The organism is Serratia sp. LS-1 (genome assembly GCF_003719595.1).
Taxonomy (GTDB): Bacteria; Pseudomonadota; Gammaproteobacteria; order Enterobacterales; family Enterobacteriaceae; genus Serratia; species Serratia ureilytica.
The window spans coordinates 5,002,730-5,059,262 of the sequence record NZ_CP033504.1 but is presented as its reverse complement, the minus strand read 5'-3'; the positions used below and the strand labels follow the sequence as shown (position 1 = coordinate 5,059,262).

General features: G+C 62.3%; 54 protein-coding genes and 1 pseudogene (2 of these 55 cut by a window edge). 29 read left to right on the top strand and 26 right to left on the bottom strand.

All coding sequences use genetic code 11. The annotated features are described in order from the left end of the window. Positions 1-1,119, bottom strand: the 5' portion of a protein-coding gene (locus EDY99_RS24085) for an arylsulfatase (protein WP_089197651.1). It extends 594 nt beyond the left edge of the window; only the first 1,119 of its 1,713 coding nucleotides appear in the window; its start codon is at positions 1,117-1,119; its stop codon lies off the left edge, out of view. Positions 1,120-1,601: 482 nt separating this feature from the next. Here EDY99_RS24085 and EDY99_RS24080 point away from each other — a divergent pair, with 482 nt between their 5' ends. The 4 genes from EDY99_RS24080 (at position 1,602) to EDY99_RS24065 (ending at position 5,588) form a co-directional block, all read left to right on the top strand. After that, a complete protein-coding gene (locus tag EDY99_RS24080; protein WP_123062141.1) occupies positions 1,602-2,249 on the top strand; it encodes a LuxR family transcriptional regulator in 648 nt (215 codons plus the stop codon). 140 nt (positions 2,250-2,389) lie between these two features. Next, on the top strand, positions 2,390-3,577 hold the full coding sequence (locus EDY99_RS24075; protein ID WP_123062140.1) for an MFS transporter: 1,188 nt from the start codon (positions 2,390-2,392) through the stop codon (positions 3,575-3,577). After that, positions 3,574-4,686 (top strand): class II histone deacetylase, encoded by a 1,113-nt coding sequence (locus EDY99_RS24070; protein ID WP_123062139.1) that lies wholly within the window; start codon positions 3,574-3,576, stop codon positions 4,684-4,686. The genes EDY99_RS24075 and EDY99_RS24070 overlap by 4 nt, the downstream gene beginning before the upstream one ends. Before the next feature lie 95 nt (positions 4,687-4,781). After that, entirely contained in the window at positions 4,782-5,588 is an 807-nt protein-coding gene (locus EDY99_RS24065) for an alpha/beta hydrolase (RefSeq protein WP_123062138.1), read from the top strand. Positions 5,589-5,627: 39 nt separating this feature from the next. Here the strand turns inward: EDY99_RS24065 and EDY99_RS24060 are convergent, their stop codons facing one another. The 3 genes from EDY99_RS24060 to EDY99_RS24050 all read right to left on the bottom strand — a co-directional run bounded on the left by EDY99_RS24060 (position 5,628) and on the right by EDY99_RS24050 (position 8,292). Beyond that, positions 5,628-5,993 (bottom strand): cupin domain-containing protein, encoded by a 366-nt coding sequence (locus EDY99_RS24060; RefSeq protein WP_015376517.1) that lies wholly within the window; start codon positions 5,991-5,993, stop codon positions 5,628-5,630. 18 nt (positions 5,994-6,011) lie between these two features. Continuing rightward, positions 6,012-7,313, bottom strand: a complete 1,302-nt coding sequence (locus EDY99_RS24055; protein ID WP_060659993.1) for an FAD-binding oxidoreductase — start codon at positions 7,311-7,313, stop codon at positions 6,012-6,014. A gap of 220 nt (positions 7,314-7,533) precedes the next feature. After that, positions 7,534-8,292 (bottom strand): helix-turn-helix transcriptional regulator, encoded by a 759-nt coding sequence (locus EDY99_RS24050; RefSeq protein ID WP_116286741.1) that lies wholly within the window; start codon positions 8,290-8,292, stop codon positions 7,534-7,536. A gap of 229 nt (positions 8,293-8,521) precedes the next feature. Between EDY99_RS24050 and EDY99_RS24045 the strand changes: the two genes are divergently transcribed. Further along, a complete protein-coding gene (locus tag EDY99_RS24045; RefSeq protein ID WP_103101796.1) occupies positions 8,522-9,649 on the top strand; it encodes an iron-containing alcohol dehydrogenase in 1,128 nt (375 codons plus the stop codon). A gap of 135 nt (positions 9,650-9,784) precedes the next feature. Here the strand turns inward: EDY99_RS24045 and EDY99_RS24040 are convergent, their stop codons facing one another. Continuing rightward, the gene (locus EDY99_RS24040) at positions 9,785-10,714 is read right to left on the bottom strand and encodes a LysR family transcriptional regulator (protein ID WP_033651382.1); all 930 of its coding nucleotides are present in this window, start codon (positions 10,712-10,714) and stop codon (positions 9,785-9,787) included. A 135-nt stretch (positions 10,715-10,849) separates the two neighbouring features. Between EDY99_RS24040 and EDY99_RS24035 the strand changes: the two genes are divergently transcribed. From EDY99_RS24035 to EDY99_RS24020, 4 genes are all read left to right on the top strand, one after another. Beyond that, positions 10,850-12,190, top strand: a complete 1,341-nt coding sequence (locus EDY99_RS24035; RefSeq protein WP_033641748.1) for an aspartate aminotransferase family protein — start codon at positions 10,850-10,852, stop codon at positions 12,188-12,190. Between the two features lie 10 nt (positions 12,191-12,200). Next, positions 12,201-13,709, top strand: coding sequence for a CoA-acylating methylmalonate-semialdehyde dehydrogenase (locus EDY99_RS24030; RefSeq protein WP_123062137.1), 1,509 nt, complete (start codon positions 12,201-12,203; stop codon positions 13,707-13,709). Positions 13,710-13,834: 125 nt separating this feature from the next. Next, positions 13,835-15,211, top strand: coding sequence for an APC family permease (locus EDY99_RS24025; protein WP_033641746.1), 1,377 nt, complete (start codon positions 13,835-13,837; stop codon positions 15,209-15,211). A 2-nt stretch (positions 15,212-15,213) separates the two neighbouring features. After that, positions 15,214-16,323, top strand: a complete 1,110-nt coding sequence (locus EDY99_RS24020; RefSeq protein ID WP_047025158.1) for a P1 family peptidase — start codon at positions 15,214-15,216, stop codon at positions 16,321-16,323. A 34-nt stretch (positions 16,324-16,357) separates the two neighbouring features. Here the strand turns inward: EDY99_RS24020 and EDY99_RS24015 are convergent, their stop codons facing one another. The 5 genes from EDY99_RS24015 to EDY99_RS23995 are packed head-to-tail and all read right to left on the bottom strand — an operon-like array spanning position 16,358 to position 21,736. Then, positions 16,358-17,608, bottom strand: a complete 1,251-nt coding sequence (locus EDY99_RS24015) for a phospholipase D-like domain-containing protein (RefSeq protein WP_123062136.1) — start codon at positions 17,606-17,608, stop codon at positions 16,358-16,360. Next, positions 17,601-18,251 (bottom strand): MotA/TolQ/ExbB proton channel family protein, encoded by a 651-nt coding sequence (locus EDY99_RS24010; RefSeq protein ID WP_123062135.1) that lies wholly within the window; start codon positions 18,249-18,251, stop codon positions 17,601-17,603. The genes EDY99_RS24015 and EDY99_RS24010 overlap by 8 nt, the downstream gene beginning before the upstream one ends. A 46-nt stretch (positions 18,252-18,297) precedes the next feature. Further along, positions 18,298-20,541, bottom strand: a complete 2,244-nt coding sequence (locus tag EDY99_RS24005) for a TonB-dependent receptor (protein ID WP_122016547.1) — start codon at positions 20,539-20,541, stop codon at positions 18,298-18,300. A gap of 39 nt (positions 20,542-20,580) precedes the next feature. Beyond that, on the bottom strand, positions 20,581-21,327 hold the full coding sequence (locus EDY99_RS24000) for an energy transducer TonB (RefSeq protein ID WP_069100369.1): 747 nt from the start codon (positions 21,325-21,327) through the stop codon (positions 20,581-20,583). A gap of 1 nt (position 21,328) precedes the next feature. Further along, the gene (locus EDY99_RS23995) at positions 21,329-21,736 is read right to left on the bottom strand and encodes a biopolymer transporter ExbD (protein ID WP_021504179.1); all 408 of its coding nucleotides are present in this window, start codon (positions 21,734-21,736) and stop codon (positions 21,329-21,331) included. A gap of 492 nt (positions 21,737-22,228) precedes the next feature. Between EDY99_RS23995 and EDY99_RS23990 the strand changes: the two genes are divergently transcribed. After that, positions 22,229-22,531 carry a hypothetical protein gene (locus EDY99_RS23990; RefSeq protein WP_004933246.1) on the top strand — a complete coding sequence of 101 codons (303 nt, stop codon included), beginning with the start codon at positions 22,229-22,231 and terminating at the stop codon, positions 22,529-22,531. A gap of 175 nt (positions 22,532-22,706) precedes the next feature. On the opposite strand, the pseudogene EDY99_RS23985 reads toward EDY99_RS23990, so the two are convergent. The 3 genes and pseudogenes from EDY99_RS23985 to EDY99_RS23975 all read right to left on the bottom strand — a co-directional run. Next, positions 22,707-23,624: pseudogene (locus EDY99_RS23985) on the bottom strand (L,D-transpeptidase family protein); the annotation flags it as partial. 232 nt (positions 23,625-23,856) lie between these two features. After that, complete coding sequence (locus EDY99_RS23980) at positions 23,857-24,732, bottom strand: helix-turn-helix domain-containing protein (protein ID WP_033641740.1); 876 nt, start codon at positions 24,730-24,732, stop codon at positions 23,857-23,859. Between the two features lie 10 nt (positions 24,733-24,742). Further along, positions 24,743-25,120, bottom strand: coding sequence for a hypothetical protein (locus tag EDY99_RS23975; RefSeq protein ID WP_103101794.1), 378 nt, complete (start codon positions 25,118-25,120; stop codon positions 24,743-24,745). A gap of 120 nt (positions 25,121-25,240) precedes the next feature. On the opposite strand from EDY99_RS23975, the gene EDY99_RS23970 reads away from it, so the two are divergent. Beyond that, the gene (locus EDY99_RS23970) at positions 25,241-26,062 is read left to right on the top strand and encodes a helix-turn-helix transcriptional regulator (protein WP_046688172.1); all 822 of its coding nucleotides are present in this window, start codon (positions 25,241-25,243) and stop codon (positions 26,060-26,062) included. A gap of 36 nt (positions 26,063-26,098) precedes the next feature. Here the strand turns inward: EDY99_RS23970 and EDY99_RS23965 are convergent, their stop codons facing one another. The 7 genes from EDY99_RS23965 to EDY99_RS23935 form a co-directional block, all read right to left on the bottom strand. Next, entirely contained in the window at positions 26,099-27,235 is a 1,137-nt protein-coding gene (locus EDY99_RS23965) for a porin (protein ID WP_046688171.1), read from the bottom strand. 369 nt (positions 27,236-27,604) lie between these two features. Next, positions 27,605-28,375, bottom strand: coding sequence for a 3-hydroxybutyrate dehydrogenase (locus EDY99_RS23960; RefSeq protein ID WP_123062134.1), 771 nt, complete (start codon positions 28,373-28,375; stop codon positions 27,605-27,607). Positions 28,376-28,387: 12 nt separating this feature from the next. Next, positions 28,388-29,782 carry a GntP family permease gene (locus EDY99_RS23955; protein ID WP_206424507.1) on the bottom strand — a complete coding sequence of 465 codons (1,395 nt, stop codon included), beginning with the start codon at positions 29,780-29,782 and terminating at the stop codon, positions 28,388-28,390. 42 nt (positions 29,783-29,824) lie between these two features. Further along, positions 29,825-30,748, bottom strand: a complete 924-nt coding sequence (locus EDY99_RS23950) for a 3-hydroxyacyl-CoA dehydrogenase family protein (RefSeq protein ID WP_123062132.1) — start codon at positions 30,746-30,748, stop codon at positions 29,825-29,827. Positions 30,749-30,766: 18 nt separating this feature from the next. Then, the gene (locus tag EDY99_RS23945) at positions 30,767-31,951 is read right to left on the bottom strand and encodes an acetyl-CoA C-acetyltransferase (RefSeq protein ID WP_123062131.1); all 1,185 of its coding nucleotides are present in this window, start codon (positions 31,949-31,951) and stop codon (positions 30,767-30,769) included. 14 nt (positions 31,952-31,965) lie between these two features. Further along, a complete protein-coding gene (locus EDY99_RS23940; protein ID WP_089197641.1) occupies positions 31,966-32,619 on the bottom strand; it encodes a CoA transferase subunit B in 654 nt (217 codons plus the stop codon). An 11-nt stretch (positions 32,620-32,630) separates the two neighbouring features. Then, on the bottom strand, positions 32,631-33,329 hold the full coding sequence (locus EDY99_RS23935) for a CoA transferase subunit A (RefSeq protein ID WP_004933280.1): 699 nt from the start codon (positions 33,327-33,329) through the stop codon (positions 32,631-32,633). A gap of 168 nt (positions 33,330-33,497) precedes the next feature. Here EDY99_RS23935 and EDY99_RS23930 point away from each other — a divergent pair, with 168 nt between their 5' ends. The 3 genes from EDY99_RS23930 to EDY99_RS23920 are packed head-to-tail and all read left to right on the top strand — an operon-like array spanning position 33,498 to position 34,985. Next, positions 33,498-34,415 (top strand): LysR family transcriptional regulator, encoded by a 918-nt coding sequence (locus EDY99_RS23930; RefSeq protein WP_123062130.1) that lies wholly within the window; start codon positions 33,498-33,500, stop codon positions 34,413-34,415. Next, entirely contained in the window at positions 34,387-34,587 is a 201-nt protein-coding gene (locus EDY99_RS24720; protein ID WP_164489248.1) for a hypothetical protein, read from the top strand. Before EDY99_RS23930 ends, EDY99_RS24720 begins: the two co-directional genes overlap by 29 nt. Next, positions 34,584-34,985: a putative T6SS immunity periplasmic lipoprotein gene (locus tag EDY99_RS23920; protein WP_033651398.1), complete on the top strand. Its 402-nt coding sequence runs from the start codon at positions 34,584-34,586 to the stop codon at positions 34,983-34,985. Before EDY99_RS24720 ends, EDY99_RS23920 begins: the two co-directional genes overlap by 4 nt. Before the next feature lie 15 nt (positions 34,986-35,000). Here the strand turns inward: EDY99_RS23920 and EDY99_RS23915 are convergent, their stop codons facing one another. Then, positions 35,001-35,300, bottom strand: coding sequence for a hypothetical protein (locus EDY99_RS23915; protein ID WP_033651399.1), 300 nt, complete (start codon positions 35,298-35,300; stop codon positions 35,001-35,003). A gap of 236 nt (positions 35,301-35,536) precedes the next feature. On the opposite strand from EDY99_RS23915, the gene EDY99_RS23910 reads away from it, so the two are divergent. From EDY99_RS23910 to EDY99_RS23870, 9 genes are all read left to right on the top strand, one after another. After that, on the top strand, positions 35,537-36,907 hold the full coding sequence (locus EDY99_RS23910; protein WP_123062129.1) for a glutamine synthetase family protein: 1,371 nt from the start codon (positions 35,537-35,539) through the stop codon (positions 36,905-36,907). A 32-nt stretch (positions 36,908-36,939) separates the two neighbouring features. Further along, complete coding sequence (locus tag EDY99_RS23905; protein ID WP_033641726.1) at positions 36,940-37,323, top strand: GNAT family N-acetyltransferase; 384 nt, start codon at positions 36,940-36,942, stop codon at positions 37,321-37,323. 13 nt (positions 37,324-37,336) lie between these two features. Next, on the top strand, positions 37,337-38,026 hold the full coding sequence (locus tag EDY99_RS23900; protein WP_033651401.1) for a trehalose-6-phosphate synthase: 690 nt from the start codon (positions 37,337-37,339) through the stop codon (positions 38,024-38,026). Between the two features lie 481 nt (positions 38,027-38,507). Then, on the top strand, positions 38,508-40,229 hold the full coding sequence (locus EDY99_RS23895; protein WP_033641724.1) for an ABC transporter permease subunit: 1,722 nt from the start codon (positions 38,508-38,510) through the stop codon (positions 40,227-40,229). 15 nt (positions 40,230-40,244) lie between these two features. Then, positions 40,245-41,036 carry an ABC transporter ATP-binding protein gene (locus EDY99_RS23890; protein ID WP_033651402.1) on the top strand — a complete coding sequence of 264 codons (792 nt, stop codon included), beginning with the start codon at positions 40,245-40,247 and terminating at the stop codon, positions 41,034-41,036. 31 nt (positions 41,037-41,067) lie between these two features. After that, entirely contained in the window at positions 41,068-42,150 is a 1,083-nt protein-coding gene (locus EDY99_RS23885) for a porin (RefSeq protein WP_123062128.1), read from the top strand. Positions 42,151-42,735: 585 nt separating this feature from the next. Continuing rightward, positions 42,736-43,515 carry an ABC transporter ATP-binding protein gene (locus EDY99_RS23880; RefSeq protein ID WP_033641721.1) on the top strand — a complete coding sequence of 260 codons (780 nt, stop codon included), beginning with the start codon at positions 42,736-42,738 and terminating at the stop codon, positions 43,513-43,515. Between the two features lie 111 nt (positions 43,516-43,626). Further along, positions 43,627-44,319, top strand: a complete 693-nt coding sequence (locus tag EDY99_RS23875) for an MgtC/SapB family protein (RefSeq protein ID WP_019453282.1) — start codon at positions 43,627-43,629, stop codon at positions 44,317-44,319. Positions 44,320-44,346: 27 nt separating this feature from the next. Further along, positions 44,347-45,231 (top strand): LysR family transcriptional regulator, encoded by an 885-nt coding sequence (locus tag EDY99_RS23870; RefSeq protein WP_033641720.1) that lies wholly within the window; start codon positions 44,347-44,349, stop codon positions 45,229-45,231. 4 nt (positions 45,232-45,235) lie between these two features. Here EDY99_RS23870 and sfnG read toward each other — a convergent pair whose 3' ends face one another. Beyond that, positions 45,236-46,330: a dimethylsulfone monooxygenase SfnG gene (gene sfnG / locus EDY99_RS23865; RefSeq protein ID WP_025305137.1), complete on the bottom strand. Its 1,095-nt coding sequence runs from the start codon at positions 46,328-46,330 to the stop codon at positions 45,236-45,238. 436 nt (positions 46,331-46,766) lie between these two features. Here sfnG and EDY99_RS23860 point away from each other — a divergent pair, with 436 nt between their 5' ends. The 4 genes from EDY99_RS23860 to EDY99_RS23845 all read left to right on the top strand — a co-directional run bounded on the left by EDY99_RS23860 (position 46,767) and on the right by EDY99_RS23845 (position 50,831). Beyond that, the gene (locus tag EDY99_RS23860; RefSeq protein ID WP_038630167.1) at positions 46,767-48,947 is read left to right on the top strand and encodes a carbon starvation CstA family protein; all 2,181 of its coding nucleotides are present in this window, start codon (positions 46,767-46,769) and stop codon (positions 48,945-48,947) included. Between the two features lie 217 nt (positions 48,948-49,164). Next, on the top strand, positions 49,165-49,368 hold the full coding sequence (locus EDY99_RS23855) for a YbdD/YjiX family protein (protein ID WP_004953088.1): 204 nt from the start codon (positions 49,165-49,167) through the stop codon (positions 49,366-49,368). A 21-nt stretch (positions 49,369-49,389) separates the two neighbouring features. Then, a complete protein-coding gene (yjiA, locus tag EDY99_RS23850) occupies positions 49,390-50,352 on the top strand; it encodes a GTPase (protein WP_123062127.1) in 963 nt (320 codons plus the stop codon). 56 nt (positions 50,353-50,408) lie between these two features. After that, positions 50,409-50,831 (top strand): hypothetical protein, encoded by a 423-nt coding sequence (locus tag EDY99_RS23845; RefSeq protein WP_047572849.1) that lies wholly within the window; start codon positions 50,409-50,411, stop codon positions 50,829-50,831. 24 nt (positions 50,832-50,855) lie between these two features. Here the strand turns inward: EDY99_RS23845 and EDY99_RS23840 are convergent, their stop codons facing one another. Then, a complete protein-coding gene (locus tag EDY99_RS23840) occupies positions 50,856-51,878 on the bottom strand; it encodes a LacI family DNA-binding transcriptional regulator (RefSeq protein WP_123062194.1) in 1,023 nt (340 codons plus the stop codon). A gap of 284 nt (positions 51,879-52,162) precedes the next feature. On the opposite strand from EDY99_RS23840, the gene ascF reads away from it, so the two are divergent. Then, positions 52,163-53,605: a PTS cellobiose/arbutin/salicin transporter subunit IIBC gene (ascF, locus tag EDY99_RS23835; RefSeq protein WP_123062126.1), complete on the top strand. Its 1,443-nt coding sequence runs from the start codon at positions 52,163-52,165 to the stop codon at positions 53,603-53,605. A gap of 144 nt (positions 53,606-53,749) precedes the next feature. After that, positions 53,750-55,180: a 6-phospho-beta-glucosidase gene (locus EDY99_RS23830; protein WP_123062125.1), complete on the top strand. Its 1,431-nt coding sequence runs from the start codon at positions 53,750-53,752 to the stop codon at positions 55,178-55,180. A gap of 15 nt (positions 55,181-55,195) precedes the next feature. On the opposite strand, the gene EDY99_RS23825 is transcribed toward EDY99_RS23830, so the two are convergent. The 3 genes in view from EDY99_RS23825 to EDY99_RS23815 are tightly spaced (at most 12 nt apart) and all read right to left on the bottom strand, a layout consistent with a single transcriptional unit that may run on beyond the window. Further along, a complete protein-coding gene (locus EDY99_RS23825; RefSeq protein WP_123062124.1) occupies positions 55,196-55,615 on the bottom strand; it encodes a putative T6SS immunity periplasmic lipoprotein in 420 nt (139 codons plus the stop codon). A gap of 12 nt (positions 55,616-55,627) precedes the next feature. Further along, the gene (locus EDY99_RS23820) at positions 55,628-56,053 is read right to left on the bottom strand and encodes a putative T6SS immunity periplasmic lipoprotein (protein ID WP_123062123.1); all 426 of its coding nucleotides are present in this window, start codon (positions 56,051-56,053) and stop codon (positions 55,628-55,630) included. Between the two features lie 11 nt (positions 56,054-56,064). Then, on the bottom strand, positions 56,065-56,533 hold the 3' portion of the coding sequence (locus EDY99_RS23815; RefSeq protein ID WP_048795350.1) for a hypothetical protein. Its footprint extends 65 nt past the window's final position; 469 of the gene's 534 nt are visible here — the last part of the coding sequence; the start codon falls outside the window, past its right edge; it ends in the stop codon at positions 56,065-56,067.

Below are 56,533 nucleotides of genomic sequence, written 5' to 3'. Positions count from 1 at the left end.
GACGTTGGCCCAGTGCGGCCCGTAAGAAATGAACGATCCCTTGCGGCCGAGGTTGGCGTAGCTGTTGTCGAACTGCCGCCAATACTCCGGCTTCGAGCCGTAGTAGAAGCCGCTGGCCGGGTTGGCGCCGTTGTCGGTGGCGAACACGATCACCGTATTTTGGTCGCGGCCGGTCTGCTTCAGGGTGTTCAGCACCGCGCCGACCTGATCGTCCATGTAAGCAATCATCGCCGCGTACACCTGCATGGTCTTGGCTTCGTATTTTTGCTGCTCGGGCGTCAGCGCGTTCCAGGCCTTATCCAGCGCCAGCGTCGGCATCGGCGTGCGATCGGAAATCAACCCCAGCGCTTTCAGGCGCTGAATGCGCTGCTGATAGGCCTGCTGGTAACCGGCGTCGTATTTGCCGTCGAATTTGGCGATCCAGTCATCCGGCGCCTGCAATGGATCGTGCGGCGCAGTGAACGCCAGATAGGCGAAGACGGGCTTATTCAGCGGCGTATCGCGGATCCACTGTTCCAGCTGATCGGCATAGGCCTTGCTGGAGTAGAAATCTTTGGGCAACGACACGCGTTTGCCGTTCAGGGTGTAGAAGGTGTGGAACGCCTCCACGGTGCCCAGCGGTTTCGCATCGTCGAAATGACTGGTGCCGCCGCCCATAAAGGCGAAGGCGCGCTCGAAGCCGCGATCGGTCGGTTTGGCGCCGTCGACATAGCCCAGGTGCCATTTGCCCGCCATCATGGTGGCGTAACCCGCGTCGCGAAAACGCTCCGGCAATGTGGTCACGCGGTCGGTCAGCCGCATTTCATAGCCCGGCTGCGCGGCGGTGCTCTCATACCACCACATGCCGCCCATGCCGGCCTGCTGATTGGTGTTGCCGGTCATCAGCATCGACCGCGCCGGCGCCGACATCGGCGAGGTGTAGTACTGGCTCATGCGCACGCCCCGTTCGGCCAGCGCCTGCAGGTTGGGCGTCGGTATCTCGCCGCCGAACGGGCTGATGTCGGAATAGCCCATATCGTCCACCAGAATGATCAGCACATTGGGGCGATCGGCGTCCGCCCCCTGAGCCAGGCCCGATAAGGCGCCGCTCAACGCCACCGCCAGCGTTTTTTTCTGCATCGTTCGTTCCCCGTATGGTCATGCGGACTGAACAACCCGACGCCTCAGCCCGAGAAAGGTCATCATTTTTTCGTCTTATACGTTTGGCGCCGCCTGGCGCTATCTTCAATTCGCAGTGTAGGAAGCGGTGGAAAAGCCTGGCTATCGTTCTTAAGAACGAGGGACGGCGACGGTCGCGCCGGTTGTAGCACGCGCTGGGCGGCGAGGGCTTCGCCCAGGCAAGCAGTGAAAAGCGCTGTAAATTCAGCGGGAAAAGCGGTGAATTATTTCATTAACCTATTAATGAAAACCGCAGAAAATCCGACCTGAAAACCCCTGACCATTGCAGTGTCATCTTGTTATTTATGTATTTTATTGCAATCGGCCTCACGTTGTTAATATGTTTTTATTGTGTTGCCAAATTGCTACAACTATGCTTGTATCGTTCATATATTGACCGCCAACATTCTCCAGATTGAACGATAAAGGGAGGAACACGAATCATGCACAGCACAGCATCCGATGCCTTTATCAACAGTTGTTTGGCGACCATCACGCACCTGATCCCGGTGTCCGCCGGGGTGTTTTATCTGGTCGATCGCGACCTGCGGCCGGATCACTACATCCTGCACGGCATGCCCGATAAAACGCATCAGCAATACCTGAACCACTTTCAGCAAATAGACCCGCTGCAGCCAGCCAACTTCCATCGGCAAGACATCACCATGGTCGGCATGAGCCCGGCGGCGATCGCCGACAACCGCCGCTATTACCACGACTTTATGCTGCCGAACGACATGCGCGACATGACGGAGATTTTCATTCGCCAACGCAAACGCATCGTCGCCGGGGTGTCGCTGATCCGCGATACGCCGTTTACCGAAGTGGAGCGCGGCCGCCTGCGCGCGGTGCTGCCGCTGATCGAACTGGCGACGCGCGATCTGTTGCCCGACAGCGAGGCGCAGCTGCTGACCGCCAAGGAACAAGAGATCGTCAACCTGGTGCGCGAAGGCGCCAGCAATAAGCGCATCGCCCTGAAGCTGGGCATTTCGCTGTCCACGGTGAAAACCCATATGCGCAACATTTTCGCCAAAACCGACGTGGTGAACCGCACCGAACTGGTCGCCAGCGGCTTTCTCGCCCACGGTTAACGCCCGATAACGGCCGCCGCTGCCGACGACCGGAAAATAACGCCAAAACGTATTCGCCATTTATGGCGCGGCTCCCCCCTGCCCGCAATCGGGCCGGGCGGGATATTTCATCGTCACTCAACGCTTGGGGAATAAGGTTTATGTCCAGTGATTCGGTTTCCGCGCCCGCCGCCGGCGCGGCGCTCCCCTGCCCGCCGCGGCTGCTGACCGCCATTATCGTCTTCGCCGCCATCGCACCAGGCATTCTGATGACCGCACCCGCCGTGGCCGCCCAGCTCGCCGCGCAGTGGCAGCTCGGCCCGGCGCAGATCGGCCGCCTGTTCTCCACCGAACTCGGCGCCATGAGCCTGGCCACGCTGCCGGCGTGGTGGTGGATCGGGCGCATCAACTGGCGGCGGGTCGCTGCGCTGTCGGCGCTGGTGTTTATCGCCGGCAACCTGGCTTCGGCGCTGGTGCAGGATTTCACCTTGCTGCTGCCGCTGCGCTTTATCGCCTCGTTGGCGGGCGGCACCCTGATGATCCTGTGCATCACCTGCGCCGCCGGCACCGCCAATCCCAGCCGCGTCTATGCCTTCTGGGTGCTCGGCCAGCTGGTACTGGGCGCGGTGGGGCTGCTGGCGCTGCCGCCGCTGTTCGCGCACTTCGGCCTGATGGCGGTCTACCTGATTTTGGCCGCCATCATGCTGTGCTGCCTGCCGCTCATCCCGGCGTTTCCCAACGGTTTCACCGCCGCGCGCAGCGCCCGCAGCGGAGCCGCCGCCTCGCCGACGCGCAAGCTGTGCGCCGTACTGGCGGTGCTGACCTTTTACATCAGCCTGAGCGCGGTCTGGACCTTTATCGGCGGCATCGCCGCCGGCGCCGGGCTATCGCCGGCCCACAGCGGCCAGGTGCTGGCCGTCGCCACCTTGCTCGGCATCGTCGGCGCCGGCGCCGCAGCGTTGATCGGCGCGCGCTTCGGCGGCGGGCGCCCGATCGCGCTCGGTTACGCCCTGCTGCTGGCCAGCGTGGCGCTGCTGGTGGGTCAACCCTTGCTGCTGCGCTTCGCCCTGGCGGCCCTGCTGTTCAAATTCACCTGGACCTTCGTGCTGCCGTTCATTCTGGCGCGGGTCGCCGGGTTGGATAACGACGGCAAGCTGATGAACGGCATCAACCTGGTGATCGGCGGCGGCATGGCCATCGGCCCGACGCTGGCCGGCTATCTGATCGAATCTTCCGGCGGTTTCAACGCCTTGCTGTTCGGCGCGCTGGGCTGCGCGCTGCTGTCGCTGCTGTTGATTTCGCTGGCTGCACCGCGCGCACCGCGCCGTATAACAGGAGGAGAAAGGTGAAAAGAACAACCGGTTTCTTGTTTGATGAACGCTGTTTCTGGCACAGCACCGGCCTGCACGCCACCACCCTGCCGGTCGGCGGCTGGGTGCAACCGCCCTCGGGCGCCGGACATGCCGAATCGCCGGAAACCAAACGGCGCATGAAGAACCTGATGGTCGTGTCCGGCCTGTCGCGCCAGCTCACCCTGCTGAGCGCCGAACCAGCGACGGAAGAAGACCTGCTACGCATCCACCCCGCCCACTATCTTCAGCGCTTCAAACAGGTGAGCGACAGCGGCGGCGGCCTGCTGGGGGAAGAGGCGCCGCTGGGGCCGGGCAGCTATGAAATCGCCAAACTCTCCGCCGGGCTGGCCTGCGCGGCGGTGGAGGCGGTGCTGCAGGGCGAGCTGGATAATGCCTATGCGCTGTCGCGCCCGCCGGGCCACCACTGCCTGCCGGATCAATCGATGGGCTTCTGCTTCCTGGCCAATATCCCGATCGCCATCGAGCGCGCCAAGGCCCGTTACGGCCTCGGAAAAGTGGCAGTGCTCGACTGGGACGTGCACCACGGCAACGGCACCCAGCACATCTATTGGCGGCGCGGCGACGTGCTGACGCTGTCGCTGCATCAGGACGGCTGCTTCCCGGCGGGCTATTCCGGCGAACAGGATCGCGGTGAAGGCGCCGGGGCGGGCTGCAACGTCAACGTGCCGATGCTGGCCGGCGCCGGCGACGACGGCTACCTGCACGCCATGCGGCGCATCATCATCCCGGCGCTGGAAAAATTCGAGCCGGAAATGATCATCGTCGCCTGCGGTTACGACGCCAACGCGCTCGATCCGCTGGCGCGCATGCAGCTGCACAGCGACAGCTTCCGCGCCATGACCGCGCTGGTGCAGGAGGCCGCCGATCGGCTGTGCGGCGGCAAACTGGTGATGGTGCATGAAGGCGGCTACGCCGAATCCTACGTGCCGTTCTGCGGGCTGGCGGTGATGGAACAGCTGAGCGGCGTGCGCACGGAAGTGCAGGATCCGCTGCTGGCGTTCATCCAGCAACAGCAGCCGCGCGACGCGTTCAACCGCTTCCAGCGCGAAGCGCTCGACGCGTTGGCCCGCCAGTTCGGCCTGTAACCCCCCTCTCTGCGGGCGCCGCACCCGGCGCCCCTGACAACCTCGCCGCCAGCCGCTACGCTGAAGGGCAACCCTACCACCATGAGAACAATAACATGTCCGAACAAACCGTCAGCTTTATCAAAGGCTGTCACGGCGATATCGCCGTGCACGACTGGGGAAACGACAAGCCGCGCTATCTGGCGTTGCTGGTGCACGGCTACGGCGAGCACCTCGGCCGCTATCAATACGTGGCGCGCACGCTGCAGGCGCAGGGCGCGCGGGTGTTCGGCCCCGACCACCTCGGCCACGGCCTGTCGCAGGGCGAGCGCGTGCTGATCGAGGATTATGACGCCGTGGTCGACGACGTGCAGCGCGTGGTCAGCCATTTCCGGCAGCAATATCCCACCTTGCCGCTGGTGGTGATCGGCCACTCGATGGGCGGCATGATCGCCACCCGCTACGTGCAGCGCTATGGTGAGGAGGTACGCGCGCTGGTGCTGTCCGGCCCGCTGCTCGGCGACAGAACGGCGATTTCCGATCTGGCCGAACTGCCGACGATCCCCGACGCGCCGCTGGATACCGCCACCCTGGCGCGCGATCCAGCGGTTGGCGCGGCCTATCAGGAAGATCCGCTGGTGTGGCACGGGCCGTTCAAGCGCCCCACCCTGCGCGCCATGCAGCGGATCCTCGCCGCCATCAACGCCGGGCCGGGCTTCGGCGCGCTGCCCACGCTATGGATCCACGGCGACGACGATCGGCTGGTGCTGATGAGCGAAACGCAAACCGCGCTCGATCGTCTGCAGGGCGACGATTTCGAGCGGATGATCAATGCGGGCGGGCGGCACGAGAGCTTTAACGAAACCAATAAGGATCAGATCCTCAAGCGGGTGACCGATTTTATTGCGCGGGTATTAGGCTAAAGCGCTCCCCCTCAGCAGGCTGAGGGGGGCATGACGGCGTCAGCCCTCGACGATGGCGAGGTAGTGTTTGACGAAGCGATCCGAGGTGATGTCCCAGCGCACCGGGGTGCCCTTCTCGACGAACCAGGAATCGCCGGCCTGATACTGCACCGATTCGCCGGTGCGTTCGTTGGTCAGGGTCGCGCTGCCTTCCCACACTGTGGCGTGCTCGGCGAACGGATACTCCATCACGAAGCTGCCGCGGGTGCAGCTGAACACGCCGCAGTTCAGGTTGTCGGTCGGTTCGCCGAAGATGCTGGCCACGCCGACGTTTGGCGTGCCGGCGATCACCGTGGCGCCCAGGTTGCTGACGCTGCCGATCTCCAGCAGTTCAGGCAGCGGTTGTTTAAGCAGTAACGGTTTCATGTGATTCTCCTCTGAGGGTTAACGGCGGCCTTTCCAGTAGCCGGATGTCTGGTGCCAAACCTTACCGGCGGTGGTCATCACCCGCCGCAGCTTGTCCTTGCCGAAGATGTTGACGTGCGGGATCGAGCTCATCAGATCGTAGCGATCGGATCCTTCGCTCATGCCCTCTGCCAGCACCTTGCACACGATGTGGCTCGGCGTCACACCGAAGCCGGAGTAGCCCTGCACGTAAAACACGTTGTCGCGATCCGGCAGCGTGCCGATCTGCGGGAACAGGTTGGCGCTGCAGCACAGCGGGCCACCCCAGGCCAGATCGATCTTCACGTCTTTCAGGTACGGGAACACCTTCAGCATCAGGTTACGGTTCCAGGCCTTGAGATCCGACGGGAAGTATTCGATCAGGCGGGTGGCGCTGCCGAACAGCAGCCGGTTCTCGTTGGTCACCCGGTAATAGTCGATCACCGGGCGGATGTCGCTGTAGGCGCCGCGGATCGGGCTGATCTGACGGATCAGTTCGTCAGACAGCGGCTCGGTGGCCAGCTGGAAGGCGTAGGTATTGATGGTCTTGCGGTAGATCTGCGGCTCCATGCCGTTGAGGAAGCCGTTGCAGGCCCACAGCATCTTGTTGGCGCGCACCGAGCCCATGGCGGTGCGCACCGTGATGCGCGGGCCATACTCCACGTTGAGCACGCTGCTGTTCTCGAAAATTTTCACCCCGTAGCCGCTCAGCGCCTTGGCCTCGCCCAGCAACAGGTTGAGCGAATGCACGTGGCCGCCACCCATGTGTTTCAGCGCGCAGGTGTAGGCATCGGAGCCCACCACCTGCTTCACCTCCGCCCCGGTGTAGAGTTCAATCTCCTCCTGCGGCGCTACCGCCCTGAACTCCTTCAGCCAGCCGCGCAGGGTCTTCTCCTGGCGCGCGTTGCTGCCGAGATAGCCGTAGCCGAAGCAGAAGTCGGCGTCGATGTCATATTTCTTGATGCGCTCGCGGATAATGCCGGCGCCGAGGTTGCTGATCTTGAAGATGGTTTCCAGCCCGGACGGGCCGACGTGGCGTTTGATCTTCTCCAGATCGTGGCCGATGCCGGCCATCACCTGGCCGCCGTTGCGCCCGGTGCCGCCGTAGCCCAGATAGCGACCCTCGAGAATGGCGATGTTGGTGATGCCCTTCTCCGCCAGCTCCAGCGCGGTGTTGATGCCGGAGAAGCCGCCGCCGATGATCACCACGTCAACGTCCAGATCCTCTTCCAGCGTCGGGAAGCGCAGATCGTATTTTTTGGTCGCCGCGTAGTAGGTTAAGGACTCGATTTCGTTGTTCACTGCCGCACTCCCGATTGCCTATGCCATGACATCGGATTATCGGGAGGCAGCAGCCGTGCCGCTATGTCCCCTTAGGGACATTCGTCCCCTTCATCTTTCAAACTACAGCGTTGTTGGCTGCTGACGTTCACCCCAGTCACTTACCTAAGTAAGCTCCTGGGGACGCTCGTCCTGGCCGCCTAGCTGTAGCTTGAAAGCTATAGGGGATAGATCGATACATTCACGCGCTGCGTCGCTGCGGGGCGGTCAGCAGCAGGCTGAACAGTTCGGCCTGCGAACCGATGTTCAGCTTACCGTAGATGTTCTTGCGGTGGTTTTTTACCGTGCCGAGGCTGATGAACAGCCGGTCGGCAATCTGCTGCGAACCGCAGCCGGCGAGGATCAGATCGACAATCTCGCGCTCACGCGGCGTCAGCAGATAGCGCGCCTGGGCGCCGTCATCGTTCACCGTCGCAGCCTCGGCCGGCGCCACCACCACTTCGCCGTGCAGCCGCGCCACGCTTTTCACCAGCGTCAGCGCGCTGCGCAGATCCGCCCGCTGCGGGTAGCGCACCGCCACCGTGCGGCGCGCCGAACCGAAAAAGACGCCCAGCCCGCGCTCCGGCGTCAGTTGCAGCAGCACGCCGGCCTCGTCGTGCCAGCCGGTCTTGCGATAAAAATTACGGTAATAGTCGCTGTGATAAAACCCGCAGGGCGCCAGCTGGCGCAGCGTGAGCACCTCGCCTTCGCCGCCGTCGTTCAGCGCGCGGTAAAACGGATCCTGCAGGTAGGCGCCCTGCTGGTAGAGCTGATTGACCGCGTCGCTGTTTTCGCGCTCGGTTTTAATCAGGCAGCGTGGCGGCCGGCCGCGTTCGAAGGCATAGACGATGGCGTTGTCGAAGGCGAAAAACCCTTCCAGCCAGTTCAACAGGCTGGGATAAAAGCGTGGGCTGGCCACCGCATCGATCACCGCAGACAAGCGTTCAACCTGAATTTCCATACCCGCCTCGCCATTATTAACACATTAACAATCTACCGATTTCGGATGGGGTTGGCCGCACGACGGCCGGTACTGTTAAAAAAAGCATCCGCAGCGCCGAAATGCAAGAGCGCGATCGTTTACATGTTAAACAACTCACAGGTTGCCGCGGCGGGGAAAGCGGTGGCCGCTCCGCGCCCGCTGGCTTATGCTGTGGCATCGCGACCTGCAACGCCGTCAAGGAGACTTCATGTCCGTCAGCCACATCATCGCCAACCGCCAGACTTGGTTCGGCCACGGCAGCATCCAGCAGCTGCCGCCGCTGCTGCTTGCCGACCCGCAGCCGACGCTGCTGTTCAGCTGCCGCTCTTTTCTCAACGGCCCGGTGTACGCCGGCCTGCGCGAAGCGCTGGCGCCGCTGCTCATCGGCACCGAAATCGTCAGCCACGAGGCGTCGCCGCAGGAAATCGACGCCTGGGTGGCGCGCTGGCGCGGCCAGGCGCGGCGCGTGGTGGCCATCGGCGGCGGCAGCGTGCTGGACGCCGCCAAAGCGTTCTCCGCGCTGGTTGAGCACCCGCTGCCAACGCTGCGCTATATGGAAAAGGTGGGCGACAGCAAAATCAGCGGCGCCACCCTGCCGCTGATCGCCATTCCCACCACCGCCGGCACCGGCAGCGAGGTGACGCAGAACGCGGTGATCACCGATACCCAGGTCAGCAAGGTGAAAGCCTCGCTGCGCCATAACAACTTCGTGCCGCACACCGCCATTCTCGATCCGCAGCTGCTGGCGGGCGCGCCGGACAAGGTGCTGGCCTACTGCGCCATCGACGCCTTCACCCACCTGTTCGAGGCCTATCTGTCAAAAACCGCCGGCGCCATGACGCGCGACATGTCGCTGAACGGCATCCGCCACTTCCTCGCCGCCTGGCCGGCGCTCAACCGCAGCGACGCGGCGCGCGAAGCGATTATGCAAGCTTCCTACCTCGGCGGACTGACGCTGAGCGCCGCCGGGCTGGGGGTGATCCACGGCATCGCCGGCGAGATCGGCGCGCTGCGCGACTACCACCACGGCCAGGTCTGCGGCCGCCTACTGCTGCCGTTCCTCGCCCTGTTGGAAACCAGCGAACAGCCGCAGCAGCGCGCGCTGATGGCCGAGCTGGCCGCCAGACTGTACCCGCACTGGCAGGGCAGCCCGGAGAGCTACCTGACCGATTTCATCACCCGCCACGCCATCGCGCCGTTCTGGCAGGACGATTTGCCGATTTCCGGCCAGGAGCTGGCGGTAGCGCTGGAGAAATCCAACAGCAAGAATTCCTGGATCGACTATGCGCCGGCGCAGCGGCAACGGATGATCGAAGAGGCGTTTCGCGTCGAATGATTATATAATCAGATCAACGCACTAGCAGGAGTTAAGGAAATGGGCATCATCGGCTGGATCTTCGCCGGCATCGCGGTCGGCATCCTGGTCGGCGCGCTGATCAGAATCTTCGGCAAGAAGAAAGAGCAGTAAGCGTCACGCTGTTCCGTGGGCCGCCAGCAGGCACTCATGGAACAGCTTCACCACCCGTTGCGGCACCGGCGAGCGGCGCAGCACGCTGGAGTACTCGCAGTGATAGCGGAACAGCGCCGGTTTGATCGCCCGCATCAGGTTCTGCGCCACAAAAAACGCCGCGTAGTGATCCGGCAAAAAGCCGACGTATTTGCCGGACAGGATCAGCGTGGCGATCGACTCTTGCGCGAACCCCGTCGCCTTGCGATGCAAATGTTGCTGCAGGCTCAGTTCCATATTCGGCGAATGGTAGCCCAATCCGGCGAAAGCATAATTGTGCAGCAGATCCCAATTTAATGTTTCATGGCGGGCGGAAAATAATTCATGCTGCGCGCCGCAATATAAGAACATCCTCTCACTGAATAACGAATGATAAGATAAACTTTCCGCGCTGCGGTGCATGGGAATAACGCCAACCTGAAATTGCCCGTCAATAACGCCACGTTCAATGGTATTAATCGGCTCCACGTACATTTGCAAAGAAACCTCCGGCGCGCGCTCGCTGAATAACGCGATGGCCCGGCCGATCTGCGCCTGCGGATTGCTGACCGTATGGTCGAATATCGCCACGTGCAGCTGCCCGCCCATGCGCTGGTGCACCTCGTCCACCCCGCGCCGGAACGCCTCGGTGGCCGCCAGCAGGTTGACGGTTTCCTGGTAGATAATCAGCCCCTCGTCGGTGACCGCAAAGCCCTCGCGCCCGCGCTGGCACAGCGTCAGGCCCAGCCGCTGCTCCAGATCCTTGATGTGCTTGCTGATGGTCGACAGGCTGATATTCAGCTCCAGTTCGGCGGCGCTCATGCCGCCGCAGTCGACCACGGCCTTGAATACCCGCAGCAAACGCAGATCCATATCCGACAATTGTCCCAGCAACGCGCGCTTTTTTACTTGCATAAAACCTTAAGTAAGTTTCGACATATGATTATTCACAGTAGAGAACAAGCGGTACATAGTCAATTTCGTACAACAATTCGTTAACAACTCATTTTATTTAATTAATCGCACTTATTTTCCTGCCCGGAGGAAAACATGGCCGCTGAAAATTATTCGCTTAATCGTCTCGATGCCGAAGGGTTAGAAGCCCATTGGATGCCTTTTACCGGCAACCGCAATTTTAAAGCGCAGCCGCGCATCATTACTCAGGCCGCAGGGGCGTATTACACCAGCCACGACGGCAGAAAGATTTTCGACGGCCTGTCCGGATTGTGGTGCTGCGGATTGGGGCACGGCCGGCAGGAAATCACCGACGCCGCCCAGCGCCAGTTGGCGACGCTGGATTACTCGCCGGCGTTTCAGTTCGGCCACCCGCTGTCGTTCGAGCTGGCCAACAAAATCAAGGCGCTGACGCCGGCGGGGCTGGATTACGTGTTCTTCACCGGCTCCGGCTCGGAAGCGGCGGACACCTCGCTGAAAATGGCGCGCGCTTACTGGCGCGCCAAAGGCCAGGCGGGCAAAACCTGCTTTATCGGCCGGGAAAAGGGCTACCACGGCGTTAACTTCGGCGGCATCTCGGTCGGCGGCATCGCCGGCAACCGCAAGGCGTTCGGCGCCGGCGCCGAGGCGGACCATCTGCCGCACACCCTGCTGGCCGGCAACGCCTTTTCGCGCGGCATGCCGCAACAGGGGGCGGAGCTGGCGGAAGAGCTCAACCGCATCATCGCGCTGCGCGACGCCTCGACGATCGCCGCGGTGATCGTCGAACCGTTCTCCGGCTCCGCCGGGGTGATCGTGCCGCCGGTCGGCTATCTGCAGCGCCTGCGCGAGATCTGTACCCAGCATGACATTCTGCTGATCTTCGACGAAGTGATCACCGCCTTCGGCCGCTGCGGCGCGATGACCGGCGCCGAGGCGTTCGGCGTCACGCCGGACATCATGAACATCGCCAAACAGGTGACCAACGGCGCGCAGCCGATGGGCGCCGTGGTGGTGCGGCCGGAGATCTACCAAACCTTCATGAACGGCGGCGAGCCGGACTACCAGCTCGAATTCCCGCACGGTTACACCTACTCCGCCCATCCGGTCAGCTGCGCGGTGGCGCTGGCGACGCTGGACATCCTGCAGCGCGAACAGATGGTGGAGCGCGTACAGGCGCTGGCGCCCTACTTCGAGCGCGCGGTGCACAGCCTGCAGGGGGCCAAACACGTCGCCGACATTCGCAATATCGGCCTGGCGGCCGGCATCACGCTGGCGGCGCGGCCCGGCGAACCGGCGCGGCGGCCCTTCGAAGCGGCGATGCGCTGCTGGGAAAGCGGGTTTTACGTGCGCTACGGCGGCGACACCCTGCAACTGGCGCCGCCATTCATCAGCAGCGAAGCGCAGATCGATGCGCTGATCAACGCCGTCGGCGATGCCCTCAACGCTACCGAATAAGGAGCGAACCATGACCATTACCCATTGGATCAACGGCGAACCCGCCGCCGGCGGCGAACGCAGCCAGCCGGTTTACGACCCGGCCACCGGCCAATCGGCGCAGGAGGTGCTGCTGGCCGATCGCGCCACGGTGGAGCGCGCCATCGCCGCCGCCGAGCAGGCTTACCCCGCCTGGCGCGACACGCCGCCGCTGAAGCGCGCGCGCATCATGATGAAGCTCAAGGATCTGCTGGAGCAGCACGCCGACGCCATCTGCCAACTGATCACCGCCGAGCACGGCAAAGTGCTCAGCGACGCCCTGGGCGAACTGCAGCGCGGCATCGAGAATATCGAATACGCCGGCTATGTGCCGGAATTGCTGAAAGGCGAACACAGCAAAGAGGCGGGCCCGGGCATCGACAGCTGGAGCGAGTTTCAACCGCTCGGGGTGGTGGCGGGCATCACCCCGTTCAACTTCCCGGCGATGGTGCCGCTGTGGATGTGGCCGATGGCGGTCGCCTGCGGCAATACTTTCGTGCTGAAACCTTCCGAGCGCGTCCCTTCCGCCGCGCTGTATATCGCGCGGCTGGCGGCGGAGGCCGGGCTGCCGCCGGGGGTGCTCAACGTGGTCAACGGCGATCGCGAAGCGGTGGAGACGCTGCTGCATGACGGACGCGTGAAGGCGATAAGCTTCGTCGGTTCGACGCCGGTGGCGGAGCACATCTATCACACCGGCTGCGCGCAGAACAAACGGGTGCAGGCGCTGGGCGGCGCCAAAAACCACGCGGTGGTGCTGCCGGACGCCGATATCCCCGGCGCGGTCGGCGCGCTGATGGGCGCGGCGTTCGGCTCCTGCGGCCAGCGCTGCATGGCCATCCCGCTGGTGGTCGCGGTGGGCGACGGCACCGCCGACGCGCTGATCGCCGGGCTGCGGCAACAGATGGCCGCCATGCGCGTCGGCCCCGGCAGCGACAACCGCAACGACATGGGGCCGCTGGTGACTCAACAGCATTATCAGAAGGTGAAAGGCTATATCGATCAGGGCGTGGCCGAAGGCGCCGAGCTGCTGGTGGACGGCCGCGAACTGCGCGTGACGGACGCCGACGGCCGCCCCAGCCAGGGGTATTTCCTCGGCCCGACGCTGTTCGACCGCGTGACGCCCGGCATGCGCATCTATCAGGAGGAGATCTTCGGCCCGGTGCTCGGCGTGGTGCGCGCGGCGTCGCTGCAGGAGGCGATGGCCTTGATCGACGCCCACGAATACGGCAACGGCACCTGTCTGTTTACCCGTGACGGTGAAGCGGCGCGCCACTTCTCCAGCCGCATTCAGGTCGGCATGGTGGGGATCAACGTGGCGCTGCCGGTGCCGGTGGCCTACCACTCGTTCGGCGGCTGGAAGCGCTCGCTGTTCGGCGATCTGCACGCCTACGGCCCGGACGCGGTCAGGTTCTACACCAAACGCAAGACCATTACCCAGCGCTGGCCGGCCTCCGGTGATGCCCGCCGCGCCAGCTTCAGCTTCCCGTCGGGGCAGGGGTAACACATAAGAACAATAAACTTCCGGGGAGCAACGCTCCCCGGCATTTAGCGCGCTCCATTTGATTTCTGCGTACAGCCTGTGCAGCAAAACAATTACTCACTCACACGTTAATGGAGTCGTTAACCATGAAAGAGTCCGCCCCTGAACACACTTTCAAAGGCAATCTCAGCGTCCTCGACGTGGTGATGATCACCGCTTCCGGCGTAACGCCGGCCAGCTCGATCTTCGTCATCGCGCCGCTGGCGATCGCCAGCGCCGGCAGCGGCGCCTTTCTGTCGTTTCTGATCGCCGCCTGCGTCGCCGCCACCATCGCGCTGTGCTATGCCGAGCTCGGCGCCGCGCACCCCAGCGCCGGCGGCGAATACAGCATCATCAAACGCCTGTTCGGCACCCTGTGCGGGTTGCAGACCTATCTGTTTATTCTCAGCGCCGCGCTGTTCGTGCCGGCGGTGCTGGCCACCGGCGCCGTGCCCTATCTGAATACCGCGCTGGGCACCTCATTCGACGCCTCCACCGCCGGCATGATCACCGTGCTGATCGGCGGCGCCTGCGCCATTTTCAACATCAAGGCCAACGCCCTGCTGACCGGCGCCTTTCTGGTGGTGGAAGTGGCGGTGCTGGCGCTGATCGCCTGGCTCGGTTTCAGCCATCCGCATCAAAGCGCGGAGATCCTCACCGCGCCGGTGATGCTGGACGCGCAGGGCAGCCTGGCGCCGGTTTCGCTGCCGCTGATCGTCGCCATGGTCGGGGTCGCGCTGTTCTCCTACAACGGCTACGGCGCGGCGGTGTACATGGCGGAAGATATGCGCGAGCAGGGCAAACCGATGGCGGTCGCGATCATGCTGACGCTGGTCATCGTGGTGCTGGTGGAACTGGTGCCGTTCACCGCCCTGCTGATCGGCTCGCCGTCGCTGGCGGAGATGGCCAAACAGGCCGATCCGGTCGGTTATGTGGTCACCCAGCTCGGCGGCCCGACGCTGGCGCGGGTGGTGAGCGGCGCGATCTACCTGTCGGTATTCAACGCCATCATCGCCATCGTGGCGCAGTTCAGCCGCATGATGTTCGCCAGCGGGCGCGACGGCTTCTGGCTGCCGACGTTCAACCGCGCGCTGAAAATCATCCACCCGCGCTTCGGCACCCCCTGGATCGCCACCCTGCTGTTCGGCGTTCCCTCGGCGCTGCTGGCGTTTTGCTCCGACCTCGAATCGCTGACCTCATTCACCGTGATCCTGCTGCTGCTGGTGTACATCATCATGGCGGTGGCGGCGCTGATCAGCCGCCGTCGACGCCACTTCCATCACCCGTACCTGATGCCGCTGTGGCCGCTGCCGGTGGCGGCGGCGCTGCTGTGCTGCCTGTACGTGCTGTGGACGATTTTGATCGCCAGCAGCCTGAAAGACTTTATTATCATTGCCGGCATCATCGGCTTCGGGCTGGCGCTGAACCACTTGCGCGGCCGCCAGACGGCGCCCCTCGCCACCCCCTCAATAGAAGGAGAATAACCATGACGCAGCGCGCTCAGGATCTGGGCATCACCATCGGCCAGGGCACGCCCGGCCCGCTGAACGCCATCACCGACGTGCCCGGCGTGCGCGTCGGCCATGCCAGCCTTCATGCCGATTTGGCGGACGGGCGCAGCGTGCGCACCGGCGTGACGGTGATCGAACCGCGCCCCGGCTCCGCTCGCCACGCGCCCTGCTTCGCCGGCGTGCACGTGCTGAACGGCAACGGCGACGCCACCGGCCTGGAATGGGTGCGAGAAGCGGGCCTGTTGACCAGCCCGATCGCTTTCACCAACACCCACAGCGTGGGGGTAGTGCGCGATGCGCTGATCGCGCTGGAGCGTGAAACGCTGCCCGCGAGCGACAACGCGGTGTACTGGAATATGCCGGTGGTGATGGAAACCTTCGATGGCCTGCTCAACGACATCAACGGCTTTCACGTCAAGGCCGAGCACGTACGCCAGGCGCAGCAGGCGGCCCGAGGCGGCTTGCCGCAGGAAGGCGCGGTCGGCGGCGGCAGCGGCATGATCTGTCATGAGTTCAAGGGCGGCAGCGGCACCGCATCGCGCCGCTTGCCCGCCGATCAAGGCGGCTGGACGGTGGGCGCCATCGTGCAGGCCAACCACGGCAAGCGCGAGTCGCTGCTGGTCGGCGGTTACCCGGTGGGCCGCCACCTGGGGCATATCCCCTCGCCGTTCACGCCGCAGTTGCCGCATCCCGGCATGGGCTCCATTGTGGTGGCGCTGGCGACCGACGCGCCGCTGCTGCCGCACCAGTGCGCGCGGCTGGCGCAGCGCGCCAGCATCGGCATCGCCCGCACCGGCGGCGGCACCGAGGATTCGAGCGGCGATATCTTTATCGCCTTCGCCACCGGCAACGACGGCCTGCCGCCCGCCGACTACGCCAATAAAGGCGATTTCACCACACCGCTGCGCATGGTGAACAACGACTACATTTCGGCGCTGTTCGCCGCGGCGGCGGAAGCGGTGGAAGAGGCGATCGTCAATGCGCTGCTGGCGGCCAATACCGTCAGCGGCAACGGCCATCGGGCGGAAGGATTGAGCGCCGAACAGCTGGTGACGGCGCTGGAGAAGGCCGGCTGGCGGCGGTAAACAACGCGGGGCGCGGGTTAACGCGCCCTGATTATCAGGATTCGCCGCCCGGTTTGGGCGTCGGGTAATCGTAATCCAGCTTCAACGGCTCGGCGTAGACGCTGTCCCACAGCTGTTGGTACAGCCTGTCCAACCGCCCGCTCATCGCCGTGCTGTGCAGCACCAGCTCCAGATTGCGCGAGTTGTCCAGATAGCCGCCGGTCCAGTTGCTGGTGCCCACCCAGGCAATCTCATCGTCGATGGTCATCAGCTTGCTGTGGATCACCCGGGCAAACGGGATGAAGCCGCTGCTGGCCGGCGGAATGGTCACCACCTTGATCTGCACGTTCGGCACCAGCGCCAGGCTCTTCAGCCAGGCGATATCCGGCTTTTTGGTGTTCCAGTTGGCCACCATCAGCTCGATCTGCACGCCGCGCGCCGCCGCGCTGCGCAGCGCGTTGTCGATCACCGCGTAGAAGGGGCGGCTGCGCTCCGGGCCAAACGACAGCGGCGCATAGTCCATCACCTGCACCCGCACCCGCCGTTTGGCGTCGGCCAGCAGACGCGGCAGCTCGGCCTGCGAATCGAGCACGCCCGCCGGGTTGTAGGCGCGCGGGCTGGCCACCAGATAGTTGCCCTGCGGCTGCGCCGTCGGCGGCGAATCGGGCAGCGTCGGCACCGGCTTATCCTGCGCCAGCAGCGCCTGCGCCCGCCAGTCCTGTTCGAAGATCACCTGGATCTGCCCTACCACCCTGGCGTCGCTGATGCGCAGCCCGGTTTCGTGAATGTGTTCCAGCGCGCGCCAGTCGAAGTTCTGGCTGCCGACGAACGCCTGCTCGCCGTCCACCAGCAGATACTTGGCATGCAGAATGCCGCCGCTCAGCTTCTGGTATGGGATGATGCGCAGCTCCAGATTGGGGATCGCCTTCAGCCGTTCCAGCGTCTCGGCGGTGGAGAGGCGAATGCCCTTCTCTTCCAGCAAAAAGCGGATTTTTACCCCGCGCTCACCGGCCGCCTTCAGGTGCTGCAGCACGCCGTCCAGCAGCGAACCGTCCTGATTCGCCACGTAGAACTGCCCCAGATCGATGCGGGTTTTCGCCGCGTCGAACATCTCGCGCCATACCTCGGCGGTGTTGCGCAGGTCGTCGGCCTGCAGCGCGGTTTCCACCGGTGCGGTGTACACCAGCTCGTAACCGGGAATAGCAAAACGCGCCGCAGCGCTCTGGCTCAACATCAACAAACAACCGCTCCACAATGCCGTATAAAGGCGGCCTCTCGGCCGCCGTACTGGATGGCCATTAGGCATAGCGCGGCGCTCCGCTGTCAACCCATTGTTCGCCGCTGCCGCTTTCCGGACGGCTCGCCGGTTGACCGGCGCGGATCAGCAGCACCTTCAGCAGTTCGTTGATGCGCTCCATACGGCTCTGCAGGAAATTGTTGGCCACCAGGCACAGCAGCGCGATGGCGATGCCCAGCCCGGTGGCGTACAGCGCGGTGCCCATGCCGGCCGACACCAGACTCGGCTCGGACACCCCCGAGGCGGCCAGCGCCTTGAAGGTTTCGATGATCCCCATCACCGTGCCCAGCAGCCCCAGCAACGGCGCGGCGGTGACCACGGTTTCCAGCAGCCACAGGCCGCGCGCCATCGGCGGCTTGCTCAGCAGATACTGGGCGTCGATCAGATCGCCGATCGTTTCACGATCGCCGGCGCGGTGCTTCTGCGCCAATACCGGCGCGATCACCGCCATCGGCAGGCTGTTGCGCTGCGTCAGCGCGTCGGGCAGATCGGCGGCGCGGCGCACGTCCGGCGTCAGCGCCTGCTCCAGCCGGCGCGCCTGACGCTGGGTGTAGGCGAAGTACAGCGTGCGTTCGATGATGATCACCAGCGCGATCGCCAGCGCGGCGTACATCACGTAGAAAATAATGTCGTGCAACAGATTGGCGTCCATACAGGGTTCCTCTTCCCCGCCGCCGGGCAGACGGCGGGGCATTCAGTTAAAAGGTGGCTTCCAGCGAGACGCTGAAGGTGCGTTCTTCGCCGACGTTGTAATACGGGGTGCTGGCCTTCACGCCGCCGTAGGGCGCCGCGTTGAAGGTGGTGGTGCGCACCGAGGTCAGGTATTCCTTGTCAAACAGGTTGCTGATGCCAAAACGCAGCGCGGCGCTTTTGACGATTTTCTTGTCCACCGGCAGATGCACCCCCGCCGCCAGATCGAACACCGTGCGCCCGCCGATCTTCTCGTCGTTGGTCAGATCGCCATAGAACGCGCTGACGTACTTGCCGCTGACGCTGCCGTAGTACAGGCCGTCGTCATAACCCAGCGTCATGTTCAGCAGGTTTTTCGGCACGTTCGGCACCTCTTTGCCGGAGGTCGGCAGCGGCAACCCGCCGTTGCTGACGATGTCGCTCTTCTGCTTCGATTGGGTATAGGTATAGGAGGTGTAGTAGTTGAAGTTATGCGGCAGTTGGCCGCTCCACTCCAGCTCCAGCCCTTTGTTCTCCACGTTGCCGATGTTCATCATCTCGTAGTCGCCGGCCGCGTTGGTGGTGGAGATCTGGCGATCGCTGTAGCGCATGTAGAACAGCGTGGCGCTCAGCAGCATGTCTTCCTGTTGGAAGCGCCAGCCCAGCTCGTGGTTCCAGCTCAGCTCCGGCTTGGTGCTGAGCGAATCGCCGACGTTGTACAGCACATAGTTCGGCGGCGTGCGCATGTTGCGCGTCAGGTTGTAGAACACCTGGTTTTCCTGGTTCACCTTATAGCTGGCGCTGAAGTTCGGCAGGAATTCATGATAGGTGGCTTTGCGTTTCTCCGGCGCGTTGTACAGGCTGCCGCGATTGTCCCCTTTACGTTCCACGTACTGATAGGCCAGGCCGCCGACGAAGGTCCAATCCGGCGTGGCGAACCAGGTATCCTGCAGCCACACCTTCTGCGCCGGGGTGATGGTGTACTGGTTGCGCCCCTGAACGGTGTTGCCGTTGGCGTCCTTCACCTGATCGGAACCGCCCGGCGGCCCCCAAATCTGCGACGGGTTGCCGTCGCCCTTGATGCTGATGAACGGCTGGGTCTGCAGCTGGCGCGCGCGCTCATACCAGTAACCGATATCCAGACTGTGCTGATCGTTGATGTCCCACTTCAGCTTGGTGGTGATGCCCGGCCGCCAGGTCTGCGTCCACGACGGGCGGTAGTAGGTGTTGGATTTCAGGTTGCTGAGATCGTACTGCTCTGCCCTGTCCGACGTGCTGGACAATACCGACGCGGTTTGACCGTTGAAGCTGCCGCCGTTGCCCCAGTAGTAATACGGTTGCAGGGTCAGCGCCAGGTTGTCGCGCAGCTGCAGCTTCTGGGTGAACGACAGCGTGAAGTTCTCGAACGGGTTGCGCTCGAGCTTGTAATACTTGTTCAACTGTCCGCGGCTGTTGTACTCCGGCGTGGTGGCATAGTCGGTGTCGCGGCCGTCGTTTTGGAACTGCGCCTTGCTCAGGGTGTTGTAGTTGGTGTTGTTCTGGCGGTTGTACTTCATCACCAGATTGCTGCTGTTGCCGTTGCCGTCTTCGTACAGCGAGTTCATCTCGAACTTGTCGGAGTACAGCCGCCCCTCGCCGCGCCACTTCTTCGCCTCGGTGTGCGAATAGGAGAGCCAGTTGCTGAAGCCGTTGTACTCGCCGGTGTCCAGGCGGGCGAAGGTTTTGCTCAGGCTGTTGCTGCCCAGCGTTTGCTTGACGAAACCGCCGAAGTCTTTCGCCGGGCGGCGCGTTACCAGGCCGATGTTGCCACCGCTGGAGCCGATATGCGGGCCGTCCGCTTCGGAAGAGCCCTGGGTGACGAACACCTCTTCCAGGTTCTCCGCATCGCCCAGCAGGTTCGGGTATACCGCGTAGTTGCCGGAGTCGTTGATCGGGATGCCGTCCATCGACAGGCCGATCTGATCCGAGTTCATGCCGCGCATGGTGTAGTCCACGCCGCTCAGGCCGCTGGCGTCATTGCTGTTGACGTTGAGGCCCGGCGTGAACTTCAGCTTGTCGATGGCGTTGGCCGCCGACGGCATTTTATCCATCGCCTCTTTGGTGACGGTGGAGCGCGCCTTGGCGCTGTCGTCCTGCACCATCATGCCGCCGCCGAGCGACTGCCCCTTGACGCTGATGGTGCCGACGTCGGTGCCGTCGGCCGCCAGCGCGGCGCCCGGCAGCATCGCCGACATCACCGCCAGATAGATCCCAGAACGATTGAACGATTTCATGGTGTGCATCCCTTAAAAATCAAACGATTAACCCTTGCGCTAAGGCGCCTGATAATTGAACGTCGCGGTAAATCTTTTGGTTGTTTGCCCGGCGAACGCGTCGCTCGGGAATGGCTTCACTGAACTGATGCTTTGCAGGCTGCTCATCGCCGCGCGATTCAGCAGCATGCTGGCGGCTTTGTTGGCGATGCCGGAAGAGACCACCCGCCCGCTGCGATCGACCTCCAGCCATACCTCGACGTTGCCCTGCGGGCGCTCGAGGGAGGCCTGACGGCCGGTCGGGTAGCGCTTGCGCTGTTCCAGTTCGCGGCGCAAGGCCAGCAGATAGCCGTTTTCAATCGCCTGCGCATTCACCTTCGGCGCCGCCGGGGCGGCCGGTGCGGGTTGCGCCGCCGGTTTACTGACCAGCGCGCGCGGCGCGGCGGGCGCCGGCGTCGGTTTAGGCTTTTCCACCGGTTTGGCTTTCTCTTTCACCGGCTTGGGTTTGGGCTTCGGTTGCGGTTTCGGCACCGGCTTGGCTTCCACGATCGGTTCCGGCGCCGGCACCACCGGTTCGGGGATCGGCTCCGGCTCGGGCGGCGGCGGTTCGGGCTGGGGGTCCGGCGGCATTTGCGGTTGAGGTTCAGGCGCCGGTTCAGGCTCCACCAGCGCCAGTTCGATGGCGGTTTCGTCGTAGCGCGGCTGGATCTTCAGCGCCGCCTGCTGGCTGACGAACAGCAGGCAGCCGGCGACAATCAGCGCCGGCAACCAGCTGAAAAGATGACGTGAGCGATAGAGCAGATACATGTCACAGCTTCCGTGTCGCGATGGAGACGGAGAAGAAACCGCCCTGGCGCAGGTTATCCATGACCGCCACCAGCCGCTCGACCGCCACGCCTTTGTCGCTGTTGACGATGATGGTGGTGGTCTGGTTGGCCTGCTGCTGTTGCTTGAGCGTCGTGACCAACGCGTCGAGCGCGATCGGCTGGCCATCCAGCTGCAGCTGTTCGTCGGCCCCCAGCGTGATAATCGCTTTCTTCTGCGGTTTCAGCTGTTGCGCGCTGCCGGCGGACGGCAGCTGCGTTTTCAACCCGAGCGCCGGAATGACGTTCAGGCTGATCAAGACGAAAAACACCAATAAAAACATCATCACGTCGATCATCGGGATCAGTTCGATGTGCGCTTTGTTCTTTTTCGGTTCGTTCCAGTTACGCATGACACTCCCTCACAAAAGCGAAGCAGCCAATATAGGAGGGGTTTGTTTACCTTTTGTTACGCTTGTGTGATCTTATTTTCACAGTGCGAATTTTTTGCGAGAATTTTTTCAATGACTGACGACGGCAAGGGCTATATAACCCATTAATTAGCGATAGTTTTTATCGGAATAATTGCAATGTGGGCCTAACGCCGCGCGGATGACGAGACAATAAATGTGAAAATAGTGACAAGCCGCGCCAAGCGGCAGCGGTTTTGCCTCTCACCTTCCAGCGATATCTGCTATTTTTCCCAAGAACATTCCCAATCCCCCTCTTTAAAACACTCGCCAAAAATGAATGCGCCTATATTTAACCAAATAATACCCTTCATTGAATAGAATATTGCCAATCAAATATCAGCTGTTATATTTTTAAAGTGAAATAGCGCTACGGCGTTATTTTAGAATTTAATTAAACCCACTAAGTCACCCTTTTATTTATAAGGATTGTATATGAAAGTACTTAGTCAATATGAAGAACAGTACGTTAGCGGTGGCGATCTGAACGCGGCCTGGGATGGGCTGTTGGACGGCGCCATGACCGGCGCGCTGATTGCAGGCAAATCCGCAGGCGCAGGCGGCTTTATTGCCGGTGCGGTCGGCCAATTGGTCGGCACCATCATCGGCGGCGTTGCAGGCGGTGTGGGGCTGGGTCTTTATGGCCTGACGCATACGCAGCAGGAAGTGGCCGACTACGCTAAACATTTCCGCGAGACGATCGGCTCCACCTCGACCTCGGTCGGCGGCAGCCTGTAATAGAAATAAAATGGCCGCCGGCGCGGCGGCTATTTTATTTTTGACGCGCGGGGAATAAAAAAACCGTTAATCCCGGAGACGCGCCGGCGCAAATATCCTGACAGCACTTCGGTTCATAAAAAAAAGACGCCCGCAGGCGTCTTCTTGGTATTGTCACTGAAGCCCGAGGCGATCAGTTCACTTTCACCGGCATACCGGAACGAGCCTTGATCGCCGCATCCACTTCGCTCTGGTTGACGCCGGCGTCCATCAGCACTTTGCCGACCGGCGCGGAAATGGTCAGCGGCACCGGATCCTTGGATTGCAGCTGCTCTTCGTTGGCCGACAGCGGGTTGTGCACTTCCACGTAGCGCGAGCCGTCCGGTTCGACGGTGGCCTTCATCGGTTCGTTGATGAACTGCACGCGGGTGCCGACCGGCACGTTCTGGAACAGGTACTTGATGTCGTCGGCGCGCAGACGCACGCAGCCGTGGCTCACGCGCAGGCCGATGCCGAAGTTGGCGTTGGTGCCGTGAATGGCATACAGGCGGCCAACATACAGCGCATACAGCCCCATCGGGTTATCCGGGCCGGCCGGGAACACCGCAGGCAGGATCTCGCCGTCTGCCGCGTATTCGGCGCGCATTTTGGCGGTCGGCGTCCAGGTTGGGCCGTCTTTCTTGCGCTGCACGGTGGTGGTCCAGTTCAGCGGGGTGTCTTTACCCAGCTGGCCGATGCCGATCGGCAACACCACGACGGTGTTGGAACCTTTCGGGTAGTAGTACAGACGCATTTCGGCGCTGTTGATGATGATGCCTTCACGCGGCGCGTCCGGCAGGATCAGCTGTTGCGGGATGGTCAGGGTGCTGCCGGCCTTCGGCAGGAACGGATCCACGCCCGGGTTGGCCTCCAGCATGTTGCTCAGCCCCATCTGATACTGGGCGGCGAAGCTCTCCAGCGGCAGTTTGCTGTCTTCCGGTACGGTGATTTGGATATTTTCGCCCACCAAACGGCTGTCTTTTGGCGGCAGCGGGTAGACGACGGCGAAGGCAGCCTGGCTGAATGCAACCAGTGCCGTAAACAGGGTTAATAACGCGCGAATGCTCATTTTCATCTTCGTGTTGGTCAAGGCCACTGGCGATTATGGGTATTGGTTTCTACGGCCACTTTGCCCCGTTGAATTTCAGCCGGCAGCCAACGGCGCTGCGGCCTGAAAAACCAGGGGGATTTGACCGGATGCGCATTATATGTGCACATCAATCAAAGTGTGAACCATTACCGATGTAATATCGCAATTTTTTGTAACCTGACGCGCCACGAAGGCGATTTTCTGCGAGAACCGCCGCCTAACTGGCGGCGGCCAGCGCCTCCGCCCGCCGAATGGGGATCAGATATTCACAGCGGATCGCCGCGCCGCCAAGCGGGCAACTGCCCTCCTGCGCCGGGTAGAACCGCTCGATATCCTGCCCTGGCCGGCGGATGGCGTTCATCTGCGGCATGGCGGTGTCATACAGCCGGACAATAAAGTTTTGTAACCCTTCCGCCTGCCCCTGATAGGTGAAACGGGCGTATTCCCCCTGTTCGATGGTCACCCGTTCCCCCACCGCCCCTTCGTCCGGCAAAGCGGCGGTATACGCCATGCGCGGGCAGCCCCGACGCTGCCGGTCGATCTCCAGGCTGGTAAGGCCATACATCACCTCGGGCAGCGTCTGCGGCCGCAGCAGTTGCCGCCAGGCATGGCGACGCAGCTCGCATTTGGAAGCCGCCAACTGCCCCAGCGTAAAGCTGCGGCGTTGCGTGTTGCCCACCAGCTGCATGGCGGGCAGCGTCACGATATCGGCCTGCGGCAGCGGCGCTTCGGTCAGCCGCAGCGGCGGCTGCAGACCGTAGCTCGACCAATCCTGGCTGCGACGATAGCTGGCCGGCGGCAGACCAAACTGCTTGCGGAAGCAGCGGGTGAAGGTCTGCTGCGAATCGAACTGGTACGTATCGGCGATACAGGCCACGCTGGTGCCGGTCAGGCGCAGTTCGCGCGCGGCGGCGGTCAACCTTCTGCGGCGGGCGTACGTGCCGAGGATATGGCCGGTGTGCTGCTTGAACATCCGCTGCAAATGCCACTTGGAATAGCCGGACCTGGCGGCGATGTCGTCCAGCGTCAGCGGCTGATCCAGGCTCTGCTCGATCCAGGCCAGCAGCTGCTCAATCACCTGTTGCTGGTGCATGGTGTTCCCCTTATTTGCTCAGTAATGTCAGCGCCAACATCCGGCCTGCGGCTTCATCGGCGGCCACCAGTACCGGATAGCCCCAGAATTTGGCGCCGTATTCGGCGAATGCTTCCGCCGCCGCGCGTTTGGCGTCGTCCGGTTCCAGCATGATCATGCCTTTCGCCCACCGCTTCAGCGCCGCGCGGTTATCGCGCTTCCACAGCGCTACCTGAGTGCGGGCGTCGCGATCGTGCTCTTCACCTTCATCGCCGACGCTGCGATCGGTCATCAGGACGAAAGGCTCGGCGCGCGCCAGCAGCGCGCTGAATTCAGCCAGCTCGGCCTGGGTATCGCGCCCGTTTCGGCGCATCCACACCAGCGGAAAATCGGCGGTATCGAGTGACATAATCAGTTTCCTCGCGAAAGGGTTTAGGACTGGCGCTTACTTTATCGGCACCGGCGCTAGACCACATTGCGCAATCAGGACATAATACTTTTCAATTCCGCCAAATTGAGAATTGTTCTCATGAAAGTCCAGATCCCACGCCGCAATATCGATATCGATCAGGTGCCGCGCCCGCTGTTCGCCGTGCAGAGTTCCACCATCGAGCAGGACTGGGAAGTCGAGCCGCATCGTCATCAAAAGGCGCAGCTGATCTATACCGTGCGCGGCATGATCCGCTGCGAAGTGGAAAACGGCCTGTGGCTGGTGCCGCCGCAGTGCGCGCTGTGGATGCCGGGCAACGTGTTGCACAACGCCCAGGGCGCCGGCTCGACCGAAGCTTACTGCCTGTTCGTCGATCAACACGTCGTCGCCGGCTTGCCGCAGAGTTGCTGCACGCTGTCGGTCTCGCCGCTGCTGCGCGAACTGCTGTTGCAGGCCACCACCTTCGAACCGCTCTACGACGAACAGGGCGCCGAAGGGCGCCTGACGGCGGTGTTGCTGGATCAGCTGGTGGCCGCACCGATCGAGAATCTGCATCTGCCGGTATCCGACGATGCGCGCATACGGCAGTTGACCGAAGGCATGCTGAGCTGCCCGGCGGACAAATCCACCCTCGGCCAGTGGGCGCAGCGCATCGGCATGAGTGAGCGCTCCCTCAGCCGCACGCTGCAACAACAGATGGGCATGAGCTTCGGCCACTGGCGGCGTCAGCTGCACGTGATGCTGGCGCTGCAGCGCTTGACGCAGGGCGAGAGCGTACAGACGGTGGCGCTGGATCTGGGTTACGAGAGCGCCAGCGGCTTCGTCACCATGTTCAGAAAGGCGGTGGGCAAACCGCCGGCGCGCTACCTGGCGGAACGCAACGCCGCCGGGCAATCTCCGGGCGGCGCGATCAGCATGTGAACGGCCGGCGCCCGCGCCGGCCTGGCAAGAGGCGGATCAGAAGTCGTAGAACACCGTTATCCAGGTGGAATCCGGCTCGTTGTCGCTGCTGTTGGCCAGCGTGCGCTCCACATACACCGACAGACCGTAGCCGATGGTGGTGCCCGCGCCGAGGTAGACGTGGTTGGCGTGATACGCCTCGTCTCCTTTCAGCCGCAGCGAGTCCGCCGCGACGTAAGGCTGAACGGATTTGAGGAACGGCTTGTCGATATTGAAGGTGTAACCGACGAAGCCTTCCAGCCCGTAGCCGTCGCCGGCGAAGAAGTGCGACAGCGTGCGCTGGCGGGTGCTCGGCACATAGTCTTTGTAATAGCTGGCGGTGCCGACGATGTACCAGTTGTTCGGCTGCCAGGTCAACGCAGTGCCGGACAGCTGCTGGTGATAATCCTTTTCGTTGTACAGATTATCTTTGATCTTCGCGTCGGTATAACTGTAGGCGGCGCTGAAGGTGAAATCCTTCGTCACCTTATAATCGAAGCCCAGCCCGCCACCGCCCTTGCGGCGGTAAATCAGGTTATCCGCGGTGTGCAGATCGTCTTCCGGCAATAAATAGTTGGCGTACAGCGTTACCGGCCCGAAATCATTGGTGTATTTGATGCTGTTTTTCGGTTTATTGCCGCCGTCATAATCGCCGGAAATACCGATGCCGGTGCCGCCCGCGTGGCCGTCGTTATCCCAGACGTCGCTTTTGATGCCGACCACGGAATAATAGATGCCGTACTGGTGGCCATAGGTCAGGGTGCCGTAACGATCGTCCTTGAAACCGGCGTACAGCTGGCGCTGATAGTCGCGTTTGCCGTCCTCATTGTAGTGCCCGTCCCAGCTGAGCGCGTGCGCCAGATCGACGCCCCACTCGTAATAGCCGATGATCGAGGTGTCCTGCGTCAGCGCATAGTCGCCGCTGAAGCGAAAACGCGTGCCGCCGTCGTGACCGTTTTTGTCATAGCCCGGCTCCGGGCCGTTATTGAAGATCCACTCGGGGCGAATGCTGCCGCCCACCTTTAAACTGAGCGGCGCCAGCAACACATTGCTCTGCGGGTTTTTATCCAGAATGGTGATCTCGGCCTGTGCGCCGGCGGATAACGCCGACAGCAAGACGCCGCCAATGAATATTGGCGTTGTATTCTTTCTCATTATTACCCCTGCCCGAAAAAATTATTGTTATAAACACGGTGGTCTTAAGCCACGCGGAAATAATTACCCGATGTCAACAGCGCACGCAAGATATAAAAATTCACGTCATAATCTGCCATTATTTCAGGTTGGGCTTATTTTCAGCAGAAACGTGTTCACCTGTAACACGGAGAAAAATAATGTAATAACCGCAGCACGAAATAAACCAATCCGCATTTTTTACCCAAAATAACCCGGCGTGATTATCTGGGAATAAAGATAGCAAATAACAAATAAATATTATTGCCGCAGGTAAACCGTCACGCGAGGGAATTAATTAAAGGCGGGAAATAACGACGGAGCGCGTTGCGCGCTCCGAGAGAGAATTCACTACTGCGCCAACCAGCCGCCGTCCATGTTCCAGGCGGCGCCGCGCACCTGCGCCGCCGCATCGCTGCACAGGAACAGCGCCAGCTCGCCGAGTTGCTCCGGCGTGACGAACGCTTGCGACGGCTGCTTCTCCGCCAGCAGCTCATCGCGCGCCCGCTGCGGATCGATGCCGGCGGCAATGCGCTTGTCGATCTGCTGTTGCACCAGCGGCGTCAGCACCCAGCCGGGGCAGATGGCGTTGCAGGTCACGGGCGTGCGGGCGGTTTCCAGCGCCAGCGTCTTGGTCAGCCCCACCACGCCGTGCTTGGCCGCCACATAGGCCGACTTGTCTTTCGACGCCACCAGCCCGTGCACCGACGCCACGTTGATGATGCGTCCCCAGTTGCGCTCGCGCATACCCGGCAGCGCCAACCGGCAGGTGTGGAACACCGCCGACAGGTTGATGGCGAGGATCGCGTTCCATTTCTCCACCGGGAACTGATCCAGCGGCGCCACGTGCTGAATGCCGGCGTTGTTCACCAGAATGTCCACGCCGCCGAACTCGCGTTCGGCATACTGCATCATGTCCGCTATCTGGGCCGCATCGCCGAGATCGGCGCCGTGATACCCCGGCGCGGCGCCCAGCCGGGCAACCTGCGCTTTCGCCGCTTCCACATCTCCAAAGCCGTTGAGGATCACGCGCACGCCGGCGGCGGCCAGCACGGACGCTATCCCGAGGCCGATGCCGCTGGTCGAGCCGGTCACCAGCGCGGTCTTGCCTTGTACACTCATGGTATCGCTCCTTTAAACAATGCCGGTCAGGTAGAACACGCCGATCACGAACAGCACCGCGGCGCTCTTGATCAGGGTGATGGCGAAGATGCCGCCATAGGCCTGCCGGTGGCTGAGGCCGGTGATCGCCAGCAGGGTGATCACCGCGCCGTTGTGCGGCAAGGTGTCCATGCCGCCGCTGGCCATCGAGGCCACCCGGTGCAGCACCTCCAGCGGAATCTGTGCCGCATGGGCGGCGGCGATAAAGCTGTCGGACATCGCCGCCAGCGCGATGCTCATACCGCCGGAAGCCGATCCGGTGATGCCGGCCAACAGGGTGACGCTGATCGCTTCGTTCAGCAGCGGGTTGGGGATCGCCGACAGCGCCTGCGACAGCACCAAAAAGCCCGGCAGCGCGGCGATCACCGCACCGAAGCCGTATTCGGAGGCGGTGTTCATCGCCGCCAGGATCGCGCCGCCGACCGCCGTCTTGCTGCCTTCCGCCAGCCGGCCGCGAATATTGCGAAAGCCGAACACCACCACCAGCAGAATACCCGACACCAGCGCCGCTTCCACCGCCCAAATGGCGGTGATCTTCGCCACATCGGTGGTGATGGGCTTGGCCAGCCCCGGCAGCGTCAGCTCGTGGCTGGCGCCGTACCACTGCGGGATCCAATGGGTGAAGCCAAGGTTGAATACCCCGACCAAAATCAGCGGCAGGATGGCGATCAGCGGATTAGGCAGGTTGATATCGTCCGGGGTTTCCGGTTCGTTCAGCAGCTCGGTGCCGTACCCTTCGCCTTTCAGCTGCGCCTTGCGCCGCTGGCGTTCAAGATACAGCAGGCCGACCGCGATGATGAACAGCGAGCCGATCAGCCCCAGCCAGGGCGCGGCCCAGGCGTTGGTGCCGAAGAAGCTGGTCGGGATGATGTTTTGGATCTGCGGCGTGCCGGGCAAGGCGTCCATGGTGAAGGAAAAGGCACCGAGCGCCACGGTGGCCGGGATCAGCCGCTTGGGGATGCCGCTCTGGCGGAACAGCTCGGCGGCGAACGGATAAACCGCGAACGCCACCACGAACAGCGATACCCCGCCGTAGGTCAGCAGCGCGCACACCAGCACGATCACCGGAATGGCGTGACGCCGGCCGAGAATGCGGATCGCCGCCGCGACGATCGAACGGGAGAAGCCGGACAGCTCGATCAGCTTGCCGAATACCGCCCCCAGCAGGAACACCGGGAAGTAGAGCTTCACGAAGCCGACCATCTTCTCCATAAACAGCCCGGTGAAGGTCGGCGCCACCGCGCCGGGGTCGGTCAACAGCACCGCGCCCAACGCGGCTATCGGGGCGAACAAAATCACGCTGTAGCCGCGGTAGGCGGCCAGCATCAGTAATCCCAGTGCTGCCAGGGCAATCAAAACGCTCATCAGGCACCTCGCTATCGTTGTTATTGTCAGGTACGGCGTGCGAAATTACGGTTTCAGCGCAAAGCGCAGCTGATGCGCCCGTCGCCGTTGAATGCGTTCCCTGCGCGCTTCATCCCAAAGATAAAATCCCCGGCCGCTGCGCTGGCCGATATCGCCGCGCTGCAGCCGCTGTTCCACCAGCGCCATCATCTCGTCGCCGGTCGCCAGCTCCGGGAACAGGTGGCGGGCGATGTCCGCCACCGTCGGGAGCCCGGTCATGTCGGCGGCCTCCAGCGGGCCGACCATGGCGTAGCGCCGCCCCAGCGAGGCGCGCATCACCTGATCCACCACCTCGGCGCTGGCGATGCCGCTGTGGACGATGTGCAGCGCCTCACGCAGCACCGCAAACTGCAGCCGGTTGCCGACAAACCCCGGCGCGGCGCGTTCCAGCATCACCGCCTCCAGCGCCATCTCGCCGAGCAGCGCCTGCACCGCCGCCAGATGGTGCGGCTCGGTGGCGCTGCCGGGCACGATCTCCACCAGCGGGATCAGGTGCGGCGGGTGCCAAAAGTGGGCGATCAGCAGCCGCTGCGGATGGGTCATGCGCGCCGCCAGCTCGTCCGGCGGCAAGCCGCTGGTGTTGCTGGCAATCACCGCGTCGTCAGCGATCAGCCCTTCCAACTGCTCATACAGCGCGTGCTTCAGCTCGAGCCGTTCCGGGATCGCCTCGATAAGCAGCCGGGCGCGCGCTACCGCGTTCAGATCGCCGGTCACGCGCAGCCGCGCCAGCGCCGCTTCGCGTTCGCCGCGATCAAACTGCCCGACGTCGCTCAGCTCGGCCAGAATGCCGCTCGCTACCGCCGGCGCTTCCACCCGGCGCTGCGGATCCGGTTCATACAGCAGCACCTCATGGCCGTGGCGAATAAAGTGGGTGGCGATGCCCACCCCCATCAGCCCGGCGCCCAGTACCGCATAGTCAGATGACTGCATCGTGCCTTCCTCGGTTGTTTACGGGCGCTCTACCGCCAGCGCCACGCCCTGCCCGCCGCCGATGCACAGCATCGCCAGCCCCTTGTTCACCCCGCGGCGCTGCATTTCGAACAGCAGCGACACCAAAATGCGGCAGCCGGACGCGCCGATCGGATGCCCCAGCGCGATCGCCCCGCCGTTGACGTTGACCCGCTCCGCCTCCCAGCCCAGTTCTTTGCCCACCGCCAGCGCCTGCGCGGCGAAGGCTTCGTTGGCTTCGATCAGATCGACCTCCTCCAGCCGCCAGCCGGCTTTTTCCAGGCAGCGGCGCGCGGCCGGCGCCGGGCCGATGCCCATGATCGCCGGATCGACGCCCGACGACGCGTAACCGGCGATGCGCGCCAGCACCGGCAAGCGCAGCGCGGCGGCTTTTTCCGCGCTCATCAGCAGCACCACGGCGGCGCCGTCGTTGAGCGACGAAGCGTTGCCGGCGGTCACCGTGCCCTCCTTGCGAAACGCCGGGCGCAGCCGCGCCAGCGCCTCCAGGCTAGTGTCGCGCGGCTGTTCGTCGTGCTTAACAAGCAACGCTTCGCCCTTCGGCTTCGGCACCGTCACCGGCGTGATCTCCTGCACGAAACGCCCGGCCTGCTGCGCCGCCTGCGCCTTCTGCTGCGAGCGCAGCGCGAATCTGTCTTGTTCTTCCCTGCTGATGGCGAATTTCTCCGCCAGGTTCTCGGCGGTGATGCCCATGTGGTAGTCGTTGAACGCGTCCCACAGGCCATCGTGGATCACGCTGTCCACCATCTGCGCGTGACCGAGGCGCAGACCGGCGCGCGCGCCGGCCATCAGGTAAGGCGACCGGCTCATGCTCTCCTGGCCGCCGGCGATCACCGCGTCGGCGTCACCGCTGCGGATCGCCTGCACCGCCAGATGCACCGCCTTCAAACCGGAGCCGCACACCTTGTTGATGGTCAGCGCCGGCGTCGTAAACGGCAGCCCGGCGTTCAGCGCGGTCTGGCGCGCCGGATTCTGCCCGCAGCCGGCGGTCAGCACCTGACCGAGGATCACTTCATCGATCTGCTGCGGCGCCACGCCGCTTTGCGCCAGCAGCCCCTGCACCGCCGCCGTGCCCAGTTCCACCGCCGTCAGCGGCGCCAGCGCGCCATGAAAACTGCCGACCGGCGTGCGCGTCGCCGCCACGATCACCACTTCACGTTGTTGCACATTCACCTCCCGTTTCAGAAACGCATTTCCGGCACTTGCTCCGGCACGATCAGCCGGCCGGCGGTTTTGGCGATAATCTCCGCCACGCTGACGCCCGGCGCGCGTTCGCGCAGCACGAAGGCGCCGTCTTCAATTTCCAGATAGGCCAGATCGGTCAATACCTTGCGGATGCAGTTGGCGCCGGTCAGCGGCAGCGTGCAGCGCGGCAGCAGCTTGGACTCGCCGCCCTTCGCTGCGTGGGTCATCACCACGATGATGTTCTCCGCCCCCGCCACCAGATCCATCGCGCCGCCCATGCCCTTGACCATCTTGCCGGGGATCATCCACGAGGCGATGTTGCCCTCGACGTCCACTTCAAACGCCCCCAGCACGGTCAGATCGACATGGCCGCCGCGGATCATGGCGAACGACTGCGCCGAATCGAAGATCGACGCGCCGAGGCGCGCGGTGACCGTCTGCTTGCCGGCGTTGATCATGTCGGCGTCCAGCTGTTGCTCGGTCGGGAACTCGCCCATCCCCAGCAGACCGTTTTCCGACTGCAGCATCACGTCCATGCCCGCCGGCACGTAGTTGGCCACCAGCGTCGGGATGCCGATGCCCAGGTTGACGTAGTAACCGTCCCTCAGCTCTTGCGCCACGCGCTGCGCCATTTGTTCACGGGTAAGCATGCGAATTCTCCTTATGCCCGCAGGGTGCGTTGTTCGATACGCTTTTCGAATGTGCCCTGGATCAGCCGATCGACATAGATGCCGGGGGTGTGGATCGCCGCCGGATCCAGCTCGCCCGGCGCGACGATCTCTTCCACTTCCACCACCGTGATGCGCCCGGCGGTCGCCATCAGCGGATTGAAGTTCTGCGCGGTGTGGCGGTAGATGACGTTGCCGAAGTGATCGGCCTTCCAGCCTTTCACGATGGCGAAATCGCCGGTGATGGCGGTTTCCATGATGTAGGGGCGGCCGTTGAACTCACGCACCTCTTTGCCTTCGGCGATCGGCGTGCCGTAACCGGTGGCAGTGAAGAATGCCGGGATGCCGGCGCCGCCGGCGCGGATCTTCTCCGCCAGCGTGCCCTGCGGCGTGAGATCCACCTCCAGCTCGCCGCTGAGCGCCTGCTGTTCGAACAGCGCGTTTTCGCCGACGTAAGATCCCACCACCTTGCGGATCTGATGGGTTTCCAGCAGCCGCCCGAGGCCGAACCCGTCGACGCCGCAGTTGTTGGAAACCACCGTCAACCCGCGCACGCCGCGCCGGCGGATCTCTTCGATCAGATTCTCCGGGATGCCGCACAGGCCAAAGCCGCCCGCCAGCACCGTCATGTTGTCCGTCAGGCCTGCCAGCGCTTCCTGGTAGCTGCCGACGCGTTTGTCGAGCCCTGCCATATCGTTGCCCCTGCATGTTGCGGCGCAGGGCGAAATGCCCTGGCTTGCGTGAGGGCATCTTCAGGTCACAAAAATGATTTGTTAATTTTGTTTTTATGCCGCATTCATTTAGAATTTTTATTAATCACTCGTTAACCGACAATTAACAAAGAGTTAACGCCAACCAAAATGAAAATGAGCATCAAACAGTTACGCGCGTTTTTAGCGGTAGCTCACACTCTGAATTTCGCCCAGGCCAGCGAGCGGCTGAATATTTCTCAGCCGGCGCTCAGCCTGGCGATCCGTGGGCTGGAAGACGCGCTGGGCGGGCCGCTGCTGCTGCGCACCACCCGCCGGGTGACGCTGACGCCGGAGGGGGAAACCTTCTTCCCGATGGCGCGCCAGCTGCTGGCGGATTGGGACAACGCGGAAGAGGCAATGCGCCAGCGCTTCACCCTGCAGATGGGCAAGGTGGCGATCGCCGCCATGCCGTCGTTCGCCGGCAACCCGCTGCCGCCGATCCTCAAAGCGTTTCGCGATCGCTACGCCGGCATCAACGTGGCGGTGCACGACGTCATCAACGAACAGGTGTTTGAAATGATCCGCGAAGGCCGGGTAGAGATGGGCATCGCCTTCGAGCCGGAGCCGAGCGACACCCTGCATTTCACCCCGCTGTGCCGCGATCGCTTTCTGGCGGTGGTGCCGAAGGATTCGGCGCTGGCGCGCAAGGCGCAGGTAAGCTGGAAGGAGCTGCTGACGCTGGATTTCATCACCCTGCAGCGGCCATCGGCGGTGCGGCTGCTGCTGGAGCAGGAGCTGGCCCGCAGCGGGCGAGCGCTGGAGGTGGCGTTTGAAAGCCACCAGCTGGTGACGGTCGGGCGCATGGTGGCCAACGGCCTCGGCGCCAGCGCGGTGCCGGCGCTGTGCGAGAAACAGATGGATGAGCTGGGGGCGGTCTGCGTGCCGCTGATCGGCCCGATCATCGAACGGCGCGTGGGCCTGATCCGCCTGGCGCAGCACCAACTCTCTTCCGCCGCGCAGGCGCTGGCGACGGTGATCGAACGGGAGATGGCGGGGAGTGGCGGGCAGCCTGCGCTTAAACCGTAAACCCGACGTGCTTGCCGCCCGGCCGTTCAATGTCCAGGCGCAGCGTGCCGCCCATCGCTTCCACGTAGCCACCAACTACAGCGGCATTATTGGGCCAGACATCAAAAAACGTTATGAATGGGTATTGCGAGCTTTCCTGAACAATCCAAAGAACCGGAACACCTTGCTATGACAAAACTTTATCTCTCTTTACTGTGCGCACTGCTGCTGAACGGCTGCCAATCCACTCAGCCCTGGTACCATCCGTTGGACGTCTCGCTCAAAGACAACCAACCTTGCTTTGCCGTGCCCATCAACAGCGTTCGCAGCGGTGACAGCCTGCAAAACCGGGGGGTGATCGTCTCACGACAGGAACAACAGCAATGGCATATCGTCTGGGCCTCACCAGAAGTCACTCCGTTGCCCGACCTGAAACCGGGACAATGCGCCACTTATCCGCAGGTAAACTGGGCTGCGGGAGAATACTCGGTCTTGCTCGGCGTCTCGATGAATAACGACACGGAAAGGCGTAAATACATGAAAGAATTCAACTTAATAATTAATCCCAAGGGAGAAATACAGCTACAGTAAGGAGACTGGGATTATTTATTCCCCCTCCACCGCCTGCACCGCCGCCTTCTGCGTGGCGCGCTGATATAAGCACAGCTCCCTGCCCGGCTGGTTTTTCATAAACGGCTGTGGGTAGCGCCCACCGATAAACAGCGCCGAATAGCCGACGTCATCACCGTAGTGAATAATCTCCCCTTCCACCCTGGCGTTTTTTAGCCCGCTGGCTTTCAGGCAGGCGGCGCGCATCGCCCGTTCGCTCTCGGCCCACGCCTGTGGGGAAGACGCGGTGGCGTGGAACGCGGCCAGCGCGGCGATAAGCAGCCCTATTCTCTTCATCGTTATCTCTCCTTCTACGGCCCGTCTCGCCAGTATAGACCGTGCCGACCCGGCCAACCCGCCGCGCTCTTTACGGCATTTTTATTCCGCGCCCCGTTAATGTTACGGCGTTTTTACAGACAGTTTTTGCCGCCGCAGATACCCTTTTCACATCGCCGCTATGGCCTCACAAGAGAGTTGTCTCATGCGTTTATCCCTGCCTCTGGCCGTGACTGGTCTTCGTTCTGGAGCGCGCCATGCATTCTAATATCATCGGGTTCAATCCTCTGCTGGCGGAGCTGCCCGCATCGCCGACTCGCACCTTCCGCAAAGAGCTGGAACACTACCTGCAGCGCTATCCGGATACCGAACAGCTGGATATTTATCTGCACGATCTGAACGGCCAGCTGCGCGGCAAGCGCCTGCCGATCGCCGAAGCCTTTGGCCTGGAAAAAGGCTGCTACTTCCCGCTGTCGATCTACGCCCTGGATCTGCACGGCCGGGTGATTGAAGAAAGCGGGCTGGGGCAACGGGCGGGCGAGCCGGATCGGCTGTGCCTGCCGGTGCCCGGCACGCTGCGCCCCTGCGCGCGCGATCCCGAACGCCACGCCCAGCTGCTGCTGACGATGCAAAACGCCGACGGCGACGCCTGCGAGCTGGAGCCGCGTGTGGTGCTGCAACGGGTGCTGAAGCGCCTGCACGAGCGCAACTGCTTCCCGGTGGTGGCGGCCGAACTGGAGTTCTACCTGCAGGATCCGCAGCGCCCCGCCGAGGCGGAAGCCTGCCCGACGCAGAGCTTCGCGGTGGATGCGCCCGAGCGCCACCATGCGCTGCTGAGCGACATCGAACGGCACGCGCGGCTGCAAAGCCTGCCGCTGACCGGCGTGGTGGCCGAAGCCGCTTCCGGCCAGTACGAGCTGAACCTGCATCACAGCCGGCACGTGCTGGAAGCCTGCGACCAGATCATGGCGCTGAAGCGCCTGACGCGGCAGATTGCCGAGCAACATCACCAGCACGCCTGCTTTATGGCCAAGCCCTGCGCCCATGCCGCCGGCAGCGGGCTGCATTTTCACATCAGCCTGCAGAACGAGCACGGCGAGAACCTGCTGACCGGCGCGCCGGGCGAACTGAGCGACAACATGCAGCAGGCGATGGCGGGCATGCTGGCGCTGATGCCGGCGTCGATGGCGATCCTGGCGCCCAACATCAACGCGTTTCGCCGCTTCCGCCCCGGCATGCACGTGCCGCTGCGCGCCTCCTGGGGCCACAACAATCGCACGGTGGCGCTGCGCCTGCCCTGCGCCGACAGCGCCAACCAGCGCATCGAATACCGCCTGGCCGGCGCCGACGCCAACCCCTATCTGGCGCTGGCGGTAATGCTCGGCGGCCTGCTGCACGGGCTGGAACACCCGCTGCCGCTGCCGCCCGCCGCCAACGGCTGCGAGAGCGACAACGCCGCGCCCTTGCCGCTCGGCCAGCAGGAGGCGCTGGCGCTGTTCCGCCACAGCGATCCGCTGCGCGAACTGCTCGGCCCGGCGTTCTGCACCCTGTGGCACACCTGCAAAAGCGCCGAACTGCGCCGCTTCGAGGAACAGGTCACCGCCGCCGAACTCGGCTGGATGCTGTAACCGCCCACTGATTCGTTAACTTAAGGATAATCATGAACATGCAACCGCAACGGGCGCCCGCACAGCCGCTGCTCTGCTGGCGCAAAGGCGTTTTTCATATCAGCACCGACCGGCAGTTGTTGGATATCGACGCGATCCAGCGTTTTCTCAGCCTGCCGGATCGGGCGGCGACGGAGCGCCTGGCGCGCCACGGCCTGTGCTTCGGCCTGTATCGCAAACGCCACCAGCTCGGCTTCGCCCGCATGGTGACCGATTACGCCACCTTCGCCTCGGTGAGCGAACTGTTCGTCAGCGCCGAATACCGCGGCGTCGGGCTGGGAAGCTGGCTGACGCGCTGCTGCCTGGCGCATCCGGCGTTGCGCGGCCTGCGCGTCACGCTGCCCGCGCTGCAAGCGCCCTGGCGCGCCCTTCACTGATAAGGAGACCCCCATGTCTCGTTTGGTGCTGATTTCCAACAAGCAGTGCGACGGCAAGGATCTGGCCTGCGCCGGCCGGACGCTGGCGGCCGACGCCGAACCGGGGCTGTGGCTCGGCTGGAACGGCGACGTGCAGAATTTCGCGCAGCGCCCGATCCACTGCCGTCAAGACGCCGGTTACGATCAGGTGACCTTCCCGCTGTCGATCGAAGAGTTTCGCCGCCACTATCAGGGCTACTACCACGACGGCCTGTGGCCGGTGTTCCACAACCAGCCGGAGAAGGCGCACTTCACGCCGGAAAACTACCGCGCCTACCGGCAGCTGAATCGCCGTTTCGCCGATATCGCCTGCGAACACCTGTGCCCGGGCGACATCGTCTGCATCGACGATTACCAACTGCTGCCCTGCGCCCAGGCGCTGAAGGAACAGGGGCTGCTGAACGACTGCGCGTTCTTTTTCCATCTGCCGTTCCCGTCGGCGGCGCTGCTGCGGCGCATCCCGGAACATCGCCAGCTGATCGCTTCGCTGCTGTTCTACGATCTGATCGGCTTTACCACCACCGACGATCGCAACGCCTTTCTCAACTGCCTGGCGGCCGAGTTTCCGCTGGAGATGCTGCCCGACGACCAGATCCAGGCCAACGGGCATATTTTCGCCACCGGCATTTTCCCCGCCGGCATCAACGGCAGGCAGGTTTATTAATGTTACGGCGCGCGGTATTCAGGCGCGCCGTTTTATTTCGCCGCGATTTATTTTCACCGCATTTACCGCCATCAAAATAGGTTATTTTATTTTCTGAATATAGCGATTAAAAAATGAATATTCATCCTGTTACATATCAACCGTAAAAACCGCGCGCCGCCAATTGCTTTTTATTAGCAAAACACATTACCCTCTCCGTGCCATATTTAAACCGAGGAGGGCCCTATGGGCGATGAAAGTTTTAGTTTTACGCTAATGCTATTGGGCACCTTTCAGTAATGCCATCCACGTTGCATTCTGAAAGACACGGAATGCGGCAACCGCTCCCCTTCTGACGGCCTTTCCCGCTCTGCCTGCCCGCCCATCGCCCGCTGCGAAAACAACGTTTGTCTCAACCGCTGTGGCGGTATTTATCTGATGTCGCCGGGCCTATTACCCGAGCGCCGACGGATTTCTTATGGGAAAAATAAGGTATTGCGTTATGCAAAATAACCGGGGTACATCTGTTTTCAGAAAGTCTTATTTAAATGACTTTATCGTTATCGCCATCGGCGTTTTCTTCATTGCCTTTTTTATTCGCGCGTGGGGCGACATGCACGGCGACTTCAATGAACAAAACGTCTCTGCCATTAGTCTCGATGCCTGGAACCTGCTTTATTATTCGCTCAGAACCAGCATGCGTTTTCTCCTCGGCATGGCCTGGTCGCTGCTGTTTTCTGTGGTGTTCGCCGTGCTGGCCGCGCGCTATGCGCCGCTGCGCCGGGTGATCTTGCCCTTCGTCAACTTTATGGAGTCGGTGCCGCTGGTGGGGTTCCTGACCTTCACGACCGTGTACTTTCTCAACCTCTACCCACACAGCGTGATGGGGCTGGAGTGCACCGCCATCTTCGCGGTGTTTACCGGCCAGGCCTGGAACATGATGCTGACGCTGTATCAGACGCTGCGCATCGTGCCCAAGGAGCTGGACGAAGCCGCCCGCAGCTTCAATTACAACCCGTGGCAACGCTTCTGGCGGCTGGAATTCATCTATTCGGTGCCGGGCCTGCTGTGGAACGCCATGGTGTCGCAATCCGCCGCCTGGTTCGCCCTGGTGGCCTCCGAAGCCATTCCGGTCGGCGATCGCTCGGTCGAACTGCCCGGCGTCGGCTCCTATATCGCCGAAGCGCTGGCGCAGCAGAACGTGCCGGCGATCCTGTATGCGATCGTCGCGCTGGCCGCCAACATCGTGCTGCTCGATCAGCTGGTTTTCCGCCCGCTGGTGCGTTACACCGCCCGCTTCAAATACGAAGACGTCACCGCCAATCGGGCGCTCGGCAATCCGTGGTTCTACAACAGTCTGGCCTTTTCGCACGTCGGCGCGGCGCTCGGCCGCACGCTGCGCGCGCTCGCTGATCTGTGGCTGTTCAAGCTGCCGCGGCTGTGGTACGCCCTCGGCCTGCACCGCCTGTTTCGCCTCGCCGCCAAAGGCAATTGGCTGTGGCGCAGCCTGTGGTATCTCGGCGTGGTGCTGGCCTGCGTCTGGTTCGGTTACCGGCTGTGGGAATACTTCCCCAAACAGTACTTCGCCATGCTGCCGGAGTGGATGCTGCTCACCACCGCGCGCGTGGCCGCGGCCATGCTGCTCAGCGTGGCGATCTTCACGCCGCTGGGGGTGTGGATCGGCCTGAATCCGCGCCTGGTGAAGATCTTCCAGCCGATCATCCAGATCCTGGCGGCCATTCCGCCCAACATTTTCTACCCGCTGATCGCCGCCTTCATCGCCATTTATCATCAGGATCTCGGCTGGTGGGCCATTCCGATGATCATGCTGGGCACCCAGTGGTACGTGTTGTTCAACGTGATCGCCGGCGTTTCCGCCATTCCGACGCAGATCACCGAGGTCAGCGAAACCTTCGGGCTGCGCCGTTTCCGCTGGTGGCGCTACTACATGCTGCCGGCGATCTTCCCCTACATCGTGACCGGCATCATCTCCGCCGCTGGCGGCGCCTGGAACAGCGCCATCGCCGCCGAAGTGATCCAGTGGGGCAGCACCACCCTCAGCGCCACCGGGCTGGGCGCGTTCATTTCCGTCGTCACCGACGCCGGCAAGAACCCGGAGTCCGCACTGGGCTGCGCCGCGATGTGCGCGCTGGTGGCGCTGTGCATCATCTTCGTCTGGCAACCGCTGTATCGCATTGCGGAAACCAAATTCAAATATGACTGATCAAGGGGGAACAACATGCTGACTCAAGACGTGATTATCAGCGCCCGTCGATTGAACAAGACGTTTATCGGCGAAAACAAGCGTCCCACCCCCGTGCTGCGCGACGTGTCGCTGACCGTGCACGCCGGCGAGTTCGTCACCATTCTGGGGCAATCCGGTTCGGGTAAGTCCACGCTGCTGCGCATGCTGGCCGGGCTGATCCCGCCGGACAGCGGCACGCTCACCCTGGCGGGCAAACCGGTCTGCGGCCCGAGCGCCAACGCCGGCATGGTGTTTCAATCCTACGCGCTCTACCCCTGGCTGACGGTGTACGACAACATCGCCTTCGGCCTGCTGGCGCAAAAGCTGCCGCCGCAGACGATCGCCGAGCGGCTGGAGGCGCTGCTGCGCCTGGTGGGGCTGAGCGGCTATGAGCACGCCTGGCCGCGCGAGCTGTCGGGCGGCATGCGCCAGCGCGTGGGCTTCGCCCGGGCGTTGGCGGTAGAGCCCGATGTCTTGCTGCTGGACGAGCCCTTCTCCGCCCTCGATATCTTTACTGCGCAAAAACTGCGCAGCGATCTGCTGGCGCTGTGGGGAGACAACCGGCTGCGCACGCGCGCCATGGTGATGGTGACGCACGACGTCGAAGAGGCGGTGCTGATGTCCGATCGGGTGCTGATCCTGGACGCGACCAGCAAACGGATCGATGACGAATTCAGCATCAATATTCCCCGCGCGGCGCGCAACCGGGACAGCCTGCGGCACCTCACCGATCGGATCCGCAGCTGCCTGTACAAAAAAATCGCGCGGGCGCAACCGGCCGGATAAGGCCGCATTTTCGTTAACTCAGGGTCGTGAAATGAAAAATAAAAGCTTACTGATGGCGCTGGTCATCCTGATGCCGGCCGCCGCCGCCGGGGCAGAAATCGTCAATAAGGACGGCAATAAACTGGATCTGTACGGCCAACTGAACGGGGTGCATTACTTCAGCAGCGATGCCGACAATAACGGCGATCGCTCCTACACCCGTTTCGGTTTCAAAGGCGAGACGCAGATCGCCGACGGGCTGACAGGGTATGGCCAATGGGAATATCAGGCGGGGCTCGATCAGCCGGAAAGCGCCGGGCCGGGCAATAGCTATACCCGGCTGGGCTTCGCCGGGCTGACGTTCGGCCACTGGGGCAGCCTGGACTACGGCCGCAACTACGGCCTGCTGTATGACGTGGCCGGCTGGACGGACGTGCTGCCCGAATTCGGCAACGACAGCTACGAAGCGGCCGACAACTTCATGACCGGCCGCGCCAACGGCCTGCTGACCTACCACAACCGCAGCCTGGGCGGGCTGTTGGACGGTCTGGATCTCGGCCTGCAATATCAGGGGAAGAATCGGGGGGACGACGCTCTGCGGGCGAAGGATATTCAGACGCAAAACGGCGATGGCTACGCCTTTTCCGCCACCTACGACACCGGCGCGGGGCTAAACTTTGGCGCCGCCTACGCCAACTCTGCGCGCACCCTGGCGCAGCAGCGCTTCGGCCTGGCTGACGGCGATCGCGCCCGGGCCTGGACGCTGGGGCTGAAATACGATCTGGACAACCTCTACCTGGCGGCCAGCTATGCGCGCACCGAAAACATGACCTATGTCGACGGCGATCGCTACGCCGGCTTCGCCCCCCGCGCGGACGCCGTCGAGGCGGTCGCGCAGTATCACTTCGATTCCGGCGTCACGCCCTCGGTGGCCTACCTGCAAACGCGCGGCCGTAACCTGCCCGGCATCGGCGACGCCGATCTGGTCAAATACCTGGATCTGGCGCTGAACTACAGCTTCAACGCCAATATGTCGACCTACGTGGAGTACAAGCTCAACCTGCTGCAACGGCAGAACGCCGTCGGCGCCGGCGCCGACGACATTGTCGAAACCGGCATCATGTATCAGTTCTGACCCGATACCGGCCGCAGCGCGCGCTGCGGCCGGTTCATTATTTGTCTTGCGCCCGCCCTGTTATTCTCTCGTTTAATTCAGGTTTATATTTCCATAAAATAGCGCCTATATTCACTCTCATGATTTTCGTTGACGCCCCGTTTAATAAATAAAGAAAAACTTTCCCGCATTCATATTAAATTACATTTTGCCGCGATAATTCCGCCTAACCACATTGAATCACAGGCAATATCACGCGTATTATGGCCACACGAAAAATAACGGGGAAATGATATGGACGGCGACAGTTGGTTGTTTATTTTATTGTTGGAATCGCTGAGGTCACAGGAGCAATAGTCATCCCATTGCATCCTGAAAGTGTCAGGATATGCGTCAGTTACCACATCCCTTCGCTTTACCCCTTCAGCGCATGGCCTCCGCGCACGCCGCTCCGGCGCGCCTGACAGGCTAATCCTTCCAGCATACGCTTATTAACAGTCCGATAACGCTCAGGCTTATTTGCGCTCGCATTTATTTTACCCCTGCGCGGCGATAACTATCGGCCATTTTTCCATGCTCATATTTTTAATTGAGTGGAGAAACATCATGATGGTAAAAAAAACCACGCTGCTGACGGTTAATAACGTCAGCAAAAGCGTTCAGCCTACCGGTAAAGAAAAACGCCTGGTGCTGAATGAAATCAACCTGCGCCTCTACGATAACGAGGTCGTCAGCATTTTGGGGCAGTCCGGCTCGGGCAAATCCACCCTGCTGCGCATACTTTCCGGCCTGATCGCGCCGGATCTGGGCACCGTGATGCTGGGGGATAAAAAAGTCTCGGGGCCGAATCCGCAGATCAACATGGTGTTCCAGACCTTCGCCATTTTCCCGTGGCTGAACGTCTACCAAAATATCGCCTTCGGGCTGCAGGCGCAGGATCTGCCGCCGCAGGTGGTCGAAACCCAGACGCTGAAAATGCTCGATCTGGTCGGGCTCGCGCCCTACCGCGACGCCTACCCGCGCGAGCTTTCCGGCGGCATGCGCCAACGGGTCGGCTTTGCGCGCGCGCTGGCGGTAGAACCGATGCTGCTGTTGCTGGATGAGCCGTTTTCCGCGCTGGACGTCTATACCGGCGAACACCTGCGCAGCGATCTGCTGCGCATCTGGAGCACGCGCCAGATCAAAACCCGCTCCATCGTGCTGGTGACCCACAGCGTAGAGGAAGCGGTGATGATGTCTGATCGCATCCTCCTGCTGGGCGCCGGCACCCTCGACGGCTGCTATCACATCGCGCAGCGCCGCGAGACGCGCACCCGCGAGGGGATGCAGCCGCTGACGGACAAAATCAGCGAGACGCTCAGCCGGCAGATCGCCGCCGCGCACTGAGCGCCGCCCTGGCCTGGCGGGACGGATCCCGCCAACTTAACTACCTGTTTATCAAGAGTCACCCCGCCACGGGTGGCTCATGATAAGCGGATAATACATCGAGTTATTATCATGCATTTCATTCATACACTGCTGACGCTGCTGACCGCGTCCGTCCTGGGCGCCGCCATCGGCTACGAAAGACAATTCCGCCAGCGCACCGCCGGGCTGCGCACCAATACGCTGGTGGCCACCAGCGCGGCGATCTTCGTCCACCTGGCCATGACCATCGACGGCAGCGGCGGCGCGGTGCGCGTCATCTCCTACGTGGTCTCCGGCGTCGGCTTTCTCGGCGCCGGGGCCATCATGAAAGAAGGGATGAACATCCGCGGCCTGAACACCGCCGCCACGCTCTGGGGCTCCGCGGCGGTCGGCGCCTGCGCCGGCTGCGGCCTGTACGGCGATGCGCTGGCCGCCACGCTGTTCGTGCTCGCCGCCAACACCCTGCTGCGCCCGCTGGTCAATATGGTCAACAAACAGCCCTTCAATGACGTTAACGGCGAATCCACCTACCAGATTTGCGTCATTGCCTTCGAGCATGAGCAGCGTGAAGCGCTGGCCAAATTCAAACAGGTGCTGCAAGGAGAAAACTGCTTTATCTCGCATCTGGATATCGAACCCTTTGGCGACGACGACGTGGAGATCACCGCCACGCTGATGCCGGCCTCCGTCACCACGCCGGTGCTCGACCAGACCATCAATAAACTGCTGAACGACAGCATGATGAAACAGGCCTATTACAGCCGCATCGCCGGCTCCGGCTAATGCCTTTCACTTCCAGGGAGATCCACCATGAAAACCATGCCAAAACTGGCTCATCTGACGATGTTCAAAGACATCGTTCACTGCGGAAGTTTGCACGATGCCGCGAAAAAACTGGCCGTCTCGCAACCGACGCTCAGCCGGGTGCTCAAAGAGCTGGAAATGTCCATCGGCGCGCGGTTGCTGGAGCGCAGCAACCGCGGCGTGCGCCTGACGGCGGTCGGCGAGCTGTTTTACCGGCGGATAGACGCCGCCACCAATCAGTTGCTCAGCGCGTTTGACGAGCTGCGCGGCATGAGCGCCGGCGGCGAGAAGCGCCTGCGGGTGGGGATGAGCGTCGATCCGCTGCTGTGCTACCTGCCCCAGGTGCTCGAAGGCTTCAACCGCCGCTACCCGCATACCCGGGTGACGGTGGTGGAAGACGGCCCGGAAGGCCTGCTCGCCCGGCTGAGAAACTGCGAGCTGGATTTGGCGGTCAGCAGCCTGAACGGCGCGGCGGGCGGCGCCGATCTGGCCATGCAGGCGCTGAAGAGCGAGCGCTTCTCGCTCTATCAAGGGGGCGACCTGACCGCCGCCGGGCAGCCGCCGGCCGAAGCCAAATGGGTGGTGCCGCGCTCCTGCTCGGTGGGGCACGCCGCCATCCGCGAGATCGCCGAGCGTTACACGCCGCACGGCCAGATCGTCGAGACCGACTCCTTTCTGGCGACCTGGTGCCTGGTCAGGCAGCAGGGCTATATCGCGCTGCTGAGCGATCGGGTCGTCGCGCACTACGCCCCGCAGCTGCACCTGCAGAAAATCCCGACGCAGGGGATCGACATCAGCGCGCGCTTTTATGTCTTTACCCGCCATGAGCCAGCCACGCCGCCGCTCAGCGCCGCCTTTATCCACCTGCTGCAAACCCTGCAAACGGGTTGAACGCTCAGGCCGCCGCCCGCTGGCGCTCCAGTTCGCGCACCAGCGGGATCACTTCGCGGCCGAAGTACTCCACCTCTTCCTGGAAGTGCAGAAACGCCAGCAACAGCAGATCCACTCCGGCGTCTTTCAACGCGATGATGCGCTCGGCGATCTGCTGCGGCGTGCCGATCAGGTTGGTTTTAAAGCCGTCGTTATACTGCACCAAGTCTTCGAAGGTGGACTTGGCCCAGTTGCCCTCGCCCTCGGGCGAGGCCGCCCCGGCGTTCTTCACCTCGTGCCCGAAGCCCTGCACCGCCTCCGGGTTGGCGTGATCGATGATCTCCTGCAGCACCGCCTGCGCCGCCTGTTCGCTCTCGCGGGCGATGACGAAACCGTTCACCCCCACCTTCACCCGATGGTGATTGGCCTGCGCCTTGCTCTGGATGTCCTCCACCTGCCGGCGAATGCCCTCCACGCTGTTGCCGTTGGTGAAATACCAGTCCGAGACCCGCGCCGCCATGTCGCGCGCCGCGCGTGAGCTGCCGCCCTGGAAAATTTCCGGCAACGGCGCCAGCGGCTTCGGCTTCAGCGAGTAGTCGCGGAAACGGTAGAAATCGCCGGCGAAGGTGAAGCTGGGCTCAGTCCAGATGCCGCGCAGGCAGCGGATAAACTCTTCCGAGCGCAGGTAGCGCTCCTCATGATCCAGCCACGGCTCGCCGATGGCCTTGAACTCGCCGCGGAACCAGCCGCTGACAATGTTCACCGCGATGCGCGCGTTGGAAAGATGGCTGATGGTGGCGATCTGTTTGGCCGCCAGCGTGGGGTTCCACGGCCCCGGCAGCAGCGCGGCGATCACTTTCAGCTTTTCGGTGGCGTCCAGCAGGGCCTGTGAGAACGACACCGACTCGTGCTGGTTCTCCGCGCCGTAACCGGCGGTGAAGCGGATCTGGGTAAGCGCGTAGTCGAAACCGGCGCGCTCGGCGATCTGCGCCAGCTTGCGGTTATAACCGATGTCCCAACCGGTGCGCTGCGGGATATTGCTGATCACCAGGCCGCCGGAAACGTTCGGCACCCAGTAGGCGAACTGAATCGGCTGCTGCGAGTGGTTTGCTGCTGACATGCTTCTCTCCCTCTGACCGTCGGCGCCGTTATGCGGCGCGCATATAACCATTATTGATTTCCAAATATTGAAAACCTTGTTTTGGTTATAAATCCGATAGCAGGATGCGTGCCAATCGCCACGTTAAGGCATCTGGCTGAAAAACCGGGCGTTTAAAGCCGACGGGTGCGGGCGGGTGCTGCATTGGCAACAGCGGCTGACGGGCGGCTGTTGGTTATGCAGCAAACCGCTCACCCCGCCAATCCAACCGTTCACCCGGCGGATCTGACCGCTGACCGAAATACGCCTGTCTTCCCCCCTAACCCCCGGCGATGATGAGCTGTTCCTAAACCCGCCTTACCTCGGGAAAGACGCTACGGCTCACCGCGCCACTCTGACATCTCTTACAAGCGGATGAGTTCATTCATATTTTGCAGACTGGAATTAAGGATACCTCATGAAACGAGAGGGGATTTTAAAGCACATTCCGTGGATGCTGCTGGGGATACTCGGCGCAGCCTGCCTCGGCGTGGTGGCGCTGCGCCGCGGCGAACACATCAGCGCGCTGTGGATCGTCGTCGCTTCGGTGGCGGTGTATCTGGTGGCCTACCGCTACTATAGCCTGTACATCGCCACCAGGGTGATGAAGCTGGACGCCGGCCGCGCCACCCCGGCGGTGGTCAACAACGACGGCCTGAACTACGTGCCGACCAACAAGAACGTGCTGTTCGGCCACCACTTCGCCGCCATCGCCGGTGCCGGTCCACTGGTGGGGCCGGTGCTGGCCGCGCAGGTCGGCTACCTGCCCGGCACGCTGTGGCTGCTGGGCGGCGTGGTGCTGGCCGGGGCGGTGCAGGACTTTATGGTGCTGTTCATCTCCTCGCGCCGCAACGGCGCCTCGCTCGGTGAGATCATCAAAAAAGAGATGGGGCCGATACCGGGCACCATCGCGCTGTTCGGCTGCTTCCTGATCATGATCATCATCCTGGCGGTGCTGGCGCTGATCGTGGTGAAAGCGCTGGCGGAAAGCCCGTGGGGGGTGTTCACCGTCTGCTCCACCGTGCCGATCGCGCTGTTTATGGGGATCTACATGCGCTATCTGCGCCCCGGCCGCGTGGGTGAAGTGTCGATCATCGGCATCGTGCTGCTGGTGGCCGCCATCTGGTTCGGCGGCGTAGTGGCGCACGACCCGTACTGGGGCCCGGCGCTGACCTTTAAAGACACCACCATCACCTTCACACTGATCGGCTACGCCTTTGTCTCCGCCCTGCTGCCGGTGTGGCTGATCCTGGCGCCGCGCGACTACCTGGCCACCTTCCTGAAAATCGGCGTGATCGTCGGGCTGGCGATCGGCATCGTGATCCTCAACCCTGAGCTGAAAATGCCGGCGGTAACCCAGTTCGTCGACGGCACCGGCCCGGTGTGGAAAGGCACCCTGTTCCCGTTCCTGTTCATCACCATCGCCTGTGGCGCGGTCTCCGGCTTCCATGCGCTGATCGCCTCCGGCACCACGCCGAAGCTGCTGGCCAATGAGACCGACGCGCGCTTTATCGGCTACGGCGCGATGCTGATGGAGTCCTTCGTCGCCATCATGGCGCTGGTGGCGGCGTCCATCATCGAGCCGGGCCTGTACTTCGCCATGAACACCCCACCGGCGGCGCTGGGCATCACCATGCCGGATCTGCACCGCCTGGGCACCGAAGACGCGCCGATGATCATGGCTTCGCTGAAGGACGTGACCGTGCACGCGGCGGCGGCGGTCAGCTCCTGGGGCTTCGTCATCAGCCCGGAACAGATCCTGCAGACCGCCACCGACATCGGCGAACCTTCGGTGCTGAACCGCGCCGGCGGCGCGCCAACGCTGGCGGTGGGCATCGCCCACGTGTTCCACCAGATCATTCCGGGCGCCAACATGGGCTTCTGGTACCACTTCGGCATTCTGTTCGAGGCGCTGTTCATCCTGACCGCGCTGGACGCCGGCACCCGCTCCGGCCGCTTTATGCTGCAGGATCTGCTGGGCAACTTCGTGCCGTTCCTGAAGAAAACCGACTCGCTGGTGGCCGGCATCGTCGGCACCGCCGGCTGCGTCGGGCTGTGGGGCTACCTGCTGTATCAGGGCGTGGTGGATCCGCTCGGCGGCGTGAAGAGCCTGTGGCCGCTGTTCGGCATCTCCAACCAGATGCTGGCCGCCGTGGCGCTGGTGCTGGGCACCGTGGTGCTGATTAAGATGAAGCGCACCCAATACATCTGGGTGACCGTGCTGCCGGCGGTGTGGCTGCTGATCTGCACCACCTACGCGCTGGGCCTGAAGCTGTTCAGCGACAACCCGCAGCTGGAAGGCTTCTTCTTCCTGGCCGGCGAATACAAACGCAAAATCGCCGAGGGCGGCGCCGAGCTGAGCGCCCAGCAGATCGCCAACATGAACCACATCGTGGTGAACAACTACACCAACGCCGGGCTGAGCATTCTGTTCCTGCTGGTGGTGTACAGCATCATCTTCTACGGGGTGAAAACCGCGATGGCGGCGCACAAGAACCCGAAACGCACCGATCAGGAAACGCCTTACGTGCCGGTGCCGCAGGCCGCGCCCGCCGACGGCGTAACTGAGGGGGAGGTCAAAGTTTCGACCCAGCATTGATGTGATTTAACGGATACCCTGCATAATAACGTTAAGTAGTACCCAAAGCCGCACGGCCTGTGCATCGCAAGATGTCAGGCGTGCGGCGCGATGCAATCGAGATACCCGGGGCGACCCGGAGGTGGGGCATCCCTGCGGGAACCCCATCCCCCGGCTTCCCCTAATATCAGGCTAAAGCAAGCGCTGTAGTGATGCAGGGTAGAGTTGGAGAAGGCTTATGTTCGGAAATCTCGGCCAGGCGGGGAAGTACCTCGGGCAGGCGGCGCGCATGTTGGTGGGCGTGCCTGACTACGATACCTACGTCCAGCACATGAAAGACAACCACCCGGACAAGCCGGTGATGACCTATAAAGAATTTTTCCGCGAGCGCCAACAAGCGCGCTACGGCGGCGACGGCAAAGGCGGCATGCGCTGCTGTTAACCCGCAGTCACAAGGACCCGTATGAAACCCATTGCAGTCACCATCCTGACCGGCTTTTTGGGCGCCGGCAAAACCACCCTGCTGCGCCACATCCTGAACGCCGAACACGGCTATAAAATCGCGGTCATCGAGAACGAGTTCGGCGAAGTGCCGATCGATGACGCACTGATCGGCGATCGCGCCAGCCGCATTACCACCCTGAGCAACGGTTGCATCTGCTGCAGCAAGTCCAACGAACTGGCGGACGCGCTGCTGGATCTGCTGGACGGCGTCGACAGCGGCCAGCTGGCGTTCGACCGGCTGATCATCGAATGCACTGGCATGGCCGATCCCGGCCCGATTACCCAGACCTTTTTCTCGCACGAAATCCTGTGCGAGCGCTTCCTGCTGGACGGCATCATCACCCTGGTGGACGCGGCGCACGCCGAGCAGCAGCTGAGCCAGTTCAGCATCGCCCAGGCGCAGGTGGGCTACGCCGACCGCATCCTGCTGACCAAAACCGACGTGGCGCCGGACTGCGAGGCGCTGATCCAGCGGCTGCAGCGGATGAACGCCCGCGCGCCGGTCTACAAGGTCACGCACGGCGATATCGATCTAAGCGTGCTGTTCGACATCGAAGGCTTCACGCTGAACGACAAGCTGAACCTGACGCCAGCCACCCCGCTGTTCCGCCGTATCCCGCAGCCACAGAGCGACATCCGCTCAATTGTCGTGACGCTGGAGCGCCCGCTGCCGCTGATGCAAATCTCCGACGTGATGGAAGGCCTGCTGCTGGAATACGCCGACAACCTGCTGCGCTACAAAGGCATTCTGTCTATCGAAGACGAGCCGCGCCGCCTGCTGTTCCAGGGCGTGCAGCGGTTGTATAACGCCGACTGGGATCGGGAATGGCTGCCTGAGGAAGAGCGCAAGAGCACGCTGGTGTTTATCGGTGTGGATTTGCCGGAGGAGGAGATTCGGGGAAGGATTGGGGGGTTGGGGTAAGATAAACCATTCCCCAGGCCAACACGGCCTATATCCAGCAAACTCAAGGATGAACGATGGCAAACAACGTGATGATAGTAGGATTAAAGGCGCTTAACCTGTGCGCGAGCGCCTATATCGTCATCAAACTGAGCACGGTGTTAGCCATCGGCATCATGTTTCTTATTGTCTCTTACGCCGGCGTGGAGGACGTTGAGCTGTCCAATCTCCTCGCCGGGGCGCTCATCATCCTGCCGCTGTTGGTCGTCGTCGGTGGCACGCTTATCGTCTGCGCCGTCGCCGCCTATCTCAACCTAAAGGCGCCCTATCGTAAAAAAGCGCTGTTCTTTAGCCTGCTGTTGGGCAGCATCTCTGCGGTTGGCCTGCTGCTGCCCTACACACGCGAGTTCGCGCTATCCACGGCACTTGCCAGCGCCCTGGCATTGTGCAGCGCGCTGGGGATTTTTGCTTTGTCGAAGAGGCGGATTCAAGCGTTGTAGCGCCTGAAAAAGACGGGTACGCGCTTATGCCTTTCCCCAATACGGCCCCGCCGCCACCGATTCGCGCTCGATCAGGCTGGCCGGGAAGCTGGGGCGCTTGCTCAGCTCGCCGCCGTCCAGCATCGACAGCAGGCGGTTGATGGTCTCCTGGATCATCTCGGTGACCGGCATCTTCATGCTCGACAGCGACGGCACGGTATAGGGCGCCAGCGGGATGTCGTCGAAGCCGATGACCGATACCGCCTCCGGCACCGCCACGCCGCGCTCCGCCAGCCGCTTCATCGCGCCGATGGCCATTTCGTCGTTGCCGGCGACGATGGCGCTGAACGGCTGCCCGCCGGCCAGCAGCGCATCGACCGCCGCCACGCCGCTTTGCGCGTTCCATTTTCCTTCGACGATCAACGCCTCGTTAACCGCAATGTCCTGCTGCGCCAGCGCGGACTTATAGCCGGAAAGCCGCTCCAGCCCGGTGGGGGAATCGAGCGAGCCGGTGATAAAGGCGATGTCTCGATGGCCGCGCGCGATCAGGTGCGCCACCGCCGCCGCGCCGGCGGCGTGCTGATCGCTGAAGATGCAGTAGCTGTCGTTCAGCCGCAGCCGCCGGTTGATCACCAGAATCGGCTGGCGGTGTTGGGAGACGATCTCGTCCATTTCCGCGATCGACAGAAAACGCGGGTAGATGATCACCCCGTCGCAGCGCAGATCCAGCAAAAACTGAATGGCGGCCCGCTCCTCTTCGGCGGTGTGCTTGCCGTCCGCCAGGATCAGCTGGCGGCCGTTCGCCTCCATGATGCGCGCCGACTGCGCCATCAGTTCGCTGAAATAGTTGCCGCTGTAGAGGGTGTTGGTGACCACCAGGCCGAGGGTTTGGGTGGTGTTGGTCGCCAGGCTGCGCGCCAGCAGGTTGGGCCGATAGCCGGTTTCCGCGATGGCTTTATCCACCAACGCGCGTTTCTCCTCGCTGACATAGCCGCTGCCGGACAAAACGCGCGACACCGTCGCCTTTGAAACGCCGGCCTTTTTCGCCACCTCGAGTATCGTTGCCATCTGTGCGCCGCCAAAATCCATGGGTTCAGCGCAGTCTACCCAAGACGCCCGGCGTTTGGAACGCTTTCGCGCCCCTGCACGTCGGTGCGCACTTACCTCTGACGATCCAGATCACGAAAACGAAACGCCAAAAATCATAGTTCTTGCCAACTACAAAACACAAATACATGATTTTGTGAAACCGGTTTCTTATGGGCGTTTCATACGGATGGAACGACGGATCGCCCAGGCAGTAAATATTCGCCTTTGGGCTATCCGAATTGCTATCTGAGAGACGACACGCCATGCCGAAGAACTACGCAGAGATCTCGCACGCCATCGTGGCCGCCCTGGGCGGCACGGGCAATATCGAGGCCGTGACCCACTGCATGACCCGCCTGAGATTCGTGGTGAAAGACAAAGCGCGGATCGACACGCCGGCGCTGAAGGCCATCGACGGCGTGCTGGGCGTGGTGCACAGCGGCGAGCAGTGCCAGGTGATCATCGGCAACGAGGTGGCCAAGGCCTATCAGGCGGTGCTGGCGCTCGGCATGCCGGGCGCGGCGGCCCCCGCCGCCCCGGTGAAGCGCAAGCTCACCCTGAAGGGCATCGGCGCCGGCATTCTCGACGCGCTGGTGGGCACCATGTCGCCCCTGATCCCCGCCATCATCGGCGGCTCGATGGTGAAGCTGCTGGCGATGATCCTGGATATGGCCGGGGTATTTGAGAAAGGCTCCTCGACCCTCGTCATCCTCAATGTGATCGGCGACGGCGCGTTCTTCTTCCTGCCGGTGATGGTCGCCGCCTCGGCAGCGCTGAAGTTCAAAACCAACATGTCGCTGGCGATCGCCATCGCCGGGGTGCTGGTGCATCCCAACTTTATCGATCTGATGGCCAAGGCGGCGCAGGGCCAGGCGGTGGAATTCGCCTTCATCCCGGTGACGGCGGTGAAATACACCTACACGGTGATCCCGGCGCTGGTGATGACCTGGATCCTGTCGCACATCGAACGCGGGGTGGATCGCATCACCCCGGCGGTGACCAAGAACTTCCTCAAGCCGATGCTGATCGTGCTGATCGCCGCGCCGATCGCCATTCTGCTTATCGGCCCGCTCGGCATCTGGATCGGCAGCGGCATTTCGGCGCTGGTCTACACCGTGCACGGCTACCTGGGCTGGCTTTCCGTGGCCATCATGGGAGCGATTTGGCCGCTGCTGGTGATCACCGGCATGCACCGGGTGTTCACCCCGACCATCATCCAGACCATCGCCGAGACCGGCAAAGAGGGCATGGTGATGCCTTCGGAGATCGGCGCCAACCTGTCGCTGGGCGGCGCTTCGCTGGCGGTGGCGCTGAAAACCAAGAACCGCGAGCTGCGCCAGACCGCGCTGGCCGCCGCGGCCTCCGCCATCGTGGCGGGGATTTCCGAACCGGCGCTGTACGGCGTGGCGGTACGCCTGAAGCGGCCGCTGGTCGCCAGCCTGATCAGCGGCTTTGTCTGCGGCGCGGTCGCCGGCATCGGTGGGCTGGCCAGCCATTCGATGGCCTCGCCCGGGCTGTTCACCAGCGTGCAGTTCTTCGATCCGGCCAACCCGATGAGCATCGTGTGGGTGGTGGCGGTGATGGCGCTCTCGGTGGTGCTGTCGTTCGCGCTCACGCTGATGCTGGGCTTCGAGGATCTGCCGGAAAACGCCGCCGCGCCCGGCCAAACCGCACCGGCGGCGAACGCCGCCGGCGCAACGCATTAACGTATATTTATACCCTAAATAGTTGGAGCGGCATCAAGGCGGCAAGAGAGCGAATCCCGATGAGCTTACACAAGTAAGTGATTCGGGTGAGTGAACGCAGCCAACACGGATGCAGCTTCAAGTATGACGGGTATTGAGGATTGCATGTCTGACTCAACATTCCCTAAAGGATTTTTATGGGGCGGCGCTTTAGCCGCCAACCAGGCGGAAGGCGGCTATCGCGAGGGCGGCAAAGGGCTGACCACCGTCGATATGATCCCGCACGGCCCGCACCGCATGGCGGTCAAACTCGGGCTGGAGAAGCGCTTTAACCTGCGCGACGACGAGTTTTACCCCAGCCACGACGCCATCGATTTCTACCACCGCTACCGCGACGACATCGCGCTGATGGCGGAGATGGGCTTTACCGTGTTCCGCACCTCCATCGCCTGGAGTCGGATTTACCCCAACGGCGACGAGCTGACGCCCAACGCCGAAGGCATCGCCTTCTACCGCAGCCTGTTCGAAGAGTGCCGCCAATACGGCATCGAACCGCTGGTCACCCTGTGCCACTTCGACGTGCCGATGCACCTGGTGACCGAATACGGCTCCTGGCGCAGTCGCAGGATGGTGGAGTTCTTCACTCGCTACGCCCGCACCTGCTTCGAAGCCTTCGACGGGCTGGTGAAATACTGGCTGACCTTCAACGAGATCAACATCCTGCTGCACAGCCCGTTCTCCGGCGCGGGGCTGGTGTTTGAAGCGGACGAAAACCCCGAACAGGTGAAATACCAGGCCGCGCACCACGAACTGGTGGCCAGCGCGCTGGCGACGCGCATCGCCCATGAAGTGAACCCCGCCAACCAGGTGGGCTGCATGCTGGCCGGCGGCAACTTCTACCCGTGGTCCAGCAAGCCGGAAGACGTGTGGGCCGCGCTGGAGAAAGACCGCGAGAACCTGTTCTTTATCGACGTGCAGGCGCGCGGCGCTTACCCCTCCTACGCTGCCCGCGTCTTCCGCGAGAAAGGCGTCAGCATCGTCATGGAACCGGAAGACGCCGACATCCTGAAGCACGCCGTCGACTTCGTCTCCTTCAGCTACTACGCCTCGCGCTGCGCCTCCGCCGACATGAACGACAACAACAGCAGCGCCGCCAACGTGGTGAAATCGCTGGCGAACCCGCACGTGCCGCGCAGCGACTGGGGCTGGGGCATCGATCCGCTGGGGCTGCGCATCACCATGAACATGATGTACGACCGCTACCAAAAACCGCTGTTCCTGGTGGAAAATGGCCTGGGCGCGCACGACGAGTTCAATGCAGCAGGCGAGGTTGAGGACGACTACCGCATCAGCTACCTGCGCGAACACATCCGTGCCATGGCCGACGCCATCGCCGACGGCGTGCCGGTGCTGGGTTACACCACCTGGGGCTGCATCGACCTAGTGGCCGCCTCGACCGGCGAAATGAGCAAGCGCTACGGCTTTGTCTACGTCGACCGCGACGACCAGGGCAACGGCACCCTCGCCCGCACCCGCAAGAAATCGTTCTGGTGGTATAAGAAAGTGATCGCCAGCAATGGGGGGGATTTGGGGTAGGTTGGGGGGGGGGGGTTAGCGTGGGGTGCGGAGGGCTTCCAACCTAAGTTGATTGCCATCCTGCTGCACAACGAATTCGGCGACAAATTCACGCGCAGAGGGAAACTCACCCGCCTGCTGTTTCTTCTGGGAGACCAGCTTCGCGGAGAAATGGTACTGCTGCCCCGGCGTAAATACGTAGCCCTCATCAGGAACACACTGATTGGGGGCGACATCCCGCAGCGGATCGAAGAATTTGAACGTGCGGCTCTGCGCCTCATCCAATCGGTAGATCGAGATGCCCGCAAGCTTTTCGTCTCCCTGCGGCTGAACGGTGATGCATACTTTGCCCTCACGCAGGCTGGCGGTAGCTGGGTAATATACGGGGATACGATCGCCTATCGACGGACAGCCGGCGAGCAGGAAGGGGAATGCGAGGGGGAAGATCCGTTTCATTTTGTCTCTGCGTTATCTGCTGCCCTGTGTGATATTTTCAATTTCGTAAACACCATTGAGCTTTGTCACTTTGAAGTGAGCAATAAAGGCCCTGCCGGAAACATCCTGCAGGTTTCTGCGCTTATCAATCGGCACGAAATTCAGCCTCATGCTGTAGGTATGATTTTCCTGAAACGGGTAATCGTTCTGCGTAACGCAAATACCCTTTTTAAGATCCTGATTCCCCACCTCAATCAATTTCTCATCAGCATCACCACTGAGATAGAGCGTATCTGGCCTTTCGTTTTCCTTTGGTGACGGATAGATGCAGATGTCGCCATTCGCTTTAGCATGGGCGGTGATAGGGATATCCGGCGCATAGCGCTGATCGAGACGATCGCCTACGCAGGCGCTTAACAAAGTCACACCAACAACGACACAGAACAGTCTCGCCTTCATAACCAATCCTCTTACTTGTAAGGAAAACCGACTAACACTTTCTCATATTTTTCTTTTACTTTTCTCACATCGGCATAGTCATTACCGTTGTAAGTCACTTCCTTGCCGAAGCGGTTTCTCCAAACAGCATAACCTGAAGAGGTCAACAAATGATAATCAGCAACGATCTGAGCCTGTTGCTCCATAGCGTAGTTCTTTAGGAGTTTGGAGCCATCCAGTTCATAACTGTAATTTGCCAACCAACTGTAGAGGCCTCGAGTCTTAACCCACATACCACGCTGGTATTGCCAAACATGAACCATTTCATGGATGAAAAGATGTTTATGACTATAACCTTCCTTTGAGAAATCGGGCACGTACCAGTCCCTAAAATACAACTCACCATTGGGGGACATCGCAGTGTTTCGATTTTGCAAGCCAAAGGGGAAATAGCTATCGTGATGAACCCAGACTTTCCCATAAATAATTGAACCACCAAAT

Bases quoted from the DNA above. Each gene is read 5' to 3' on its own strand.
- yjiA (WP_123062127.1), top strand. From the start codon at position 49,390: ATGAAACCCATTGCAGTCACCATCCTGACCGGCTTTTTGGGCGCCGGC.
- EDY99_RS24035 (WP_033641748.1), top strand. From the start codon at position 10,850: ATGGCCGCTGAAAATTATTCGCTTAATCGTCTCGATGCCGAAGGGTTA.
- EDY99_RS23820 (WP_123062123.1), bottom strand. From the start codon at position 56,053: ATGAAGGCGAGACTGTTCTGTGTCGTTGTTGGTGTGACTTTGTTAAGC.
- EDY99_RS23895 (WP_033641724.1), top strand. From the start codon at position 38,508: ATGCAAAATAACCGGGGTACATCTGTTTTCAGAAAGTCTTATTTAAAT.
- EDY99_RS24030 (WP_123062137.1), top strand. From the start codon at position 12,201: ATGACCATTACCCATTGGATCAACGGCGAACCCGCCGCCGGCGGCGAA.
- EDY99_RS24050 (WP_116286741.1), bottom strand. From the start codon at position 8,292: ATGGAAATTCAGGTTGAACGCTTGTCTGCGGTGATCGATGCGGTGGCC.
- EDY99_RS24015 (WP_123062136.1), bottom strand. From the start codon at position 17,608: ATGCCTAATGGCCATCCAGTACGGCGGCCGAGAGGCCGCCTTTATACG.
- EDY99_RS24060 (WP_015376517.1), bottom strand. From the start codon at position 5,993: ATGAAACCGTTACTGCTTAAACAACCGCTGCCTGAACTGCTGGAGATC.
- EDY99_RS24000 (WP_069100369.1), bottom strand. From the start codon at position 21,327: ATGTATCTGCTCTATCGCTCACGTCATCTTTTCAGCTGGTTGCCGGCG.
- EDY99_RS24065 (WP_123062138.1), top strand. From the start codon at position 4,782: ATGTCCGAACAAACCGTCAGCTTTATCAAAGGCTGTCACGGCGATATC.
- EDY99_RS23970 (WP_046688172.1), top strand. From the start codon at position 25,241: ATGAAAGTCCAGATCCCACGCCGCAATATCGATATCGATCAGGTGCCG.
- EDY99_RS23960 (WP_123062134.1), bottom strand. From the start codon at position 28,375: ATGAGTGTACAAGGCAAGACCGCGCTGGTGACCGGCTCGACCAGCGGC.
- ascF (WP_123062126.1), top strand. From the start codon at position 52,163: ATGCCGAAGAACTACGCAGAGATCTCGCACGCCATCGTGGCCGCCCTG.
- EDY99_RS23830 (WP_123062125.1), top strand. From the start codon at position 53,750: ATGTCTGACTCAACATTCCCTAAAGGATTTTTATGGGGCGGCGCTTTA.
- EDY99_RS23900 (WP_033651401.1), top strand. From the start codon at position 37,337: ATGTCTCGTTTGGTGCTGATTTCCAACAAGCAGTGCGACGGCAAGGAT.
- EDY99_RS23840 (WP_123062194.1), bottom strand. From the start codon at position 51,878: ATGGCAACGATACTCGAGGTGGCGAAAAAGGCCGGCGTTTCAAAGGCG.
- EDY99_RS23870 (WP_033641720.1), top strand. From the start codon at position 44,347: ATGAAAACCATGCCAAAACTGGCTCATCTGACGATGTTCAAAGACATC.
- EDY99_RS24005 (WP_122016547.1), bottom strand. From the start codon at position 20,541: ATGAAATCGTTCAATCGTTCTGGGATCTATCTGGCGGTGATGTCGGCG.
- EDY99_RS23885 (WP_123062128.1), top strand. From the start codon at position 41,068: ATGAAAAATAAAAGCTTACTGATGGCGCTGGTCATCCTGATGCCGGCC.
- EDY99_RS24020 (WP_047025158.1), top strand. From the start codon at position 15,214: ATGACGCAGCGCGCTCAGGATCTGGGCATCACCATCGGCCAGGGCACG.
- EDY99_RS23965 (WP_046688171.1), bottom strand. From the start codon at position 27,235: ATGAGAAAGAATACAACGCCAATATTCATTGGCGGCGTCTTGCTGTCG.
- EDY99_RS23940 (WP_089197641.1), bottom strand. From the start codon at position 32,619: ATGCTTACCCGTGAACAAATGGCGCAGCGCGTGGCGCAAGAGCTGAGG.
- EDY99_RS24080 (WP_123062141.1), top strand. From the start codon at position 1,602: ATGCACAGCACAGCATCCGATGCCTTTATCAACAGTTGTTTGGCGACC.
- EDY99_RS23975 (WP_103101794.1), bottom strand. From the start codon at position 25,120: ATGTCACTCGATACCGCCGATTTTCCGCTGGTGTGGATGCGCCGAAAC.
- EDY99_RS23995 (WP_021504179.1), bottom strand. From the start codon at position 21,736: ATGCGTAACTGGAACGAACCGAAAAAGAACAAAGCGCACATCGAACTG.
- EDY99_RS23855 (WP_004953088.1), top strand. From the start codon at position 49,165: ATGTTCGGAAATCTCGGCCAGGCGGGGAAGTACCTCGGGCAGGCGGCG.
- EDY99_RS23990 (WP_004933246.1), top strand. From the start codon at position 22,229: ATGAAAGTACTTAGTCAATATGAAGAACAGTACGTTAGCGGTGGCGAT.
- EDY99_RS23920 (WP_033651398.1), top strand. From the start codon at position 34,584: ATGACAAAACTTTATCTCTCTTTACTGTGCGCACTGCTGCTGAACGGC.
- EDY99_RS23905 (WP_033641726.1), top strand. From the start codon at position 36,940: ATGAACATGCAACCGCAACGGGCGCCCGCACAGCCGCTGCTCTGCTGG.
- EDY99_RS23935 (WP_004933280.1), bottom strand. From the start codon at position 33,329: ATGGCAGGGCTCGACAAACGCGTCGGCAGCTACCAGGAAGCGCTGGCA.
- EDY99_RS24075 (WP_123062140.1), top strand. From the start codon at position 2,390: ATGTCCAGTGATTCGGTTTCCGCGCCCGCCGCCGGCGCGGCGCTCCCC.
- EDY99_RS23890 (WP_033651402.1), top strand. From the start codon at position 40,245: ATGCTGACTCAAGACGTGATTATCAGCGCCCGTCGATTGAACAAGACG.
- EDY99_RS23860 (WP_038630167.1), top strand. From the start codon at position 46,767: ATGAAACGAGAGGGGATTTTAAAGCACATTCCGTGGATGCTGCTGGGG.
- EDY99_RS23875 (WP_019453282.1), top strand. From the start codon at position 43,627: ATGCATTTCATTCATACACTGCTGACGCTGCTGACCGCGTCCGTCCTG.
- EDY99_RS24045 (WP_103101796.1), top strand. From the start codon at position 8,522: ATGTCCGTCAGCCACATCATCGCCAACCGCCAGACTTGGTTCGGCCAC.
- EDY99_RS23845 (WP_047572849.1), top strand. From the start codon at position 50,409: ATGGCAAACAACGTGATGATAGTAGGATTAAAGGCGCTTAACCTGTGC.
- EDY99_RS24040 (WP_033651382.1), bottom strand. From the start codon at position 10,714: ATGCAAGTAAAAAAGCGCGCGTTGCTGGGACAATTGTCGGATATGGAT.
- EDY99_RS23930 (WP_123062130.1), top strand. From the start codon at position 33,498: ATGAAAATGAGCATCAAACAGTTACGCGCGTTTTTAGCGGTAGCTCAC.
- EDY99_RS23950 (WP_123062132.1), bottom strand. From the start codon at position 30,748: ATGCAGTCATCTGACTATGCGGTACTGGGCGCCGGGCTGATGGGGGTG.
- EDY99_RS24025 (WP_033641746.1), top strand. From the start codon at position 13,835: ATGAAAGAGTCCGCCCCTGAACACACTTTCAAAGGCAATCTCAGCGTC.
- sfnG (WP_025305137.1), bottom strand. From the start codon at position 46,330: ATGTCAGCAGCAAACCACTCGCAGCAGCCGATTCAGTTCGCCTACTGG.
- EDY99_RS23825 (WP_123062124.1), bottom strand. From the start codon at position 55,615: ATGAAACGGATCTTCCCCCTCGCATTCCCCTTCCTGCTCGCCGGCTGT.
- EDY99_RS23910 (WP_123062129.1), top strand. From the start codon at position 35,537: ATGCATTCTAATATCATCGGGTTCAATCCTCTGCTGGCGGAGCTGCCC.
- EDY99_RS24010 (WP_123062135.1), bottom strand. From the start codon at position 18,251: ATGGACGCCAATCTGTTGCACGACATTATTTTCTACGTGATGTACGCC.
- EDY99_RS23915 (WP_033651399.1), bottom strand. From the start codon at position 35,300: ATGAAGAGAATAGGGCTGCTTATCGCCGCGCTGGCCGCGTTCCACGCC.
- EDY99_RS23880 (WP_033641721.1), top strand. From the start codon at position 42,736: ATGATGGTAAAAAAAACCACGCTGCTGACGGTTAATAACGTCAGCAAA.
- EDY99_RS23980 (WP_033641740.1), bottom strand. From the start codon at position 24,732: ATGCACCAGCAACAGGTGATTGAGCAGCTGCTGGCCTGGATCGAGCAG.